Source organism: Streptomyces malachitofuscus (assembly GCF_055571035.1).
Genome location: NZ_JBVIGA010000008.1, coordinates 1 through 44,122 on the forward strand (window position 1 = coordinate 1; position 44,122 = coordinate 44,122).

Annotated in this window: 34 protein-coding genes; 15 read left to right on the plus strand and 19 right to left on the minus strand. The window is 69.5% G+C overall.

All coding sequences use genetic code 11. The annotated features are described in order from the left end of the window. Window positions 1–130: 130 nt before the first annotated feature. From ACZ44S_RS13570 to thyX, 3 genes are all read right to left on the minus strand, one after another. Window positions 131–1,816 (minus strand): ribonuclease J, encoded by a 1,686-nt coding sequence (locus tag ACZ44S_RS13570; protein WP_466928106.1) that lies wholly within the window; start codon window positions 1,814–1,816, stop codon window positions 131–133. A 151-nt stretch (window positions 1,817–1,967) separates the two neighbouring features. Continuing rightward, on the minus strand, window positions 1,968–2,870 hold the full coding sequence (dapA, locus tag ACZ44S_RS13575; RefSeq protein ID WP_466928109.1) for a 4-hydroxy-tetrahydrodipicolinate synthase: 903 nt from the start codon (window positions 2,868–2,870) through the stop codon (window positions 1,968–1,970). 211 nt (window positions 2,871–3,081) lie between these two features. Further along, on the minus strand, window positions 3,082–3,849 hold the full coding sequence (thyX, locus tag ACZ44S_RS13580; protein ID WP_466928111.1) for an FAD-dependent thymidylate synthase: 768 nt from the start codon (window positions 3,847–3,849) through the stop codon (window positions 3,082–3,084). 159 nt (window positions 3,850–4,008) lie between these two features. Between thyX and ACZ44S_RS13585 the strand changes: the two genes are divergently transcribed. Further along, the gene (locus ACZ44S_RS13585) at window positions 4,009–4,248 is read left to right on the plus strand and encodes a hypothetical protein (protein ID WP_466928114.1); all 240 of its coding nucleotides are present in this window, start codon (window positions 4,009–4,011) and stop codon (window positions 4,246–4,248) included. A 114-nt stretch (window positions 4,249–4,362) separates the two neighbouring features. Then, entirely contained in the window at window positions 4,363–4,917 is a 555-nt protein-coding gene (locus tag ACZ44S_RS13590) for a hypothetical protein (protein ID WP_466928117.1), read from the plus strand. A gap of 22 nt (window positions 4,918–4,939) precedes the next feature. Here the strand turns inward: ACZ44S_RS13590 and ACZ44S_RS13595 are convergent, their stop codons facing one another. The 6 genes from ACZ44S_RS13595 to eccD form a co-directional block, all read right to left on the minus strand. After that, on the minus strand, window positions 4,940–5,383 hold the full coding sequence (locus tag ACZ44S_RS13595) for a hypothetical protein (RefSeq protein WP_466928121.1): 444 nt from the start codon (window positions 5,381–5,383) through the stop codon (window positions 4,940–4,942). Window positions 5,384–5,396: 13 nt separating this feature from the next. Beyond that, window positions 5,397–6,149, minus strand: coding sequence for a 4-hydroxy-tetrahydrodipicolinate reductase (gene dapB, locus ACZ44S_RS13600; protein WP_466928124.1), 753 nt, complete (start codon window positions 6,147–6,149; stop codon window positions 5,397–5,399). A gap of 25 nt (window positions 6,150–6,174) precedes the next feature. After that, window positions 6,175–7,554, minus strand: a complete 1,380-nt coding sequence (locus ACZ44S_RS13605) for a M16 family metallopeptidase (protein WP_466928126.1) — start codon at window positions 7,552–7,554, stop codon at window positions 6,175–6,177. After that, complete coding sequence (locus ACZ44S_RS13610; RefSeq protein ID WP_466928128.1) at window positions 7,551–9,770, minus strand: polyribonucleotide nucleotidyltransferase; 2,220 nt, start codon at window positions 9,768–9,770, stop codon at window positions 7,551–7,553. The genes ACZ44S_RS13605 and ACZ44S_RS13610 overlap by 4 nt, the downstream gene beginning before the upstream one ends. Before the next feature lie 363 nt (window positions 9,771–10,133). Continuing rightward, complete coding sequence (rpsO, locus tag ACZ44S_RS13615) at window positions 10,134–10,421, minus strand: 30S ribosomal protein S15 (protein WP_043504552.1); 288 nt, start codon at window positions 10,419–10,421, stop codon at window positions 10,134–10,136. A 201-nt stretch (window positions 10,422–10,622) separates the two neighbouring features. After that, window positions 10,623–12,092, minus strand: coding sequence for a type VII secretion integral membrane protein EccD (gene eccD / locus ACZ44S_RS13620; RefSeq protein ID WP_466928130.1), 1,470 nt, complete (start codon window positions 12,090–12,092; stop codon window positions 10,623–10,625). Window positions 12,093–12,255: 163 nt separating this feature from the next. On the opposite strand from eccD, the gene eccCa reads away from it, so the two are divergent. The 8 genes from eccCa (at window position 12,256) to ACZ44S_RS13660 (ending at window position 23,879) form a co-directional block, all read left to right on the plus strand. Then, window positions 12,256–16,221 (plus strand): type VII secretion protein EccCa, encoded by a 3,966-nt coding sequence (gene eccCa / locus ACZ44S_RS13625; protein ID WP_466928132.1) that lies wholly within the window; start codon window positions 12,256–12,258, stop codon window positions 16,219–16,221. 52 nt (window positions 16,222–16,273) lie between these two features. Next, window positions 16,274–16,780, plus strand: a complete 507-nt coding sequence (locus ACZ44S_RS13630; RefSeq protein WP_466928135.1) for a hypothetical protein — start codon at window positions 16,274–16,276, stop codon at window positions 16,778–16,780. Continuing rightward, on the plus strand, window positions 16,780–18,345 hold the full coding sequence (locus tag ACZ44S_RS13635; protein ID WP_466928138.1) for a WXG100 family type VII secretion target: 1,566 nt from the start codon (window positions 16,780–16,782) through the stop codon (window positions 18,343–18,345). The genes ACZ44S_RS13630 and ACZ44S_RS13635 overlap by 1 nt, the downstream gene beginning before the upstream one ends. A 32-nt stretch (window positions 18,346–18,377) precedes the next feature. Further along, window positions 18,378–19,751: a type VII secretion-associated serine protease mycosin gene (mycP, locus tag ACZ44S_RS13640; RefSeq protein WP_466928139.1), complete on the plus strand. Its 1,374-nt coding sequence runs from the start codon at window positions 18,378–18,380 to the stop codon at window positions 19,749–19,751. Window positions 19,752–19,782: 31 nt separating this feature from the next. Next, a complete protein-coding gene (locus ACZ44S_RS13645) occupies window positions 19,783–20,214 on the plus strand; it encodes a hypothetical protein (RefSeq protein WP_466928142.1) in 432 nt (143 codons plus the stop codon). Window positions 20,215–20,226: 12 nt separating this feature from the next. After that, on the plus strand, window positions 20,227–22,482 hold the full coding sequence (locus ACZ44S_RS13650; protein ID WP_466928145.1) for a hypothetical protein: 2,256 nt from the start codon (window positions 20,227–20,229) through the stop codon (window positions 22,480–22,482). Between the two features lie 2 nt (window positions 22,483–22,484). Beyond that, on the plus strand, window positions 22,485–23,147 hold the full coding sequence (locus ACZ44S_RS13655; protein ID WP_466928146.1) for a hypothetical protein: 663 nt from the start codon (window positions 22,485–22,487) through the stop codon (window positions 23,145–23,147). A gap of 90 nt (window positions 23,148–23,237) precedes the next feature. Beyond that, window positions 23,238–23,879 (plus strand): hypothetical protein, encoded by a 642-nt coding sequence (locus ACZ44S_RS13660; protein WP_466928149.1) that lies wholly within the window; start codon window positions 23,238–23,240, stop codon window positions 23,877–23,879. A gap of 52 nt (window positions 23,880–23,931) precedes the next feature. On the opposite strand, the gene ACZ44S_RS13665 is transcribed toward ACZ44S_RS13660, so the two are convergent. The 8 genes from ACZ44S_RS13665 to ACZ44S_RS13700 all read right to left on the minus strand — a co-directional run bounded on the left by ACZ44S_RS13665 (window position 23,932) and on the right by ACZ44S_RS13700 (window position 32,345). Continuing rightward, entirely contained in the window at window positions 23,932–24,729 is a 798-nt protein-coding gene (locus ACZ44S_RS13665; RefSeq protein ID WP_466928152.1) for a DUF1266 domain-containing protein, read from the minus strand. 496 nt (window positions 24,730–25,225) lie between these two features. Further along, the gene (locus ACZ44S_RS13670) at window positions 25,226–25,504 is read right to left on the minus strand and encodes a hypothetical protein (protein ID WP_466928154.1); all 279 of its coding nucleotides are present in this window, start codon (window positions 25,502–25,504) and stop codon (window positions 25,226–25,228) included. Window positions 25,505–25,656: 152 nt separating this feature from the next. Then, complete coding sequence (locus tag ACZ44S_RS13675; protein ID WP_466928156.1) at window positions 25,657–26,004, minus strand: hypothetical protein; 348 nt, start codon at window positions 26,002–26,004, stop codon at window positions 25,657–25,659. Window positions 26,005–26,042: 38 nt separating this feature from the next. Next, window positions 26,043–30,518 carry a DUF6531 domain-containing protein gene (locus ACZ44S_RS13680; RefSeq protein WP_466928157.1) on the minus strand — a complete coding sequence of 1,492 codons (4,476 nt, stop codon included), beginning with the start codon at window positions 30,516–30,518 and terminating at the stop codon, window positions 26,043–26,045. A gap of 23 nt (window positions 30,519–30,541) precedes the next feature. Next, window positions 30,542–31,039: a hypothetical protein gene (locus ACZ44S_RS13685; protein ID WP_466928159.1), complete on the minus strand. Its 498-nt coding sequence runs from the start codon at window positions 31,037–31,039 to the stop codon at window positions 30,542–30,544. After that, window positions 31,036–31,533, minus strand: coding sequence for an SseB family protein (locus ACZ44S_RS13690; protein WP_466928161.1), 498 nt, complete (start codon window positions 31,531–31,533; stop codon window positions 31,036–31,038). Before ACZ44S_RS13690 ends, ACZ44S_RS13685 begins: the two co-directional genes overlap by 4 nt. A gap of 136 nt (window positions 31,534–31,669) precedes the next feature. Next, entirely contained in the window at window positions 31,670–31,981 is a 312-nt protein-coding gene (locus ACZ44S_RS13695) for a WXG100 family type VII secretion target (protein WP_190165457.1), read from the minus strand. A 31-nt stretch (window positions 31,982–32,012) separates the two neighbouring features. Then, complete coding sequence (locus tag ACZ44S_RS13700; RefSeq protein WP_190165458.1) at window positions 32,013–32,345, minus strand: WXG100 family type VII secretion target; 333 nt, start codon at window positions 32,343–32,345, stop codon at window positions 32,013–32,015. Window positions 32,346–32,659: 314 nt separating this feature from the next. On the opposite strand from ACZ44S_RS13700, the gene ACZ44S_RS13705 reads away from it, so the two are divergent. Continuing rightward, window positions 32,660–32,971 carry a DUF397 domain-containing protein gene (locus tag ACZ44S_RS13705; protein WP_466928164.1) on the plus strand — a complete coding sequence of 104 codons (312 nt, stop codon included), beginning with the start codon at window positions 32,660–32,662 and terminating at the stop codon, window positions 32,969–32,971. A gap of 53 nt (window positions 32,972–33,024) precedes the next feature. Here ACZ44S_RS13705 and mycP (ACZ44S_RS13710) read toward each other — a convergent pair whose 3' ends face one another. Both mycP (ACZ44S_RS13710) and eccB read right to left on the minus strand, forming a co-directional pair. Next, a complete protein-coding gene (gene mycP, locus ACZ44S_RS13710; RefSeq protein WP_466928167.1) occupies window positions 33,025–34,266 on the minus strand; it encodes a type VII secretion-associated serine protease mycosin in 1,242 nt (413 codons plus the stop codon). A 77-nt stretch (window positions 34,267–34,343) separates the two neighbouring features. Continuing rightward, complete coding sequence (eccB, locus tag ACZ44S_RS13715) at window positions 34,344–35,870, minus strand: type VII secretion protein EccB (RefSeq protein ID WP_466928170.1); 1,527 nt, start codon at window positions 35,868–35,870, stop codon at window positions 34,344–34,346. A 179-nt stretch (window positions 35,871–36,049) separates the two neighbouring features. Here eccB and eccE point away from each other — a divergent pair, with 179 nt between their 5' ends. The 4 genes from eccE (at window position 36,050) to ACZ44S_RS13735 (ending at window position 43,979) form a co-directional block, all read left to right on the plus strand. Then, entirely contained in the window at window positions 36,050–37,378 is a 1,329-nt protein-coding gene (gene eccE, locus ACZ44S_RS13720) for a type VII secretion protein EccE (protein WP_466928172.1), read from the plus strand. Beyond that, window positions 37,375–38,172 (plus strand): hypothetical protein, encoded by a 798-nt coding sequence (locus tag ACZ44S_RS13725; RefSeq protein ID WP_466928175.1) that lies wholly within the window; start codon window positions 37,375–37,377, stop codon window positions 38,170–38,172. Before eccE ends, ACZ44S_RS13725 begins: the two co-directional genes overlap by 4 nt. A 382-nt stretch (window positions 38,173–38,554) precedes the next feature. After that, entirely contained in the window at window positions 38,555–41,866 is a 3,312-nt protein-coding gene (locus tag ACZ44S_RS13730) for an SCO5717 family growth-regulating ATPase (protein WP_466928178.1), read from the plus strand. A gap of 256 nt (window positions 41,867–42,122) precedes the next feature. After that, window positions 42,123–43,979, plus strand: coding sequence for an ABC transporter substrate-binding protein (locus ACZ44S_RS13735; RefSeq protein WP_466928180.1), 1,857 nt, complete (start codon window positions 42,123–42,125; stop codon window positions 43,977–43,979). Window positions 43,980–44,122: the final 143 nt, after the last annotated feature.

A 44,122-nucleotide genomic window follows, 5' to 3' on the forward strand; every position in this document is an offset into this window, starting at 1 on the left:
CCCCCCCCCCCCCCCCCCCCCCCCCCCCCCCCCCCCCCCCCCCCCCCCCCCCCCCCCCCCCCCCCCCCCCCCCCCCCCCCCCCCCCCCCCCCCGCTCCCGGTTCGCTCGTACGTGAGGTCCGACGGACCGTCAGACCTCGACCACCACGGGCAGGATCATCGGCCGACGCCGGTAGGTGTCGGAAACCCATTTGCCCAGCGTGCGTCGGACGAGCTGCTGCAGCTGATGGGGTTCGACCACACCGTCCTGGGCCGAGCGCTCCAAGGCCTCCGTGATCTTCGGGATCACCTCGCCGAAGGCGGAGTCCTCGATGCCGGAGCCGCGGGCCTGGACATGGGGGCCGCCCGTGATCTTGCCGGTGGACGAGTCCATGACCACGAAGACCGAGATGATGCCCTCGTCGCCGAGGATCTTGCGGTCCTTGAGCGCCGGCTCGCCGACGTCACCGACGGAGAGGCCGTCGACGTAGACGTAGCCCGCCTGGACCTTGCCGGAGATCTTGGCCTTGCCCTCGACGAGGTCGACGGCCACGCCGTCCTCGGCGATGACGATCCGGTCGTGCGGGACGCCGGTGAGGGCACCCAGTTCGGCGTTGGCGCGCAGGTGGCGCCATTCGCCATGGACCGGCATCAGGTTCTTCGGACGGCAGATGTTGTAGAAGTACAGCAGTTCGCCGGCCGAGGCGTGGCCGGAGACGTGCACCTTGGCGTTGCCCTTGTGGACGACGTTGGCACCCCAGCGGGTGAGGCCGTTGATCACGCGGTAGACGGCGTTCTCGTTGCCCGGGATGAGCGACGACGCCAGGATCACCGTGTCGCCGTCGACGATGCGGATCTGGTGGTCGCGGTTGGCCATCCGGGACAGGGCGGCCATCGGCTCGCCCTGGGAGCCCGTGCAGACCAGGACGACTTCGCTGTCCGGCAGGTCGTCCAGGGTCTTGACGTCCACGACCAGCCCCGGCGGAACCTTGAGGTAGCCGAGGTCGCGGGCGATGCCCATGTTGCGGACCATGGAGCGGCCGACGAAGGCGACCCGGCGGCCGTACTCGTGCGCCGCGTCCAGGATCTGCTGGATGCGGTGGACGTGGCTGGCGAAGCTGGCCACGATGATCCGCTTGCGGGCGCCGGCGAAGACCTGGCGCAGCACGCCCGAGATGTCGCGCTCGGGCGGGACGAAGCCCGGGACCTCGGCGTTCGTGGAGTCGGCGAGGAGGAGGTCGATGCCTTCCTCGCTGAGCCTGGCGAACGCGTGCAGGTCCGTGAGGCGGCTGTCCAGCGGGAGCTGGTCCATCTTGAAGTCGCCGGTGTGCACCGCCATGCCGGCGGGGGTGCGGATGGCGACGGCGAGGGCGTCGGGGATGGAGTGGTTGACCGCGACGAACTCGCAGTCGAAGGGGCCGATGCGCTCGCGCTGTCCCTCCGCCACCTGCAGGGTGTACGGGCGGATGCGGTGCTCCTGGAGCTTCGCCTCGATGAGGGCGAGGGTGAGCTTGGAGCCGATCAGCGGGATGTCCGGCTTCTCGCGGAGGAGGAAGGGGACGCCGCCGATGTGGTCCTCGTGGCCGTGGGTCAGGACGATGCCCTCGATGTCGTCGAGGCGGTCCCGGATGGACGAGAAGTCCGGCAGGATCAGGTCGATGCCGGGCTGCTCCTCCTCGGGGAAGAGGACGCCGCAGTCCACGATCAGCAGGCGGCCTCCGTACTCGAAGACCGTCATGTTGCGGCCGATCTCGCCGAGGCCGCCGAGCGGGGTGACCCTGAGGCCGCCTTCGGGGAGCGGCGGGGGCGGGCCGAGTTCAGGATGCGGATGACTCAAAAGACTCTCCTCACCACACGCGCCACGTACCGGTGGGCACGTGGCGCGCATGACGTTCGTGCAGAAGCAATTGTCGTTGTGGCATACGGGCACCGGTGTCCCGCGTATTCAGTTGTGAAGTACATCTGCGCGGCGGGCGCGCGAAGTCTGGTTACTGGAGTTGTACCCCGCCTGCAGCAAGATCGATCTTGAGCTGCTCGATCTCTTCCGGCGTGCACTCGGCCATGGGGGCGCGCAGGGGGCCGGCCGGGAGGCCCTTGAGGGTGAGCGCGGCCTTGGTGGTCATCACGCCCTGGGTGCGGAACATGCCCGTGTAGACGGGCAGCAGCTTCTGGTGGATCTCGGTGGCCTTCTGCACGTCGCCCGAGGTGTATGCCTCGACCAGGGCGCGCAGCTCGGGGGTGACGAGGTGGCCGACGACCGAGACGAAGCCGACCGCTCCGATGGAGAGCAGGGGCAGGTTGAGCATGTCGTCGCCGGAGTACCAGGCGAGGCCGGAGCGGGCGATGGCCCAGCCGGCCCGGCCGAGGTCGCCCTTGGCGTCCTTGTTGGCGACGATGCGCGGGTGCTCGGCGAGGCGGACGATCGTCTCCGTGCTGATCGGGACGCCGCTGCGGCCGGGGATGTCGTAGAGCATGACCGGCAGCTCGGCGGCGTCGGCGACGGCCGTGAAGTGCCGGTAGAGGCCCTCCTGCGGGGGCTTGTTGTAGTACGGGGTGACGACCAGCAGACCGTGCGCGCCGGCGCGCTCTGCGGCGCGTGCCAGTTCGGTGCTGTGGTGGGTGTCGTTGGTGCCGACTCCGGCCACGACGTGGGCGCGGTCGCCGACGGCGTCCACGATCGCCCGTACGAGGTCCGATTTCTCCGCGTCGCTGGTGGTGGGGGACTCGCCGGTGGTGCCGTTGATGATCAGGCCGTCGTTGCCTGCGTCCACCAGGTGGGTGGCGAGCCGCTGTGCGCCGTCGAGGTCGAGTGCGCCGTCCGCCGTGAAGGGCGTGACCATGGCGGTGAGGACCCGCCCGAAGGGGGTCTGCGGAGTGGAGGTCGGAGCCATGGGTTACACGCTACTCGTTGCTCAGGTCGGGGTCTTCCCTCGGGGGAGGCGACAAGGTGGGGCAAAGGGGGAGCCCGGTACTGCCTGCTCGGGGGTTCAGGCAGTACCGGGCCCGTTTGATCAGGCTAGATGAACTTCGCGAAATGCCGCAATACGGACGCTTCGTACGGCTGCTCCGCACACGTGGTGCTCGTCGGCGTGACGGAGCTCGTTACGGAGCCACACGTCCGTTGGCGTTGAAAGCGGCGTGGGTCAGCGGCATGAGCCGGGCCCACTCGGCCTCCATCTTCTCGCCGACCATCTCGATCTCCCGCTGCGGGAAGGACGGGACCTTCGCCAGCTCGTGCTGGGTGCGCAGTCCGAGGAAGTGCATCAGCGAGCGGGCGTTGCAGGTGGCGTACATCGAGGAGTACAGGCCCACGGGGAGCGCCGCGCGGGCGACCTCGCGGGCGACACCCTCGGCCAGCAGCTTCTGGTAGGCCTCGTACGCCTGGTGGTAGGTGTCACTCAGCACGTCCTGGACGGTCGCGTGCTGCGCCGGGGTGCCCTCGACGAAGACGTACTTGCCCGGGCGGCCCTCCTGGACGAGCTTGCGCGAGGCGTCGGGGACGTAGAAGACGGGCTGCAGCTCGCGGTAGCGCCCGGACTCCTCGTTGTACGACCAGCCGACCCGGTGGCGCATGAACTCCCGGAACACGAAGATCGGCGCGCTGACCAGGAAGGTCATCGAGTTGTGCTCGAAGGGGCTGCCGTGCCGATCCCGCATCAGGTAGTTGATCAGGCCCTTGGAGCGCTCCGGGTCCTTCTGCAGCTCCTCGATGGACTGCTCTCCCAGAGTCGAGACCCGGGCGGCGAACAGGACGTCGGAGTCCGAGGCGCTGGACTTCACCAGCTCGACTGTGACGTCACTCCGCAAGGTGACGTCGGTGCGCGTTGAGGGCTTGGGATCGTCGGCGGAGGTCAAGGGGGTCCTTCCCATCGCGGCTGCTGTGCGGCGCCCACTCTACGGGGCACCGACGACGGTGGGGGAAGTGCCCTGCCGTGACGGAATTTGCTGATGTGGGCACCATTTGAGGCGTCCGCTCGTCTGTGTTGGTGACAGTGATTCGTTCGACCTCCGAAGGGAGAGGCACCCCTGATGTTCGGTCGGCGCGAACCCGTACCGTTCGCCTTCGTCGCCGAGGCGGAGAGGTTCCGCAGCAATGTCGTCCCGCCGCCCCCTGAGCGGCCCTCCGCCGGTCAGCTGGCCGGGCGCTGGTTGCTGGGGCTCACCCTGGTCGCCGGGCTCGTGGGTTCCCTGGTCATCGGCATGCCCGCGGTGTCCACCGGGCCGTCCGGCGCGGAGACACAGCAGTCACAGGCGACCGACGGCCGCTGAGCCGTCCCGGTCCGCGGCCCCGGCGCCATCCGGACCCCCGAGGGTGGTGACCGGTGACACAGATCGGTAGCCTCACCGGGCACTGCCCACGCATGGATCGAGTGAGGACCAGCCGTGCCCCTGCCCTTCCTGACGGCCGACCGCGCCTTCGACACGGCGGACGATGTCGCCCTGCCGTACGACGACCGGGACCGCTGGCGACGTCCGTACCGTCCGGGCCCATGGCGGGTGGGGGCCTCGGCGCTCCTGCTGCTGCTCGCCTCGTTCGTGCTGTTCGCCGGGGTGATCATCGCGGCGACCGCGACGCCCGCGTCCGCCGGGACGGTCTTCGCCATCGCGCTGGTCGTCGTCGCCTGCGCGCTGCGGCTGCTGCGCATGGGCGTGTGGGTGAGCGCCCGGGGGCTGCGCCACGTGAGCTTCGTCCGTACCCGTACGACGGTATGGGGCGACGTCGTCTCTGTACGCACGGTGCAGCAGCCGGTGCGCTGGCTGGGGCTGCCGCGGACGGTGCAGGGGCAGGCCCTGGTCCTGGCCCGGCGCGGGCGTCCGGACGGGCTGCCGCCCCTGCTGACCTCGCACAACGCGGACTTCCTGGGGCGGGACCAGCTGGCCTTCGACCGGGCGGCCGACACCGTGGAGGCGTGGGCCGCCGAGTACCGGGGCGGCTGAGCGGTCCCCCGCTCCCCCGCGCTCAGGACGAGGTCTTGTGCAGGGTGATCGCCCGCTGCATCGCCTTGCGGGCGCGCGGGGTGTCGCGGGCGTCGTGGTAGGCGACGGCGAGCCGGAACCAGCTGCGCCAGTCGTCCGGTGCGTCCTCCGTCTCGGCCTTGCGCCGGGCGAACACCTCGTCGGCCGAGTCGCGGTCGACCCGTCCGCTGGGCAGGCGCTTCAGCTCGTCGACGGGCAGACCGCCCTCGGCGTCGAGCTGAGCGGCGAGCCGGTTGGCGTTGCGGACGAACTCGGTGTTCTTCCACAGGAACCAGACGCCGATGACCGGCAGGATCAGCACCGCGACACCGAACGTGACGGTGAGCGGCGTACCGGCCTCGATGAGCAGCACGCCCCGGCTGCCGACCAGGACGAAGTAGACGACCAGGACGGCGGCCGTGACGGCGTAGGAGATCTTCGCGCGCATGGGGCTGCCGGGCTCAATTCAGGTCGAGGAAGTGTTCCAGCCCGAAGGTCAGGCCGGGAGTGGTCACCACGCGGCGGGCGCCGAGCAGAATGCCCGGCATGAAGCTGCTGTGGTGCAGGGAGTCGTGGCGGACGGTGAGGGTCTCCCCCTCGCCGCCGAGCAGGACCTCCTGGTGGGCGAGGAGCCCGCGCAGCCGGATGGCGTGCACCGGGACCCCGTCGACGTCGGCGCCGCGGGCGCCGTCCAGAGCCGTGGTGGTGGCGTCCGGGGCGGGGGCGCTGCCGGCCTGGCGGCGGGCCTCGGCGATGAGCTGGGCGGTGCGCGTGGCGGTGCCGCTGGGGGCGTCCACCTTGTTCGGGTGGTGCAGCTCGACGACCTCGACGGATTCGAAGTACGGGGCGGCGATCTGAGCGAACTTCATGGTCAGCACGGCGCCGATGGAGAAGTTCGGGGCGATGAGCACGCCCGTCTCCGGGGACTGGTCGAGCCAGCCCTTGAGCTGCGCGAGGCGGTCGTCGGTCCAGCCGGTGGTGCCGACGACGGCGTGGATGTTGTGACGTACGCAGAAGTCGAGGTTGCCCATGACCGAGGCGGGGGTGGTGAGCTCCACGGCGACCTGGGCGCCCCGCTCGGCCAGGGTCTCCAGCTTGTCGTCCCGGCCGAGGGCGGCCACCAGCTCCATGTCGTCGGCGGCCTCGACCGCCCGTACCGCCTCGGAACCGATCCGGCCCTTGGCGCCGAGGACCGCCACGCGCAGCTTGCTCATCTCGTTGCTTCCTTAACGGTGATCGTCAGGCGACGGCGTCGTGCAGCCGGGAGGCCTGCTTGTCCTTGAGCGGGCCGATGACCGACAGGGAGGGCCGCCGTCCCAGGATGTCGCGGGCGACCGAGCGGACGTCGTCCGGGGTGACCGAGGCTATCCGGGCCAGCATGTCATCGACCGACATCTGCTCACCCCAGCACAGCTCGCTCTTGCCGATGCGGTTCATCAGCGCGCCGGTGTCCTCCAGGCCGAGGACCGTGGAGCCCCTCAGCTGGCCGACGGCGCGCTCGATCTCGTCGTCGGGCAGTCCGTGCTCGGCGACCTGGTCGAGTTCGTCACGGCAGATCTTCAGCACGTCGTGCACCTGTGAGGGCCTGCAGCCCGCGTACACGCCGAACAGGCCGCAGTCGGCGAAGCCCGAGGTGTACGAGTACACGCTGTAGGCCAGGCCGCGCTTCTCCCGGACCTCCTGGAACAGGCGGGACGACATGCCGCCGCCGAGGGCGGTGTTCAGCACGCCGAGGGCCCAGCGGCGCTCGTCGGTGCGGGCCAGTCCCGGCATGCCGAGGACGATGTGCGCCTGTTCGGTCTTCCGGCCGATGAGCTCGACGCGGCCGGCGGTGCGCAGGGCGCGCGTTCCGCCGCGCGGGGCGATCGGCTCCGCGGCGGGGTCCTTGAGCGCGCCGGCCTTCTCGAAGGCGGCGCGGACCTGGCGTACGACCTTGTGGTGGTCGACGTTGCCGGCGCAGGCGACCACGAGGTGGGTCGGGTCGTAGTGCTTCTTGTAGAAGCGGCGGATGCGGTCGGCGGTGAGGGCGTTGACCGTGTCGACCGTGCCGAGGACCGGGCGGCCGAGGGGATTGTCGCCGAACATGGTGTGCGCGAACAGGTCGTGCACGCAGTCGCCCGGGTCGTCCTCGGTCATGGCGATCTCTTCGAGGATGGCGCCGCGCTCGACGTCGACGTCCTCCTGGCGGATCACCGAGCCGGTGAGCATGTCGCAGACCACGTCGATGGCGAGCGGCAGGTCGGTGTCGAGCACGCGCGCGTAATAGCACGTGTACTCCTTGGCCGTGAACGCGTTCATCTCGCCGCCGACGGCGTCGAGGGCGGAGGAGATGTCCAGGGCGGACCGGCGTTCGGTGCCTTTGAAGAGCAGGTGCTCCAGGTAGTGGGTGGCGCCGTTCAGTGCCGGGGTCTCGTCGCGGGAGCCGACGTGCGCCCAGATGCCGAAGGTCGCCGAGCGGACCGAGGGCAGGGTCTCGGTGACGATGCGCAGGCCGCCGGGAAGGGTGGTCCTGCGAACCGTGCCGATGCCGTTCTCGCCCTTGATGAGGGTTTGGGTACGGGCGACGGCCCGCGCCTCCGAGGAGGTGCGGGCCGTCGCCTTGGCGCTACGGGACGTCACTTGTCGGCGTCGTCCTTCTTGGTCTCGTCGCCCTCTTCGCCCTCGATCACGGGGATCAGGGAGAGCTTGCCGCGGGAGTCGATCTCGGCGATCTCGACCTGGACCTTCTGGCCCACGCCGAGGACGTCCTCGACGTTCTCCACGCGCTTGCCGCCGGCCAGCTTGCGGATCTGCGAGATGTGCAGCAGACCGTCCTTGCCGGGGAGCAGGGAGACGAACGCGCCGAACGTGGTCGTCTTGACGACCGTACCCAGGTAGCGCTCGCCGACCTCGGGCATCGTCGGGTTGGCGATGCCGTTGATCGTGGTGCGGGCGGCCTCGGCGGAGGGGCCGTCGGCGGCACCGATGTAGATCGTGCCGTCGTCCTCGATCGTGATCTCGGCGCCGGTGTCCTCCTGGATCTGGTTGATCATCTTGCCCTTGGGGCCGATGACCTCGCCGATCTTGTCGACGGGGATCTTCACGGTGATGATCCGCGGCGCGTTCGGGGACATCTCGTCCGGCGTGTCGATCGCTTCCATCATCACGTCGAGGATGTGGAGGCGGGCGTCACGGGCCTGCTTGAGGGCGGCGGCCAGGACGGAGGCCGGGATGCCGTCCAGCTTGGTGTCGAGCTGGAGGGCGGTCACGAACTCCTTGGTGCCGGCGACCTTGAAGTCCATGTCGCCGAAGGCGTCCTCCGCACCGAGGATGTCGGTGAGGGTGACGTAGTGCGTCTCGCCCTCGATCTCCTGGGAGATCAGGCCCATGGCGATACCGGCGACCGGGGCCTTGAGCGGCACACCGGCGTTCAGCAGCGACATGGTGGAGGCGCACACGGAGCCCATGGACGTCGAACCGTTGGAGCCGAGGGCCTCGGACACCTGACGGATCGCGTAGGGGAACTCCTCGCGTGCCGGCAGCACCGGCACGAGCGCGCGCTCGGCGAGGGCGCCGTGGCCGATCTCGCGGCGCTTCGGGGAGCCGACGCGGCCGGTCTCACCGGTGGAGTACGGCGGGAAGTTGTAGTTGTGCATGTAGCGCTTGCGGGTCACCGGGGAGAGGGTGTCCAGCTGCTGCTCCATACGGAGCATGTTGAGGGTGGTGACGCCCAGGATCTGGGTCTCGCCACGCTCGAACAGCGCCGAGCCGTGCACCCGCGGGATGGCCTCGACCTCGGCGGCCAGGGTGCGGATGTCGGTGACACCGCGGCCGTCGATGCGCTTCTTCTCCTTGATGACGCGCTCACGGACCAGGGACTTGGTCAGCGAGCGGTACGCGGCGGAGATCTCCTTCTCGCGGCCCTCGAACTCCGGCAGGAGCTTCTCGGCGGCGAGCGCCTTGACGCGGTCCAGCTCGGCCTCGCGCTCCTGCTTGCCGGCGATGGTGAGCGCCTGGGCCAGCTCGGGCTTGACGGCGCCGGTGAGCGCCTCGAGGACGTCGTCCTGGTAGTCCAGGAAGATCGGGAACTCGCCGGTCGGCTTGGCGGCCTTGGCGGCGAGGTCGGCCTGGGCCCGGCAGAGCACCTTGATGAAGGGCTTCGCGGCGTCCAGACCGGCGGCGACGACCTCCTCGGTCGGCGCCTCGGCGCCGCCCTCGACCAGCTTGATGGTCTTCTCGGTGGCCTCGGCCTCGACCATCATGATCGCGACGTCGCCGTCCTCCAGGGTGCGGCCCGCGACGACCATGTCGAAGACGGCGTCCTCGAGCTCGGTGTGCGTCGGGAAGGCCACCCACTGGCCGCGGATCAGCGCGACGCGGACGCCGCCGATCGGGCCGGAGAAGGGCAGACCGGCCAGCTGCGTGGACGCGGAGGCGGCGTTGATCGCCACGACGTCGTACAGGTGGTCGGGGTTGAGCGCCATGATCGTGGCGACGACCTGGATCTCGTTGCGCAGGCCCTTCTTGAAGGACGGGCGCAGCGGGCGGTCGATGAGGCGGCAGGTGAGGATGGCGTCCTCGGAGGGCCGGCCCTCACGGCGGAAGAAGGAGCCGGGGATCCGGCCGGCGGCGTACATCCGCTCCTCGACGTCCACCGTGAGGGGGAAGAAGTCGAGCTGGTCCTTGGGGTTCTTGGAGGCGGTGGTGGCCGACAGCACCATCGTGTCGTCGTCCAGGTAGGCCACGGCGGAGCCGGCGGCCTGACGGGCCAGGCGGCCCGTCTCGAAGCGGATGGTGCGGGTGCCGAAGGAGCCGTTGTCGATGACGGCCTCGGCGTAGTGGGTCTCGTTCTCCACTAGCGTTTTCTCCGTTACTTGTCGTCTTTTGTCCCTCCTCGCCCGTGTGGCGGGGGGACGGTGGCGGAGAAGCGCTCCACTGGTGCGGGCCGGTCTTCGATCGAAGCACCCGGGGTTCACTCTCCCGGGGGCCACTACCGAGGACCGGCGGCGGCGAGGTGCGCTCCTCCTCGTGCGTCGTGACGTCCGATGAACGTCGGTCGGTGGTGCCCTTGGGGCCGCATACCCGATGCGGTCCGGGTCATCACACTGAGTCGTGTCTCTTGCGTTGTGTTACCACACTACAAAGGCGTGGTGACAGTCCGCACGTACAGCAAAGGGAGCGGCCCCCTTGTCCCAGGGAACCGCTCCCTTCACGGCGTCCTACTTGGCGCCCGCCGCACCACGGCGGATGCCGAGGCGGTCGACCAGCGTACGGAAGCGCTGGATGTCCTTCTTGGCGAGGTACTGCAGCAGCCGGCGGCGCTGACCGACCAGGATCAGCAGACCACGACGGGAGTGGTGGTCGTGCTTGTGGGTCTTGAGGTGCTCCGTCAGGTCGGAGATCCGACGGGACAGCAGGGCGACCTGGACCTCGGGGGAGCCGGTGTCACCCTCCTTGGTACCGAACTCGGAGATGATCTGCTTCTTCACTGCGGCGTCGAGCGACACGCGTACTCCTCATGGTCTGTGAATGGCCACCGAGTGCCCCCGGTCTGCGTCTCGGGGGGTCTTCCATGACTCGGAAGGCGGGGATCCGCTGGGCGCGGCCTCCAGGGCGAGAGCTCGCTCCGGGGGTGCGTACACAAACGGCCGTCAGCCAGGGTACCAGGGCATCGGCCCGGTCTCTTCGCCCGCCGGGCACCGCGCCGCTCAGCCCGTCATGGCGCGTACGGCGGTGAGGACGCCCAGCGCCGCCAGGCACAACGGCACGAGGGTGAGCAGGACGGCCGACTCGGTGAGGTCGAGGAAGCGGCCCCAGAAGGGCGAGAGCCCCTTGCGGGGGACGACCAGTCCGATGGCGGTGATCAGCACGGCCCCGGCCGTGACGGCCGCCGACAGCCAGATCGTACGCAGGTCGAGTGTTCCCCGGTCGCCGTGCAGCACGAACTCGGTCAGGGCCTCGGCCGGCGGATTCAGCACCATTCCCAGCAGCAGAACGGCGACGGAGCCGATGCCGGCGACGAGGGCGCAGGTCACCTGGGAGGTGTAGCGGAACAGACGGGCGCGGATCAGCATCGACACGCCGGCGGCGAGCGCCAGCAGCCGGCCCCACACGTTGTCCGAGAAGCCGAGGACCGCAGCGGACGCCACGACGACGGCCGACGTTCCGCCCACCAGGCCCAGCAGCAGTTCGTGGCCACGCCGCGCCTGGGCGGCGATGCGCTCGGCGTCGAGCGCCTCGGCGTCCGGCGTCTGGGACGGGTCGGGGTCGAACTCGTCGTCGAGCGCGGAGCGCGGCGCGGCGTAGCCGATGGGCAGCCGCGCGAAGCGTGCGGACAGGCCGGGCAGGAACGCGACCAGACCGATCGCGACGGGCGCGCACACGGCGGCGGCATCGCTCGCGGAGGCCTCGGAGACGATGACGCCGAACGTGGCCAGGGTTCCCACGGCCGCGACGAACGTGGCGGCCACGAAGGGCGCGTCCGATCCGGGGGCGAGCGCGAGCAGGACCACCGACGCCACCAGTACGGCCGCGCAGCCCAGCAGGAACTGCAGCCTGCCCGGCCCCTGTCCGTCCGGGGCGGCGATGATCCCGGACCCGGCGACGAGGAGCAGCGGCAGGGCGCCCAGGCCCAGGGAGACCGCCGAGGCCCGGTCGTCGTAGACCCGGGCGCGGACGCCCGCGAAGGCGGTGAGCAGCAGGCCGAGCCCGCCCGCGATGACGCCGGGCAGGCCGTGCATGTCGTGCCGCACGGGGTCGGCGGACCACAGGACGAACGCGAGCAGCAGCAGGAGCAGGGCGCCTCCGGTCAGCCCCGCGGCGCGCAGCAGGCCGTCGCTCCACAGGTGCCGGTCGCGGACCACGGCGGAGGCGACCGCGTCGGGCACGTCGTCGTGGACGGCGGGCGGCAGCGACTGGGCGAAGGGCCGCAGGCTGAGGACGTCCCCGTCGAGGATCCGCTCGTCGGCGAGCGTGCGGGCCCCGTCCAGGACCCTGCCGTCCCGCCGCACCAGGTGATACCCCGTCGGAGCGCCCGTCCGCTGGGTCTGGCCGGTCAGCCGAAGGATCTCCGGGTAGACATCGGCCACGGGGATGTCGACCGGGAGCGCCACGTCGATACGGCTGTCGGGCGCCACCACCGTGATCCGGCAGAACCCCGTCGCCGTGGTCGTACTCACCTTCACTGCCCCCCTGCTTCGCGGATGCGTACGCTGCGGGGCGCAACCCTACCGACAGGCACCGTCGGTGGTGGCACGTAGGATCCCCTGAGTGCGGAGGACGACCGTCACCACGGGGGTGCGGTGTGCAACCGATTGTCCGCACAGGGGGATTGATGCCTCGGTGAGCCAGATCGTCATCAAGCGCCCACCGCGTACCCTGCCGCCCGAAGTGCCCTCGGACGAGCTGCACCTGGAGACTCCTCCCGAACTGCCGCGCGGGCAGCAGGAGGGCATGCTGATGCAGGTGCTGCCGACGCTCGGCATGGGCTCGTCGGTGGTGTTCTACTTCGCCTCCCCCAACGCCCATCCGTTCATGCGGATCATGGGCGTGGTGATGCTGGTGTCGACGGCGGCGATGGTGATCGCCCAGATCGTCCGCCACCGCCGCGGTACACAGGGGCAAATGGCCGATGTGCGGCGCGACTACCTCCGCTATCTCGCACAGACCCGCCGCAAGGTCCGCGGGACGGCCCGCCGCCAGCGCGACGCGCAGCTGTATCTGCACCCCGCTCCCGAGCAGCTCTGGGCGGTGGTCGCCGAGGGCAGCCGGGTGTGGGAACGACGCGTGGGGGACGCCGACTTCGGGCAGGTGAGGCTCGGTCTCGGCCCGCAGCAGCTGGCGACACCGCTGACCGCTCCGCAGACCGCGCCGGTGGACGAGCTGGAGCCACTGTGCGCGGGCGCCATGCAGCGATTCCTGTCCGTGCACGGCCAGTTGGACGGCCTGCCGGTCGCGGTGTCGCTGCGCGCCTTCTACCACGTGACGGTCTCCGGCGATCCCGACCACGCCCGGGCGACCGCCCGTGCGCTGGTCGCGCAGGCCGCCACGCTGCACTCCCCGGAAGACCTCGTGCTCGCCGTCGTGACGGCGCCGGGCACGGTGGACCGGTGGGACTGGACGAAGTGGCTTCCGCACTGCCAGGCACCGGGTTCGTTCGACGGGGCCGGCACCCGTCGCCTCTTCGGGGACGACCTCGGCGAACTGGAACAGCTGCTCGCGGACCGGCTGGACGGCCGCCCCCGGTTCAGCCGGGAGGGCCGGCCGCTGCTGGACCAGCCGCACCTCCTGATCGTCCTCGACGGCGGCATGGTCCCCCCGACCTCGGCCTTCGCCGCCGCGGAAGGTCTGCAGGGCGTGACGATCGTCGAAGTCGTCCCCGGTGAGCTGGACCAGCCCCGCGGGGACCTGTCGGTCGTCGTGCGCCCGGAGCGGCTGTGGCTCGACTCGGGAGCCGGGATCGCGTACGAGGGCGAACCCGACGGGCTGTCCCTGCCCGCCGCCGAGGCACTCGCGCGGCAGCTGGCGCCGCTGCGCCTGGGCGGCGGGGACGACGACGAACCGCTGCTCGCCAACCTGGACTTCACCGAGCTGCTGGGGCTGGGGGACGCGGCGACCGTGGACGTGGCCCGGACCTGGCGGCCGAGGTCGACGCCGGAGCGCCTGCGGGTGCCGATCGGCGTCGGCGAGGACGGCCGGCCCGTGATGCTCGACCTCAAGGAGGCCGCGCAGGACGGCATGGGCCCGCACGGCCTGTGCGTCGGCGCGACCGGCTCCGGGAAGTCGGAGCTGTTGCGCACCCTGGTGCTCGGCCTCGCGGTCACCCACTCCTCGGAGACCCTCAACTTCGTCCTGGCGGACTTCAAGGGCGGCGCCACTTTCGCGGGCATGTCCCGGATGCCGCACGTCGCCGCCGTGATCACCAACCTCGCCGACGACCTGACCCTCGTCGACCGCATGGGCGACGCGATCCGCGGCGAACTCCAGCGCCGTCAGGAGCTGCTGCGCGCGGCGGGCAACTACGCCAACATCCACGACTACGAGAAGGCGCGCGCGGCCGGCGCCCCGCTGGAGCCGCTGGCCTCCCTCGTGATCGTGATCGACGAGTTCAGCGAACTCCTCACCGCCAAACCCGACTTCATCGACATGTTCATCCAGATCGGCCGTATCGGCCGTTCCCTGGGTGTACACCTGCTGCTGGCCTCGCAGCGGCTGGAGGAGGGCAGGCTGCGCGGCCTCGACACCTATCTGTCGTACCGCATCGGCCTGCGCACCTTCTCGGCCGCCGAGTCCCGCGCCGCGATCGGCGTGCCGGACGCCTACCATCTGCCGTCCGTTCCCGGTTCCGGGTATCTGAAGTGCGGCACGGACGAGATGGTGCGGTTCAAGGCGGCGTACGTGTCGGGGGCGTACCGCGCGGGCGACCCGGACGCAGGACGCGGGAGCAGGTTGCCCGTCGAGCGCCGGCCCGCGCTGTTCACCGCGGCCCCGGTTCCGGTGACGTACGCGGCGCCGGACCCGGAGCGGACCCCTGCGCCCGACCGGCGGCAGGAGGACGACGCGCTGGCCGACACCGTCCTGGACGTCGTCGTGCAGCGGCTGGAGGGGCAGGGTGTGCCCGCACACCAGGTGTGGCTGCCGCCGCTGGACCGGGCCCCGTCGCTGGACGAGCTGCTGCCCGCCCTGACCGTCTCGGCCGAGCGGGGCGTGCATCCGGCGGACTACCCCGTGCCGGGCAGCCTGACCGTCCCGCTCGGTCTGATCGACAAGCCGTTCGAGCAGAAGCGGGAGATCCTCTACCAGGACTTCTCCGCCGCGGCCGGCCACATGCTGGTGGTCGGCGGCCCCCAGTCGGGCAAATCGACGCTGCTGCGCACCCTGATCGCCTCCTTCGCGCTCACGCACACCCCGCACGAGGTGCAGTTCTACGGACTGGACTTCGGCGGTGGCGGCCTGTCCGCGGTGGCGGATCTGCCGCACGTGGGCGGTGTCGCCTCGCGACTCGACCCCGAGCGGGTACGGCGTACGGTCGCCGAGGTCGCCGGTGTCCTCAACCGCCGGGAGCAGTTCTTCCGCGCCCACGGCATCGACTCGGTCGCCACCTACCGCCGACGCCGCGCGGCGGGTGACCTGCCCGGCGAGCCGTGGGGCGACGTCTTCCTCGTCATCGACGGCTGGGGCAACTTCCGCAACGACTACGAGGGCCTCGAGGGCATCGTCAACGACATCGCCGCGCGGGGTCTGGGCCACGGCGTCCACGTCATCCTGTCCGCCTCCCGCTACATGGAGGTGCGCGCGGTCCTCAAGGACCAGATCCTCGGGCGCCTGGAGCTGCGCCTCGGCGACGCCATGGACTCCGAGTTCGACCGGAAGGTCGCGCTGAACGTGCCGACCGGGGTGCCGGGCCGTGGCCAGGTTCCCGCCAAGCTGCACTTCATGACGGCGCTGCCGCGGATCGACTCGGCCTCCACGGCGGAGGACCTGTCCGACGCCACCGCCCAGCTGGTCCGGACGGTCAAGGACAACTGGCAGGGCCCGCCGGCCCCGACCGTGCGGCTGCTCCCCCGCAAGCTGCCCGCCGACCAGTTGCCCAAGGGCTTCGAATTCCCGCAGCACGGCATCGCGATCGGCATCGACGAGGCCAACCTGGAGCCGGTGTTCATCGACTTCGACACCGACCCCTTCTTCCTCGTCTTCGGCGAGAGCGAGTCCGGCAAGACCAACCTGCTGCGCCTGATCGCCAAGCAGATCGCCGAGCGCTACACCCCCGCCGAGGCACGCATCGTGGTCGGTGACTACCGGCGCACCATGCTGGAGGCGGTGCCGGAGAGCCATCTGCTGGAGTACGCCCCGATGGCGTCGGCGATGCAGGTGCACATGGACGCCGTACGGCAGTTCATGGAGAAGCGGGCACCCAAGCCGGACATCACGCCGCAGCAGCTGCGCGATCGCAGCTGGTGGAGCGGCCCGCAGCTGTTCATCATCGTCGACGACCACGAACTGGTCGCCACCAACTCCGGCAACCCGCTGTCCCAGCTGGTGGAGCACCTGCCCTTCGCCCGGGACGTGGGTGTGAAGTTCGTCATCGCGCGGAACTCCGCGGGAGCGTCCCGCGCGATGTTCGAAACGTTCATGCAGCGCCTGAAGGAACTGGGCGCCCAGGGCCTGGTCCTGTCGGGCGACCCCAGCGAGGGCGACATCCTGGGCAGCGTGCGGGCCCGGCCCATGCCTCCGGGGCGTGGCGTGTTCGTGTCACGAAAGCGCGGTGCGCCGCTGATTCAGGTGGGCTTGCTTCCGCAACGGCATTAGGGTGATCGACGGGAACCGGGGGACAACGGGGAATCACGGGGAGGCAGTTGAGGTGAGTACGAACGGGGGCGGCGGTACGGGCGGCGTGCCGGACACGGGGAAGGCGTTCGACACGTTGTCCGGTGTGAACCCGGCGATGGCGCTGGACATCCAGCACAGCGCCATGAAGGGCTTCAAGAAACGCGTCGACGAACTGCTGCGCGAACTGGACGACTCCGAGGCCGCACCGGCCAAGGTCGGCCAGGACCGCCTGTCACGCGCCCAGTTGGGCGCGCCGGAGTTCAAGGAAGCACAGTTCCTCTACGACTCGTACGCCATCGTCCACGACGAGCTGGAGAAACTCTCCAAGGCCCTGGGCGCGCAGATCGAGGGCATGGGACTGGCGGTGCAGGCGTCCCGGGTGGGCTACGAGAACCTGGACGCCGACATCAAGGCGCGGATGAGGGCGGTCAACGCGGAAGCGGAGAAGTATTACGTCGTGGAGCGGGATCCGTATGTGGAGCGACCGGCCGTCACGGCCGAGGAACCCAACTCCACCGGTGAGGAGGGGAACTACTGATGGCCGAGCAGTCAGGCCGCGGAGCGCCGAAACTCGCCCGCACGGACTTCGAGTCCATGACGCACGAGCAGCTGGCCGCACTCCTCGACTCGGCGAGTTCGGAGAGTGCCTCGCACCTCGCCACGAAGCTCGCCAAGGCCTCGTCCACGATCACCGGGATCGGCGACGACCTCATGACGTACGTCAAGGGCCTCGAGTGGCAGGGCGAGGGCGGCGACGCCTTCCGCAACTGGGGTGGGCAGAGCGCGGCCGCGACGCTCCGTCTGGGCCAGTACGCCGAGGTGGCCTCGCGCTGGATGGCCACGGTCGCCCAGGCGGTGGCCGAGGCCAAGGCGGCGATGCCGGCCACGTCCGAGACGACCCAGGCAAAGGCGGACCTCGCCGACGCGCGGAAGACCATCGCGGCGACGCAGGACCCTGGCGCCCGCAACGACCCCGACGCCCGCAAGCTGGCGCAGACGGCCCAGTCCGACGCGACGGCGGCGCAGCAGCGGATGGAGGCGGCGCGGGCGGAAGCCATTCAGCAGCTGCGGAAGCTGGCGCAGACGTACGAGTACTCGGCCCAGCAGGTGAACAGCGTGCCGCCGCCTACGTTCGCGCCGCCGGCCGACCATCTGCCTCCGGGCGAGTGGCGGAGCCCGGAGCAATACATCGCTCCTGGCGTCGGCGGTTCCGGAGCGACGACCGCGGCGAGCCCCGGCCCTGCCGTCAGCGGGGAGCGAAGCGAAGCATCCAACCCGACGCGGCCGGCCCCGACCGCTGGGCCTCCGCCCCTCACCTCCCTGTCCGGCCGAGAGACGACTGCTCCACCACCGCCGGCTGCCATGAGCATCGACGGAGTCACCTCCCTTCCGGATACACGGAATGCGCCGCTGCTCAACGCAACCGGGCCTCAGAGCGGCCCTGGGCCGCGCCCCGACAGCTCGCATGCCGTACAACCGGTCGTCATCCAGCCGGTCAGGAACGGCCCTGGTGGGTTCCCTGGCCCGCTCGGACCTCCCCAGACTCCGCAACAGGGTCGCCCCTCACCGCTTCCGGGTCAGACCGGCGGCAGTGGAACTGTCCCCCGTCCTCCGCGTGAAACCGGCATCATCGGTGGCCGCCCGGTGCCCCCCACTGCCGGTCGCCCTCCGACTGGGCTGCCGCGAGGAACAGTCATCGGCGGCGACACGAGCCAGGGGCGCATGCCGCTCGGGCGCGCTGCCTCTCCCGGCATACCCATGGGGACCAGCCCTCTGGCGGGGCAGGGCGCAGGGCGTGGATCCCGACGCCTCGCTTCGGAGACCGGTGGCGTGGTCGGCAGGGGACCGGCTCAACCGGGCCGAACCGGTCCACGGTCATTCACGCCCGGTGGCGCAGGGCTGGTTCGCCCGGCAAGCGCCGCTGACCCGAACCATGGTCCTGTCACCGGCCGCCCTGGCGGTACTGCCCACCCGGCCCGCCAGTCCATCGCCCGTCGGGACGACGAGCAGGACAGGAGTCAACGGCGGCCGGACTACCTCGCGGAGGATGAGGAGACCTGGTCCGGCGGGCGCCGCCGTACGACTCCTCCTGTCGTCGACTGACCTGTCGGATCACATCGTTTCCAGGAAGGCACATGTACACCAGCAGCAAGCGCACGCGGCGGCCCTTCTCCATGGCAACGGCTGCTCTCAGCTTGCTGCTGGTCGGTGTTGCCGCTACCCCTGCCCACGCCGAGTCGGTACGCGACATGCAGTGGCACCTCGACGCCATGCGCGCCGAGGAGATGTGGAAGGTCAGCAAGGGACGTGGCATCACCGTGGCCGTCATCGACTCAGGTGTCGACGACACGGTTGCCGACCTGAAGGGCCAGGTCTTGAGCGGGAAGGACTTCTCGAAGCAGCGCGGCGACGAGCACACCGACATCGAGAACCACGGAACGGGCATGGCCGCCCTCATCGCCGCCACTGGAAGCCGGGGCCCCCTTCAGGGTTCCTACGGTCTGGCACCCGAAGCCAAGATCCTCCCTGTCCGAATGCGCTACAGCACGGAGGACTACGGGCAGGTCGACAGCAGGGCTGAGTATGCACGTGTGCTGACCAAGGCCATTCGCTACGCAGCGGACTCCGAGGCTCGCGTCATCAACATTTCCCTGGGCGTCGCGAACACTCCGGGCACGCAGAACGCCGGCACGCCGGAGCTTGCCTCGGCCGTTCGGTACGCCATTGGCAAGGGCAAGTTGATCTTTGCCGCGGTGGGAAACAGCGGAGACAAAGCCAACTTCAAGGAGTTCCCGGCGGCGACGCCCGGCGTCGTAGGCGTGGGAGCAACCGACAAGGACGGCAGGGCTCTGAAGCAATCCCAGCGGGGCCCGCAAGTTGATCTCGCCGCCCCCGGTGGTGACATCGTCAATGCCTGCACGAGAGGAACCCAGGTCTGCAAAGGAAGCGGCACGAGCACTGCTTCGGCCCTGGCGTCAGCCTCGGCCGCGCTCATCTGGGCCCAGCACCCCGACTGGACCAACCACCAAGTGCTCCGCGTCATGCTGAACACCGCAGGAAAAGCCAAGAACGGCGCGAAGCGCACCGACTCCATCGGCTACGGCATCGTCCGTCCCCGCATCGCACTGAAGGCGCCGGGTGACCCGGGCCCTGCGGACGAGTACCCGCTGCCCGACCTCGCAGCAGCAGGCTCGACTCCCCCGTCGGACAAGACATCACCATCCGCAGGCGCGGGAGGCGGCGACAATGCGGCAACCGACGAACCGAAGCCAACCACCGCGTCCTCCGCCGACGATGGCGGCATCAGCCCGGCGTGGGTGGCACTGGGCCTGACAGCAGCCGCGCTTCTCGCGGGTGCCGTCGCCGTCAACACCCTCCGCGCCCGCCGCCGCTCGGCCCAGGTGCCGACGGCACCACCCTTCCCACCGCCCCACTCCCCCTACGCCCCGCCACAGCAGCCCCCGGCCTACGGACCGCCACCCGGGCCCGAGCAGGGCCCACAGCACTGAGGCCACCGATTCCAAGCACAAAGGAACCGACGTGTCATTCGACGAGATGTGGGGCCAGGCCCGGGACAACGCCCTCGCACGGCAGCAGAGCAGCACGCGGCTGAACCAGTTGGCGGCATCCGGAGGCGGCGGATCCGGCGGCAGCGACTACACGGTGACGTCTCCCGACCTGAAGGCCGTCGGGAACGAGGCGCAGGAGCTCTTCCACGGCTTCGAGAGGGACGCGTTCCATGCCGGAGCCAACACCAGCACGGCAGGGGACAGTCTCGACGAGGACGGTTTCAAGACCGGCTCGGCCATGTGGACCGCATGGGACACCTGGCGCTCTCAGGCAGAAGCGCTGCTTAGCGCCTGCGCCCACATCCACAATCACCTCGAGGACACGGTGTCGACGCACGCCAAGCGCGAAGAGGTCCTGGTCACCAACCTGTCCGTCGAGCAGATCAACAAGCACTTCAAGTAGTGGGGCTGCGCTGTGCCGACCTTCGAGAACCTCCTCAACGCCCGACTGGGCAGCCTCAACGATGCTGTGGACGACTGGACCGAGACGGTCAAGAAGCTTGAGAAGCTCGAGGAGCAAGCAAGCACGGGCATGCTGAAGAAGGCCGGCAAGGCGGACTGGGAGGGCGAGAACGCCGGTGTCACCCTGCCCTTCGTGAGGAAGACCGCCAAAGAATTCGGGGACGCACTCAAGGAAGCGGAGAGCATCCGCAACATCCTCCGGGGAGCCCTGACGGAGTTCAAGGCGGCCAAGGCTCAGCTTTCCAAGGTCGTCGAGGACGCCCCCGGGAAGGGGATCAGAGTCGATCTGGACGGCACCGTCAGCTACCAAGTCCACCCTGACCGCCGCGGAAAGGACTACGAGGGACCGGAGCCGAAGGAAGCCGACTTCGAACAGGTTCGTACCGATATCAAGGAAGCCCTGAAGAGGGCAAACGAGGCCGACGAGGTCGCATCCCGCGCCCTGCGCACGCTGGTCGGCAAGGACAAGAACAACTTCTCCGGCACTGAATACGACTCGCTCAAGGACGCGGGAAGGGCTCAGGACGCCCAGGACGCCAGAGCTGCCGCCAAGATCGTCGCCAAGGGCGACGACGCCTCTCCCGAGGAAATCGCCCGCCTGAACAAGTACTTCAAGGACAACAAGGGCGACCAGCACTTCGCCGAACGCTTCGCCCTCGAAGTCGGGGTCAAGGGCAACCTCGAGTACTGGGCCGACATGGGCGATCCGAGTGACGGCTCCCGGCTGGGCGTGGATCACGCCAAGGAAATCAAGAAACTCCAGGAGAACTGGAGCCTGACGCTGGCCGCCGCGACACACTCCGACAGCGCGGAGATGACACGCTGGAAGTCAGAGATGATCAAGGCCGGTGACGACATCATCCAGACCCGGGGGACATCGGCGCACGGGTTCCAGGTCATGAGCAACCTCATGCGCGAGGGCACGTACGACAAGAAGTTCCTCCACGACTTCGGCAACGCTGTCGTCGTTGCCGAACGGCGTATGACCGGAGACGGACGCATCTCACCGAGCCAGGCGTGGGATTCAGGACTGGCCATGTCCCCGAAATTGAACTGGGACGGGAAAGATCTGGGTTCGGATCCCATGGCCGGCTACATGGAGGCCCTCGGACACAATCCAGAGGCATCTCTGGACTTCTTCAACCGTTCCACCAAGCTGGACGGTGAAAAACTCAGCAACTGGGACTACTTCGTGGGCGACGGAAAACAAGCCCGCGACTGGCCGGAAGGGACCGACGGGAAGGCAACGGGATTCGACAACCTCGGTCACGCTCTCGAGTCCGCCACCCTGGGGTACGCCTACGACGAAAGTAACCCCAGTGTCCCACCCATGAAGACCGAGGAGCAGATTCAGGCCAGGGAAGAGCGTACCGCCTTGGTAGCGAAGATCGTAGAGAACTACACGTCAGCAGACGCGATCGACAAGCAACCGGGCATGCAAGACAGCCTCGCGAATATCGCAGCAGGTCACATCGACAGTCTCAGCTACTCCATGGCGAACTGGGGCGGCAGCGGGGAACTTGCTGACAGAGACGGTCTATTCAACTTCGAGGGCAAGCATCTTCGGGATCTGGGCGAATCCGGTACAGCTAACTTCCTACGGGCTCTTGCCGCCGACGAAGAGTCTTACAACACCGTCTCGGTGGCTCAACAAACCTATGGCGCAAGCCTGATGGCTGCGCAAGGGAATCATCAAGACAACGCGCTTGACGCAGGCCTTCACAGTGTCTCGATGCACGGGCTGTTGGACCAAGCACGATCAGAAAGCATCGGGGAAGAATTTGCCGAGGACGCCAAGGAACGGAACAAGCAACTGGAGAAGCAGGGAGAGTGGCGCAACTTCGCGGCCGGCGCCACTGTCGGCCTGGTCGTCGGCGTAGCTTCAGAACTCATCATCCCCACAAGGGCCGCCGCTGCTATCGCTGTTCCGCTCGCTTTTGAGGTGGCCGGCGGAGCCGCCGAAACTTACATGGCGACGCAAACGATCGACTGGCTGGACGAGAACGAGTACAAGAACGATCAGCAAGCCGTCGAGGGAATTCAAAAGGCGAGGCAGGATGGGCAACACAACGCGATGACCCCCCTCTTGAATTATGCCGCCCAAAACGATATGTCGCCAACGGAGGTGCGCGAGCTGGTTCGTCGAGCACAGGGGACCTATCACGACGGCGGAGAGTACACCGACACCGATGACGCCCGAGGATGGTGACCATGCGCAGGAACGCTGCAATCGTACTTTCGGTGTCCTTGCTGATGGGCGTGGGAGCCTGCACCGCGGATGACACCACTGACCAAGGCGATCACAAAGAAACGGCGTGCGAGGAACTCCTTGGCGCATCTGGCGTCGACTGGGTGAAAGACAACACGGAAGCAGAAACCGGCGTGGCGCCAGGATCCGACGACCTGGAGAGCGCTGCGTCCCTGTTCACCACGCAAGCTAAGTCCTGGAATCCATCCAGTGAGAAGGTGCCGCTCTTTTCCAGCTCCGAACTGTGCCGAGTCGTGAAGAGGTCGAATTCTGCCGGAGCTAGTCTTTCGATCAGATTCGGCGCCTCAGTCATACCGTTCGACCACCCCTTTGAGGAAGACCAGATCGAGACTACTGTCAACTCTGACGTGAAGTTGGTGCACGAAAAGGATACCCGGGGAAGGAAGAGATACTTCGTCTATGTAAAGTGCCAGGTCGAAGGCGCTCCGGCCAACCAAGAGAACGAAGTTCCTCTTGAAGGCGTGATGACAGACACGCTCACCAACTCGCACAGCGCTGACGATCACCTCAACTATCTGCTGCACTCTGCCAGGACAGCAATCAAATACTTCGACTGCCAGAACAGTCCCGCAGTGCCGGCAGACATGCCCGACCACATCGAGTGACTTGGCCGGCGTACTGACTGACACTCCCACCGAGAGCAGGCAGGATCTGCGCTTGATGAGCCGAACAGCCAAAGGGATCTAACTGAATCCATGGAGAACAGATTCACTGCTCTGCATCTCAGCCTGGCCTCTGTCCTGGCTCTCGCGATGGGTGCCGCTGGCGGATACTTTGTCGACGACGAACCAAAAGTAACCGCCTGGAAAACCTCCTGTCCGAATGTCATCGCAAGCAGCAGCGCGCGCGAGGCCGCCACTCGACTGGTTGACTCCGAAGGCTCGGTGAGCGCCCGCTCCAACGAGTCTGCGACCACTACTGCGTACACCTCCTCATGCTTCGTGTACACAGGTGAGAAGGCGGCGCTCATCGCTACCGCTGAACTCGGACGTCATGGAGACGCAAAAGTCTGGGAGAGTCGCGTTTCCGTCAATGAGGACATCGGCCCGGCCGAGGACCGCAAGTATTTTCGCCTCGGCGACAAGGGGCAAGGAGTTTCTACACTGGAGTCAGCTGCGATCCGATTGGATTGCACCCCATCAGGGTCGACGCTATCCGAGACGAGTCTGAGCGTCTTGGTATTGTCGCGGTCGAGCGATCACCCCGATTCCCGTCGCACCGACCTCCTGGCGCTGGCCGTCACCTTTGCGCAGCACGCCCAGAGCACTGCCCGGTGCACAGACCCCGTGCGGATTCCGAGCACGCCTCCCGCACTACAGGACCGTCTCGACTCGTAGAGGGGTCAAGCGTGCACACGAGCAGCAAGCGTCCGCGGCGGCCGTCTGTGTCCTACCGAAACGGGAGGTTGAGCCAAGGGCTTCCCGGGTCGGACATCAGGATGCGGTGGGCGGAGATCATGCTCTCGTACCACTCTCCGAACTCCTCCTCGTCGAAGTGCAGGCTGCGTCCGAGGATGTAGCCGGCTGAGAAGTCCTGCCAGGAGCGGTAGGACAGGGAGGCACTGCGGCCGGCCTCGACCACGACGGCCTCCGCTTCCTGCACCGTGGCATAGCGCGCTCCGACTCCCCACCGCGCCATCTTCGAGGCACGCCCGAGGTCCCACGCGTCCACGGACGTCACGTAGCGGTTCTCGTCCAGCACGCCGTCGGCGCGCATTCGGGCCTCGTAGCGGGTGATGCGTCCGATGAGTCTCTGCGTCCCCTCGATCAATGCTTCTGACTCGGCCTCGGGGATCGGTTCGGTCCGCGTGACTCCGTCGGGACCGAGTACGGTCCGGCCTTCGACGCCGGATCGCAGTACCTGGGCGACGGTCTGCCGCCAGTAGCCGACGTCCACGTGTCCACCGAAGTTGCGGGCGATGGTCCGGCGCACGCTCAGTACGAACGTCCAGGTGGAGCTCGATGCTGCACAGGCGAGGAGGTTGCGGGTGTGGTGTTGCCAGTCCTCGCGGCTGCGGATGCCCCACCACTCGCGTAGCCGCGAGCGCTCCGAAGGATAGCCCGTGCCGTGCCACCCCATGGCGTTCCACAACGAGCCGTTGTTGACGCACAGGAGGGCGCCGAGGGCGAGGCCGTGTGCGACGGGGCCGGCGAGGACGCCTCCGACGCTGAGGCCTCGTATCCGCATGCCGAGGGGAGGCTCGCCCACCCGTGCGGCCACTTGGGACCACTCTGTTGATCCCGGAGGGCCGAAGGGCAGCGCGAGCTCTGCGGGGCTGCCTGGGTTGATCACGAGGACTTGAGGGGCTTCGGGACTCCATTGGCGCGCGACCCAGCAGAGCCGGGCCGCTGTGTATATACGGTCCGGCTCAGGAGCGGGCAACATGCCGTCGGTGAATGCCTCGTACCTCGGAGCTGAAGTGAGCGGGTCCCGACCGAAGGCCCAATGGATCTGGTGAGGGGCCTCGTCCGCCCACTTCCGGGGCGCGACGAAGTACAGCCGCACCTGGGCCAGTGTTTCGTAGTAGGCCGTCCAGTCGCCCCGTGTTTTGGCTTCGACGAGGGCTCGCTCAACGTCCGTTGGTGGGATCCAGGAGGGTGGTACGGACGGTGCGTAGGCGGGAGGGGGTGGCACGAAACTCATTCTCTATTTCCTCAGCGGTGACTCACGAGGCAGAAAGGATCTACTCGCCGCCCGCCCCATCTTCTTCCTCGAGATGACACAAAGCTTCCGTGGCTAGAATTCTCAGGTCGGCCCACACCCATGAATGGCTACCTAGTGATGTCGGCAGTAGCCCTTCACTGACCATGCCTGCGGCGACACGGAAGGAATTGTCGAATTCGAGCGCGAGTTCATCGACCCCGACAGCGAGCCGGTTGATGTAGTCGATCTGCCTGTCTGCTTCCCACGACAGATGCGTCAGCGCGTTTCTCAACTGCCGCGAAACTCTTTCCGCTGTCATCTGATGATCCCTTCCGCGTCGCCTCCGACAACACCCTCCATGTCCAGAACGCGCCAATACGCTCCGTCGCCGCGATGCCCGCCACCGGGGTGCCAACGAAGCATACTGCCTATTGGGCGCCCTCGGTCGTTATATTCTCAACTTTCGTGCGATCAAGTGAAGAGCAGGCGATCTTCGACAGTGAACGACGGAAATACTTGAACTTTCAATTCACCGGCACACTCACCCATGTCGAACTCGAAGGAAAAGTGGACAGCACCCTTCCTCGAGGTCAGCCTCATGAGCACCGCACCTTCGCGGAAAATATCCAGAACCGTACTTGCCCTGCCATGATTCCAGCGAACCCTGACGGACCGCCCGAGTCGATCGTACGAGAGTAGGAGCTCCTCTTCGCCATCCCGGAAAAGCAAAAGCTGTGCACCGCTCTCTTCAGGTTCCGGTGTCACTCCGGTAGCTTCGAGGATTTCCTGCTCATCAGGAATGATGAATTGTCGGTACATGTCATCCTAAGTGATGTTCGAGTCATTCCTGGAAAGGCTTATCCACCCGGGCTGCCAACTATACTCGGGCCCGTTCCGTTCCCACGGAGGATGGCTGTGGAGAGCCTGCGCCCACCGTCGGGCAGCAACTCCCATGTACTCTCCACATTAAGTGCACCACCAGGGCCATAGAGCACGGAGCTGGTTACCCCAAACTCTCCACTGCCCCCATCCCATTCCTTGGTAAAGGTTCGCTCGAACGGCTGGCTCGACGCATCTCTCAGGTGGTCGGAGACGTACTGACGCATTTCCGCCGTGTCGAGTATGCCGATACGTCGGAGCTGTAGTTCATTCTGAAGCGCTCTGGGGCTGTTGTGCGGGTCAGGCTTGATGTCTTTGTTGAACAGGTAGTCCAACTTCCGCGAATCAACTTCCGAGCTGCCTGACTTACACCCCATGAGTCCAAGCGGATCGGCCCACATCCTGGGATCATCGACGTATGTAGCTGGGTTCGGCGAAGGGACCAGTCCCAGTGGGTCCGGCGTCAAATACCGCGCTGTTTCCGGGTCGTAGTGGCGGAAGTAGTTGTAGTGGAGGCCTGTTTCCGGGTCGTAGTACTGGCCGGGGAAGCGTAGGGGGGTGTAGGCCGTGCTGGTGGTTGGCCAGGTTGTTGTGCCCCAGAGGGTGGTGCGGGTGCGCCAGGCTATGTCGCCTTCCTCGTCGATGAGTTCGGTGGGGGTGCCTACCAGGTCGGTGACGATGGCGAAGAAGCGGGAGTCTATTTCTTGCTGGGGGGCGTCCGCGACGGTGATGCGTTCCGACTGGGTGATGGGGTGGAGGCCCCGGTGGTTCCAGGTCAGGGTGACCGGGTTGGGGAGGGACGGGGAAGTCGTCGTCTGTTCGCAGAGGGTGGTGCCGTCCCAGGTGAAGAGCACCTGTTCGGTGACCGTTTCGCCGTCGTCTGCCAGGCGGAGTTTGGCCGTGCGGCGGCCCAAGGGGTCGTAGGTGTAGCGCCAGCGGGTGCCGTCGGGGGTGGTGACCGAGGTCAGGCGGTCTTCCGCGTCCCAGGTGTAGTGCCAGGTGTCCGGCTTGCGGGACAGGCGCGGCTTCTGGCGGAGGGTGGTGCGGCCCAGGGCGTCGTGTTCGTAGCGGACGCGGCCGGCCCGGGTGACGCGGGTGCCCGCATAGTCGCGGGAACCGGTTGCTTCGCCGCCCGGATGCGACGTGGGCCATGACGCGGATGTCTGGTTGCCGGACTCGTCGTAGGCGTAGCGCTCCGTCCAGTTCGCGGCGTGTACGGCCGTAACCCGGCCCGTCGGGTCCAGGTCGAAGCGGCGCGGGCCGGAGAGCTGGTCCTCGATGCCGATCAGGTTGCCGTCGGCGCGGTAGGTGTACGCGCGGTGTTGCAGCGGACGGCTGTCCGTGCCCGTTACCGATTGGGTGGTCAGGCGGCCCAAGGGGTCGTAGGTGTGGTTCAGGGTGAGCGTTTCGCCTATGCGGCGGGTCAGCTCGCGGTCGGCCGGGTCGTAGGTGAAGGCGATGGTGCGGCCCGAGGCCGTCATCTCGGTGCTGCGGCCGGTCGCGTCGTAGGTCCAGGTGGTGGTCGCGCCGGTGGGGGTCGTGCGGGCCGTGCGGCGGCCGAACTCGTCGTAGGTGTAGGTGAGGGTGCGACCGTCGACCGTTTCGGAGAGGACTCGGCCGTGGGTGTCCCGGTCGATCGTCAGAGTCGTGCCGTCGGGTCCCGTGGCCTCGGTCAGTTGGCCGGTCGGGTCGTATGTGTAGGTGGTTACTCCGTCGGGTGTGTGCTTGCTGGTCACCTGGCCGAGCGCGTTGCGTTCGTAGGAGAGGGTGTGGCCCAGCACGTTTCTGCGCGACGTCAGGCGGCCGGCCTCGTCGTAGGTGTAGGTGAGGGTGCGGCCGTCGAAGTCGGTCTCCGTGGCCAGGCGGCCGGCGGGGTCGTAGGTGTAGGTCCAGGTCAGGCCTTGGGGGTTGGTGACCTTGGTGAGGTTCAGTTCTGTGTCGTGGTCGAACTCGTAGCGCACTCCGTCCGGGCCCGTGCGGGCCGTCAGCAGGTCGAAGTGCGTGTATGCGAAGTGTGTGACTCCGCCGACTCGGTCGGTGTGGGTGGTGCAGTTACCCTCGCCGTCGTAGGTCCAGGACTCGGTCGTGCCGTCGGCTGCGGTCCGGCGGGCCAGGCGGCCCTCCACCGTCCACTCGAGGCGGGTCGTCGCGCCCGTGGGGTCCGTGATCGTGACGGGGCGGCCGAAAGCGTCGCGTTCGTAGGACGTCGTCGCGCCGAGGGGATCCCTGATGCGTAGGGGGAGGCCCGCGTCGTCGCAGTGGATCGTGGTCGTGTGGCCCAGGGGGTCGACCACGGCCGTCAGGCAGCCCTGCTCGTCGTGGATGAAGCGGGTGGTGTGGCCCGTCGGCGCTGTGAGTGAGGTTCTGTTGCCGTGGGCGTCGTACGTCTGGCGGGTGGTGGTGCCGTTCGGGTGCCGGACCGTCGTCGGGAGGTGGAGGGCGTTGTAGTCGGCCTGGGACTCGCGGCCGTCGGGGCGGATGAGCGAGGTGAGGTTGCCTGCCTCGTCGTAGGTGAAGCGGGTGGTGTGGCCCAGGGGGTCGGTGCGGGACAGCAGGCGGTTGTAGCGGTCCCGGTCGAAGCGGGTGACCGCTCCCACCGGGTCGATCTCGGCCACCACCTGGCACAGTTCGTTGACGAAGTAGCGGTAGACGTGTCCGGTGCCCGTGGTGGCGGTGGTGGTGCGCAGGCCCGTCCCGGGATCCCGGTCGGCGTACGCGATGCGCAGGCTCATGTGGCCTTCCGCGCCGCCCTCGGCGATACAGCGGTCGCGGTCGTCGTACTCGTAGGTGTAGCCGCGGTCGTTGGTGTCGGTCCAGGAGGTGATGCGGCCCGCTTCGTCGTAGGTGAAGCGGAGCGGCAGGGCGGAGGAGTTCACCACGTCGGTGAGGTCGCCTGCCGGGGAGTAGCCGTAGCGGATCAGTTCCTGGTCGCCCCCGTCGGGGGAAGCGCCGGCCAGGTGGAGGGCGGTGATCCTATGCTCCTCCGTGGTGATGCGGATCCGGTAGCCGCCGCTGTGGGAGAGGGCGGTGGGAATGCCGTCCGTGTCGTGTTCGAACGTGATCCGGTTGCCGTTGCGGTCGTCGATCTGCTCCAGCAGGGCATGGTCGTCGGCCTGTTGGGTGAAGTGCCAGGTGCGGCCGACAGCGGGGTCCGTGATCGTGTAGCCCTCGGGCTCGGAGCGCAGCTCCCAGCGTGGTCCTTCCGTCGGCAGGCTCGAACCGCCCGCGGCCGGGTGGGGGTAGGCCAGGATCAGACCGTCCTCGTGGACGAAGAGGATGCGGTCGGGCTCGATCTCCAGCCGCTGGTCGACGGTCGAGGACCAGGAGGGGCCGAACCAGCGGCCGGCGCGGTAGCCGGACTCGGCGCGCCGTTTGAACAGCAGGGGGAGTGTTCCGGGGAGGGTCACGTCGGTCTGCGGCAGGTACATCTTGCCGGTGGCCAGGTCGACCGGGTCGGTGGGGTTGTGCTGGGTGGCGTGGTTGTCGCTGTGGGTGCCGGGGTCGCTCCCGTCCACGTGGGAGCCGGCCGTGCCCAGGCCCGTCGGGCTGCCCATGGCGTTGCGGCCGTCCATGTGGCGGGCCAGGCTTCCCGCGCCCTTGTAGGCCGCTCCGCCGGCCAGGCTGGGCACCGCGTAGCCCAGCATGCGCACCGGGTCCTTCTGGAACTCGTCCCAGGTGTTGGAGGCGCCCTGGTAGACGTCCTTCGAGAAGCCGACCGGGTCCCTGACCGCGCCGACTCCGCCGTCGATGACCATCGCTGCGTCGTGCACGTAGGCCTTCGGTTCGGTGAGCAGCCGGCCCGGGTTGACGGCGAGGCCGAACTCGACGAGGTCGTTCCAGCCCTCCTTGGCGCCGTCGGTCATGCGCTGCCAGCCGCTCGGCCGTTTGGGGGCCTTCTCGGCGGCCTTGTGCAGCGTCCGCTTCGCGACGGCGGCCGCGTCCGCGACGTCGCCCTGTGCGGTGTTGATCCGCTCGATCAGTTCCGCCATGGCGGTCCTGCCCGGGTCGGTCTCGGGGGGCCGGGTGGGCAGCGTGGCCGCGTCGGTCTTGATCGCCGCGTTGTAGTCGTCCACGGCCTTGGCGTACTGGCGGGAGAGGTCGCGGGCGACTGGCGCCTCGTGGTCAAGAATCTGCTGGGTGAGGCGCTGGGCCCCGTCGAGCACCTCGCGGTAGGCGAGTACGGCGGCGCCCGCCTCGACGAAGGCGTCCATCGCCCCGTCGAGGTCCTTGGGCAGTTTCTTGACCGTCTTGCGGAACTCCTCGGCGGCCTCGCCCTGCCAGGGGTCGGTGTTGAGCTTGCGCAGTTGTTCCGCGCCCTCACCGAAGTGTGCCGCCGCGCCGCCGAGTTTCTTGATCAGCCGGTCGAGCTCCGCGGGTTTGCCCGGGACCCAGTCCTGGACCGTGTCGTCGGGGCCGATCCATATACGGCGGAAGAGGAACCGTTTCTCCGACATGCTGGGTGTTCCCGCTCCTGCCGCTACTTCCGGGGTCCGTCAGGGGTTTGGTCCTGGCCGTCGCGCTCCACCGGCACCAGGCGGGCCTGGACCTCGCCCTTCTCGGCGAGTCCATGCTCCTCGAGGAACGTGGTGACGGGGTGGTCGTCCTTGAACTGTTCCTGCCGCTCGAGCATCAGGGCCTTGTACCGGTTCTTGGTCTCGGTGACCAGGAAGTCGTTGATCGTGGCGCTCAGCGCGGTGACGATCACGTCGGCGTCGTCGGCGATGCAGCCCAGGCCGTGGCACCACTTGTCGAGGAAGTCGTTGACCGCCTCGGTGACTTCACCGGCTCCGGTGTTCTCCTCGGTGACCTGGAAGGCGTTGTCGAAGAGCTGGTCCGCTCGTTCCTCGGAGATCTTCCGGGCAACGGACGTGGACTCCTCCAGCGGCCGCCCGATCGACTGGAGGAACTGCACCTCCCACTTGAACTCGCCGCCGTCCGCGCCCTTGGGGATGAGCCATGCCTGCGTGTCGCTCATGCCGCGCTGCCCCGGGGTCGGTACGAGATGTGCAGCACGGGTTCGGTGGCGGTGGCGGCCGAGGCGAGGCGCACCGTGTGCTCGGCGGCCGGGTCGAGCCAGACGTCGAGTCCCGGTGGCAGCAGGTCGAGGAGGTCGGCGCCCGTCGTCGAGAACCAGGCCCCGCCGTCTGTGAAGAGCTGGAACTGTTCCAGTGAGGTGAACACCGGTACCAGTCGGGTCGCCGCAGGGGCGGCGGGTTCGGCGGCGGCCAGGTCGAGGATGCGTGAGCGTGGCGGTGCGTCGCCGGCCGGGGGCTCGGGCGCCGTTATCGTCAAGAACCCTGGTTCTTCCGGGCGTTCGCAGTACACGCGGGCTTGAAGGAAAGCGTCGAAGACGTCCTGCGGGGACGCCTCACCGCGCTTGGCTCTTCGTACCGTCTCGGCCAGGCCGGCCTCGGCCGGGCCGGCGTCGCCGGTCGTGGTCATGTCGGCGCCGCCCCCGTTCGCACGCATGTGCTCAAAGATCACACACGTCAACGGCGGCGCGCAACGCGCCTTTGCCCACCGGGACGTGGCGAAGCGCACATGCGAAGAGGAGGCGGACCGGGGCGGGTTCGCCTCCTCTTCGGTCGGCACGGTGCCGTGCGGGTCAGCCCATCAGCATGCGGAAGCGGGCCGCGTTGCCGTGGTCGGTGTCCTTGTAGCCGATGACGGACTCGTCCAGGAGCTGGGCGATGCGGGCCAGCTTCTGGCACATCTGGTCCATCTCCGAGCTGCTGCTGCGCTGGATCTCGGTGTAGGCGGTCTTCGCCTCGCCCTCCCAGGTCTCGGCGACGGCCTTGACCTTGGTCATGAGGGTGTCGAGCTGCTCGCCCAGCTCCTTGGCCGTCTTGCGCACGTCCTGCGCGGCCTGGGTGACGGTGTCGAAGTTGACGGCGGTGCGGTCGTAGTTGACGCTCACTGTGTGTTCTCCCGGATGGCGGCGGTGTCGGTCAGGCGAGGTCGGTGATGCGGCTGGTGACCTGGTAGGAGTTGTCCACCTTCCGGATCTCCGAGACGCGCTCCTGCTCGTGGGCGCTGAAGCCCTTGACGCTCATCCGCATGACGTCCTCCAGGTCCACGAGGTCGTCCTGGATCTTCTTCAGGTGCTGGTTGACGCCGCGCTGGACGGTGTCGAACTCCTTGCCCGCGGCGCCCTGCCAGCCTGCCTGGATCATGTCCACGACGGCGTTGAGGGACGTCACCCTGCTGCTGACGTCCTGGTGGAAGTCACGGATCTTGTTGGCGAGATCGGTCAGGTCCGAGTCGCTGTAGTCGACGCTCATGGCCTCTTGCCCTCCTCATGAAGTGCTGGACGGGTGTCCAGGGTGTCCTGGCGGGCAAGAACCGCTGCCTCCCTGCGCGACGCGTGGTCGCAGCGTCGCGCCGCCCCCGTGCGGTACCACACGTGTGGCACCCGCAGCCACTTTAGTCACTTGGTGAGGGGGTTCCAACTGCAAAGCGGTCACAGGCCAGTTCGGGGCCGGTACTGTCCGCCGGTAACCATGTGATCCGGTCACCGGGCGGACACTCCCCGTGGGGGTGCCCCAGTACTGTGACCGTGGATCGTTCGTACGTCAGGAAAGGACACCGTTCCGCCATGGCTGATCTGCCGGACCGGGAGCGCGAGACGCCCGAGGAAATCAAGGCGCGCAAGGAGCGCGAGCGGGACGAGCTGTACGCGCTGGACATCTCCGGCGTCGAGTGGCACTGCGCTCCGGGCACGGAGGAGCACGAGGAGCGGGTGGAGATCGCCTATCTGCCCGCCGGTGCGGTGGCGATGCGGTCGTCGCTGGACCCGGGGACGGTGCTGCGCTACACGGAGGCGGAGTGGCGTGCCTTCGTCCTGGGGGCGCGGGACGGGGAGTTCGACCTCGAGCCGGCGCCGGGGGAGGCGACCGCCGCCGAGTGAGCGGGGGCGGGCACCGCGCCTCCCGGGCCCGTCGACGGCGGCTCAGGCGGGCCTCACGCCCCGCGGTCCCGTCGACGGCGGCTCAGGTCGCGCAGTGCCACGGCCGTACCGGCGATGACGGTGACCAGGACCGCGGTGATGCCCAGCACGTAGACCGCGTGCCGTTCGTCGCGTTCCGCCGCGGTCTCCGCCAGGGAGAACGGGGCCACGTCGGGCGCCTGGGCCCTGGTCACCCCGGGGTCGGGGGTGGGGGACGACGGGGGGTCGGCGAGGTCGGACTCCTGGACGGCGCGGACCGGGTCGACCACGCCCCAGCCGACGAAGTCGTCGTGCCCGTTGACCGAGCGTTCCGCGGTCTGCTCGATCCGGGTGACGATCTGGGCCGTGGTCCAGTCCGGGTGCTTCTCCTTGAGCAGGGCGGCCACCCCGGCGACGAAGGGGGCCGAGAAGCTGGTGCCGCTGTCCGTGCACTGGCCGCCGCCGGGGACCGTGGAGACGATGTCGACTCCGGGCGCGGCCACTCCCACGAAGTCGCCGGCCTGGGAGAAGGCGGCGCGTTCGTTGTTCCGGTCGGAGGAGGCCACGGCCAGTACGCCGTCGAAGGCCGCCGGGTAGGTGTTCTTCACCTTGCCGTCCAGGCCGTCGTTGCCCGCGGAGGCGACCACGACCACGTTCCGGGCGATCGCCTCGCGGACCGCTTCGGCCAGGGCGGAGGTGGCGGACAGGGGCTTGGTGGTGTCCTGGGAGATGTTGATGACGTCGGCGCCCCGGGCGACGGCGTGGTCGATGGCCCGGGCCATGGTGTCGGAGTCACCGCTGCTGTCGGCGTCGTTCTGGCGGATCGGGATGATGGTGGCGTTGGGGGCCAGGCCGACGAATCCGGTTCCCTCGCGGGGCCGGGCCGCGATGATGCCGGCGACCTTGGTTCCGTGGCCCACTTCGTCGTTGGTGGGGTCGCCGCCCTTGCCCTTGGTGAGCAGGTCCAGTCCGGCCGCCTTGTCGACGGCGGCGGTGAGCTGGGGGTTCTTGTCGTCGACGCCTGTGTCGATGACGGCCACGCGCACGCCCTTGCCCTTCTCGGTGCCCTGCCAGAGTTCGTCGAGCAGGACGCGCTGCAGCGACCAGGGGCGGGCCTTGAACTGCCGTGTGCTGGGGTAGGTGCACTCGCCGCTGCCGTCGAGGCGCAGGTGCTCCTGCGGGCGTGGCGGCACATCAGGGGCAGGGGCGGGCGGGCGGCCGCCGAGTGCGGTCAGGAGTACGGCGGTCGCCAGCAGGGCGGCCTTGGTCGGCGACACCGGTGCGGTCCCTTTCTTGTCCGTCGTCGGTCGTCCGGGGGTGCGAGGGGCGCGGGTCCGCGCCCTGGGCCGCCGGGTCACGAACCCTGGGGCTGGCGTGCGCTGTTGGTGTCGAGGCGCGGTCCCTTGGCGAGGAACTCGGACCAGGCCAGCGGGATCCTCGTCGGCCGAACGTTCTGGTAGCCGAGCTTGACCTGGGCCTCGCTGGGTTCGGGGGCGCCGTCCTCCTTCTCGCCGGTGTCGTCGGCACCGATGTCCGAGGTCTCGCTGTCGCTGTCCCCGTTGGCCTGGACGGCGTAGCGCAGTCCGGTGTCGGTCACGAGGAAGAGGGAACCGGCGTCGGACGCGGTGCCCTGGATCTGGGTGTAGAGCTGGCCCGTTCCGGGGGTGACGTAGGTGCTGGTGCCGTCGGCCGTGATCTCGACGGGGTAGTCGCTGCCCGCCCAGGTGCTGAGGACGGTCGAGTTGTCCTTGCCGACGTCGCGCAGGACGCTGCACACCGTGTCCCGCCCGCCGTCGGCGGAGTTGACCTGGCGGGCCCGCCGGTCCGGCCAGTCGGCGGGCTGGCCGGCGAACGGCTCCGAGGCGGCGGTGAAGTCCTGCAGGCCCACGGTGCGGGCCTTGCCGTTCATGTTGAGTACGGCCGTCTGCGGCGAGGAGATCAGGAGCCAGGCGGTGAACTCGGTGACCGGCCGCACCTCGCCGGGGAGCACGACGAAGTACTGGGTTCCCTCGCCGGTCTCCGTCCTGAGGACCGTGCCGACCCTGTTCTCGTCCGCCGACAACTGTCCCGGGACGCCCGCCGGATCGCCGACGCCGGACGGGAGCCGCGGGAAGCTGATCGGGGCGCCCTCGTGGAGGGTGGCGAGCCATTCCTTGGTGACCGGCTGGGGTCGGCGGGAGCCGACGAGCGCGATGGTCAGCGGGTCGTTCTCCTCGCCGGTGACCTCGTACGCGGTGCCGCGGGCGTCGACCAGGTGGCGCTCACCGGTGCGGGTCTTCACGTACAGCACGTCGCCGCCGGAGAGCCGGCCGGCGCCCTCGGTCTTCTTCCGGTCGCCGTCGGCGAGCACGAACGTGGCTTCCTGCACGGTGCCGTTGCCGTCCTTGCCGCCGGGCTGCGCGCAGACCGCCCAGCGCTTGGCCCGGCCGGCCTCGTCCGCGGAGGGCAGGCGGTCGGGGGCGTAGGGGATGCCGAGGATCGGTCCGCGCGACAGCTTGCCGGAGTCGAGGATCTTGTCGTCGACCTGGACGACCTTGTAGCCGGCGTCCTTCATCAGCAGCCGCGCGGAGGCGAGGTTGAGCACCGGGTGCAGCCGGGTGGCGCCGTCCGTCTTCAGGACGACGTAGCGGGTCGTCGACTGCTTGCCGACGATCACCCGCGTTCCCGGTTCGTCCCAGCCGGGCGGGGCCGTGGGCTTGAACATGCCCCAGGCCCCGAAGACGCCCAGCACCAGCACGCCGACGATCAGGCTCGGCAGGACGGCCCGCAGCGGCTTGGGGGCTCCCTCCTCCGATCCCGACGGCGAGGGCTGGAGAAAGGCGGCCAGCATGCGCCGCTTCGCGAACGTGTAGGCGTTGAGTTCGTCGCGCCGTGATGCCATGAGTGACTGCAGCTCCCCGTTACCGCCCCGGGGTTGCGCATCCCGGGCCGTCCGTTGTCGGACCGGCCCCCTACTATGCCTGGTGATCGTCGGCGCGCGTGGAGCAGGTAGGGTACGGGCTCTTTGCGAGCCACAGCAGTGCAGTTGCTCGGGCTGTTGTGACCAGAGCGGGGGATGGAGTGAGGGCTTCGGGGACGCGGGTGCGTGGCCCGGCGGGGGCGCGAGGGGCGTCGGCGGGCGAGCCTGAAGGCGCGGGACGGCCTCCGGCGGGCGGCCAGCCCGTGCGGGGACCGCTGCATCTCAGAGCGCGTCCGGGACAAGGTGGTTCGTTCCGGTTGCAACGACTTGTGCTGCTGGAGATCGCCGCAGCGGCCCTGCTCGTCGGGTGGGTGACCGGTCCGGCCGCGCTGGTGCCGGCCGCGGTCGTCGCCGTCGTGCTGCTGGGGCTCGCGCTCGTCCGTCGCCGTGGGCGCTCCCTGCCCGAATGGCTGGCCACGGCACGGGCGTTGCGGGCGCGACGGAAGCGGGCGGCGGCTCTCGAAGTGCCGCCGGGGACCGAGCCGGGGCTGGTTCCGGTGCTCGAGTGCGCCCCCGCCCTGCGGACCTATGCGCACGGGGTACGGGACCGGCGTCCGGTGGGGATCGTCGGGGACGGCACCTTCGTCACCGCGGTCGTGCATGTGGAGGCCGACTTCACCGCGCTGCGCGCGGAGCGGAGCCGGCAGCCGCTGCCGCTGCGACTGGTGCGGGACGCCCTGGAGGTGGACGGTATTCGGCTGGAGTCGGCGCAGATCGTGCTGCACACCCAGCCCGCTCCCGCGCTGCACCTGCCCCGGCAGTCGGTGGCCGTCGCCAACTACGCGCCACTGCAGGAGCAGATCGAGGCACCCGCGGTGCGCATCACGTGGATCGCGCTGAAGCTGGACCCCGAGCTGTGCCCCGAGGCCGTGGCCGCCCGCGGTGGCGGGCTGACCGGGGCGCAGAAGTGCGTCGCCCGTGCGGCCCGTCATCTCGCCAGCCGGCTGACGGGTGCGGGTTTCCGGGCGAGCGTGCTGGACGAGGAGGAGCTGATCGCCGCCCTCGCCACGTCGGCGTGCGCCAATCCGCTGGTGACGGCGGAGGCGGGGCGGTCCGAGACGCGGGAGCGGCGGACCGAGGAGTCCGGCCGCAGCTGGCGCTGCGACAACCGCCGGCACACGACGTACTGGATACGCCGGTGGCCCGGAACCGGTGGCGGCAGCGGCCCCTCGCTGCCCCAGTTCGTCGCGCGGGTCACCGCCGTCCCGGCGCTGGCCACCACGTTCAGTCTCACGCTGGCGCGCGGGGAGGGACAGGAGGTGTCCCTGTGCGGGCATCTGCGGGTGACCGGACGCAGTGACGACGAACTGGTGGCGGCGCGCCGTGCGCTGGAGGACTCCGCGCGGCAGGCCGGGGCGGGTCTCGCGCGCCTCGACCGGGAGCAGCTTCCCGCCGTGCTGGCCACGCTGCCCCTGGGAGGTGCGCGGTGACGACGTCCACGACGGGAGCGGCCGACGGCGCGTCCGGGCACGGCTCCGCCGACGGGGGCGCCCCGTCCGCGAACCGGCGGACACCGGGCAGTCGGCTGCTCAGCGGCTTCGGCCTGATCGGACCACGGCACGGGCGGCACACGCTCCCGGTGGAGCAGGTGGACGCGCTCGCGCTGCCGATCGGCGACGACGGCGTCATCGCCGGTGTCGACGCCGACGGGCGGCCCGCGGTGCTCGGGCTCAACCGGCCGACGCCGTACGACGTCGTGCTGATCGGCGGCCTGTGGACGGCACAGGTGCTCGCGCTGCGGGCGGCCGCGACGGGAGCGCGGGTCGCGGTGGAGACGGGACGCCCGCAGTCCTGGCTGCAGATGGTCCACGCCATGGGGGGCGGGCAGAACGGGCTGGCGGTGTACGACGTGGGACGTGTGCCCCCGCAGGGCGCGTCCTCGGGGACGCCGGTGCTGGTGGTGCGGGACTGCGGCATGCGGCCGCCCCGGGGACGGGTCGTCTCGGGGCCCTGGCAGTCGCTGCTGACGCTGCTGCCGTACCTGAGTCCCGTCGCTCCGGGGCTGCTCAGGCGGGCCCGGCTGGCGGGCATCCAGCGGGTCTCCCCGGACGAGGCGGCGGAACTGGGCCGCACCATGGGCCTGTCACGGGACGAGGTGGACTCGCTGCCCACGCTCGCCGACGGGGTGACGCTGTGGTGCGCCGACGGAGACCGGCAGTACGTGACGACCGTGCCCACCGATGCCGAGACCGGGCTGCTGGGCATGCCACGGAGGATGGACTGAGCGGGAGGGAGGGCGACGCACTCGGCACGACTTCCTCATCCCGCGTTCACTTCGCGCCCACATGGCTGTCGTCCTTGCCCGGTTTGCCAGCGGATGTCGGACGGCTGACGGTCCGTCGTGTTCCGTTGCACGGCCGGGAGGGCCGAGGGTGGTGGCCGGACGGGCCTGCCGATGTGGGGCGGGTGGTGATTAGGCTGGGAGTGGGCGTGACGCCGGAACCCGTGAAGCGGGCGGCGGCGTCCCGGGTGAGAGCGGGGGAAACCGGTGCAGCCGGAGGATCCCGCACGACCTCGAGCGGCTTCGGACCACTGCGAAGCACTTCGGACGACAGACACGGTCGCCCCAGCGTGGCATGAGGGTGCACGACCAACCAGGAGGAACTGTGAGCAGCGATCGGGACGGGACGCGCGGGGGCTGGGCGACACCCGGCGATGACCAGCCCGACGCGGAGTCCGCCATCGAGACGACGGGCGAGTTCACCATCGACTACGCGCCGCCGGCCTGGTACACGCAGAACGCCTCGGGGAGTTCGGACTCGGGCCCGTCGTCCTCCTCCTCCGGTTCTTCCCCTTCCCCCGGCTCCTCGGATTCCTCCGGTCCTTCCGCTTCGTCCTCGTCCGGCCCCACGCCTCCGTCGCCCTCCTCGCCTTCTGCGGCTCCGCCCGCCGGGGGGCCGGTGCCGCCACTGCCCGGGCTGACGCCGCCGCCGCACGCGGTGGGGGCCTCGGGTTCGTCGCCCGCGCCGTTCACGCCGCCCGCGCCGCCTTCCGGGCCGCCGGTGGCCGTGCCCCGGCTTCCGGTGGGCAGCGGGTTCGAGCCGCAGCGCCCGGAGGCGGCAGCGGAAGAGGAACGCTCGGACGCCGACACGGCTCAGGCTCCGGCTCCGGCTCCGGACGCGCCGCACGTTCCGGCCGAGGGCTTCCCGTCGCCGTGGTCCGCGCCGGAGACGAAGGCGGAGGCGGAGGCGGAGGCGGAGGCGGAGGCGGAGCAGCCGGCCCCGGCGGCTCCGTCGGAACCGGCCGACAACGGTGATCTGGAGAGCGGGGCCACGATCCGCTTCTCCGCCGTCGCCTTGAAGCGGGAGATCGCGGAGCGCGAGGCGCAGGCCGATGCGGCCGCGGAAGCGGCCCGGGACGAGGAAGCGGCCGAGCCCGATGCGCAGGCAGCTGCAGCGCCCGCCGAGGCGGGGAGTGATGCCCAAGCCGACGAGACCCCTGCCGAAGTCGGCGAGACGCCTGCCGAGACCGACGAGACCCCTGCCGATGCCTCCGAGGACGGCGCGGAACCGTCGGACGCGGTCGGCGCCGAGGACGCACCCGGTGCGTCCGACGAGGGCGAAGCCGACGGAGTCGCCGACCCCGAGGACGTCGTCGTCACCCGAGAGGACGACCCGGCCGCGGACGAGGAGGCCGGGCCCCCGGTGGCCGACGTGGAGGCCGACGCGGCGTCCGCGGAGCCCGTGGCCGAGCCGCAGGACGCGGTGCCCGCCGAGGACGTACCGGCGGTGGCCGCGCCCGAGGACGCCAAGCCGGTGAACGACGCCGTGCCCGCCGACGAGCCGCCCGCCGGGCCGGCGGACGCCACACCCCGCGACGCGGCCCCGGCCGACACCCCGCCCGCCTGGACTCCCCCGGCACCGCAGGCGCCCCCGGCTCCGCCGGCCTACCCCGCCGCTCCCGCGCCCGCGAGCGAGTGGCCGGCACAGCCGCCGCAGGCGCCCGCCCCTGCCCAGCAGCCACCGTTCCAGCCGCAGGCGCCGCAGCCCGCACCCGCCGCCTGGAACCCGCCGCCCGCCCCTCCTGCCCAGCCCACGCCGCAGGCCGGCTACGGCTTCCCGCAGCAGGCCCCCGAGGCCCAGCAGCCGCCCACGCCCGGCCCGCAGGCCGGTTACGGCTTCCCGCAGCCGGGTGTGCCGGCCCCTGCCGCGCAGCAGCCCGCTCCGCCGTCCGCTCCGCAAGCGGGATACGGCTTCCCGCCGGCCGGCCCGGACGCTCAGCAGCCCCCTGCGCCGCAGCCGCAGCAGCCCGTAACTCCGCCCACGCCCGGCCCGCAGCCCGGCTACGGCCTCCCGCAGCCGGGCACACCGGGCGCCGCCCAACCGCCTGCTCCCCCGGCCGGATACGGCTTCCCGCAGCAAGCCCCCGAGCCCCAGCAGCCGCCCGCGCCCGGCCCGCAGGGCGGTCACGGACTTCCGCAGCCCGGCCCGGCCCCCACCGCCCAGCCGCCCGCCGAGACCCCGCCCGCCGGATACGGCTTCCCGCCCGCCGGGCCCGCCCCGGCGTCCCCGGCTCCCCCGGCCCAGCAGCCGCCCGCGCAGCAGCCCGGGGCCCAGCCGGGCGCTCACGGCTTCGCCCAGCAGCCGCAGCACCCCGGTGTGCCACCGCAGGCGCAGCCCCCGCACGCCGGCCAGGTGCCGCAGCAGCCCGTCGATCCGCGCGCCGGAGCCGCCTGGCCGCAGCCCGTTCAGCACGACCAGCGGCAGCCGACCAACCCCGGTGCCGCCCCCCTCGGTTACACGGCGGCCGTGGAACTGTCGTCCGACCGGCTGCTCAACAGCAAGAAGCAGAAGGCGAAGAGCAGCCGTCCCGCGTCCGGCGGTTCGCGCTTCAAGCTGGGCGGCAAGAAGGAGGAGGCCGAGCGCCGGCGGAAGCTGGAGCTGATCCGTACGCCGGTGCTGTCCTGCTACCGCATCGCCGTGATCAGCCTCAAGGGCGGTGTCGGCAAGACGACCACCACCACCGCGCTCGGTTCCACCCTCGCCACCGAGCGGCAGGACAAGATCCTCGCGATCGACGCCAACCCGGACGCCGGCACGCTCGGCCGACGGGTGCGGCGCGAGACCGGGGCCACCATCCGTGACCTGGTCCAGGCGATCCCGTACCTCAACTCCTACATGGACATCCGGCGGTTCACCTCGCAGGCGTCGTCCGGTCTGGAGATCATCGCCAACGACGTGGACCCGGCCGTGTCGACGACGTTCAACGACGAGGACTACCGGCGCGCGATCGACGTGCTCGGCAAGCAGTACCCGATCATCCTCACCGACTCGGGTACGGGCCTGCTCTACAGCGCCATGCGCGGTGTGCTGGACCTCGCCGACCAGCTCATCATCATCTCCACGCCGTCCGTGGACGGTGCGAGCAGTGCCAGTACGACACTGGACTGGCTGTCGGCGCACGGGTACGCGGACCTGGTCTCGCGGTCCCTCACCGTCATCTCCGGAGTGCGCGAGACCGGGAAGATGATCAAGGTCGACGACATCGTGGCGCACTTCCAGACCCGCTGCCGGGGCGTGCTCGTCGTACCGTTCGACGAGCATCTGGCCGCCGGCGCGGAGGTCGACCTCGACATGATGCGGCCCAAGGTGCGGGAGGCGTACTTCAACCTCGCGGCGATGGTCGCGGAGGACTTCGTCCGGCACCAGCAGTCGCACGGCCTGTGGACGTCCGACGGCAACCCGCCGCCGGTCGCCGCCCCGCCGCTGCCGGGTCAGCACGTCCCCGGCCAGCCGCCGATCCCCGGTCAGCACGTACCGGGCCAGCCGCCGGGTCAGCCGGGCCCGTACCCGCAGCAGCCCCAGCCCAGGCAGCCGTACGGCCAGCCGGGCCAGCCGCCCATGCAGCCCGGACAGGCCTATCCGCAGGCCGCCCCCGACGGGCCCTATCCGCCCCAGCCCGGTCACCCCGGCCAGTAAGGCCATCCGTCCGCCCGAGCGGCCCCTTCCGAGGGGCCGCTCCCGCATGTGGGCCCGCACCCGTCGTCAGGCCCTGACCAGGAGAGCGTCAGTGGTGTCGACCAATGGGCGAAAAGCACGCATCAGTTCGTTGTTTGCGCAGGCCACATGGGGTGCATGCGCCGTTGACGCTCGCAGTGGTCGCTGATAGACACGTCCCTCACTCATCTGATCAACCCGTCCTTCCCGTGCGAGTGATGACGCGAGGTCAGCGACCATGGAAACGAACGATCAGCACGGCGGCCGCACCCGGGGCCGCGCCCGGCTCGTCCTGGCGGCCGGCGTGGCCGCGCTCACCCTCTGCGCCGGACTCGCCACGCCCCTCAACCCGGCGCCGCAGGAGGCCCGTGCGGCCGACGACGACAGCAAGGTGCTGACCGTCGCGGTGGCGCAGAGCGTCGACTCGCTCAGCCCGTTCCTGGCGGTGCGGCTCCTGAGTACGAGCATCCACCGGCTCACCTACGAGTATCTGACGAACTACGACCCCGAGGACAACCATGTCATTCCGGGCCTGGCCACCGCGTGGAAGTCGTCGCCGGACAAGCTGACCTGGACGTACACCATCCGTTCCGACTCCAAGTGGTCGGACGGTGAGCAGGCCACCGCCGAGGACGCGGCCTGGACGTTCAACACGATGATGTCCGACCCGGGCGCCGCCACCGCGAACGGCAGCTTCGTCGCCAACTTCGAGAAGGTGACCGCGCCGAGCCCCACCGAGCTGGTCATCCAGCTGAAGAAGCCGCAGGCCACGATGACGGCACTGGACGTGCCGATCGTGCCGCGTCACGTGTGGGAGAAGGTCGACGACTACGCGAAGTTCAACAACGACAAGGACTTCCCCATCGTCGGCAACGGCCCCTTCGTTCTCACCGAGTACAAGGCGGACAGCCATGTGCGGCTGAAGGCGAACAAGGACTTCTGGCGCGGCGCGCCGAAGTTCGACGAGCTCGTCTTCCGTTACTACAAGGACCAGGACGCGGCGGTGTCGGCTCTGCGCAAGGGCGAGGTGTCATTCGTCGCCGGGTCGCCGTCCCTGACGCCCGCTCAGGCCGAGTCGCTGAAGAGCGACAGGAACATCCGCGTCAACGACGCCCCGGGCCGCCGCTTCTACGCCCTCGCCACCAACCCCGGAGCGAAGGCGAAGAACGGCGAGAAAATGGGTGACGGACACCCCTCGTTGCTCGACCAGCGGGTGCGCAACGCGCTGTTCATGGCCGTGGACCGGAAGACCGTCATCGACAAGGTGTTCCAGGGGCACGCCGTGGAAGGGGCGGGCTACATCCCGCCGCGCTTCTCGCAGTACTTCTGGGAGCCGTCGGCCGACCAGGAACTGGCGTACGACCCGGCGGAGGCGGCCCGGCTGCTCGACGAGGCCGGCTACCGGAAGAACGGGGACGGCAAGCGGGTCGGCAAGGACGGCAAGCCGATCGACTACCGCGTGCTGTGCCATGCCACCGACCCCAACGACAAGGCGATCGGCCAGTACCTGGAGGAGTGGTGGGGCGACCTCGGTATCGGGGTCACGCTCAACTGCCTGGACAACGTGACCGACCCCTGGCTCGCCGGCGAGTACGACCTCGCCTTCGACGGCTGGTCGGTCAACCCGGACCCCGACTTCGTCCTGTCCATCCACACCTGCGCCGCGCTCCCGGCGACACCGGAGGAGACCGGCGCGACCGACAACTTCATCTGCGACAAGAAGTACGACGAGCTCTACGCCCGGCAGCTCGCGGAGTACGACGCCGCCGAACGGGCCGACATCGTCAAGCAGATGGAGTCGCGGCTGTACGACCTCGGGTACATGAACGTCATGGCCTACCCGAACGCGGTCGAGGCGTACCGCACGGACCACATCGAGTCGATCACCACCATGCCGGCGAAGGCGGGCAACATCTACGGACAGGACGGCTACTGGAGCTGGTGGTCGGCGGTGCCGGCGGACTCCGGTGACTCGGGCAACGGCTCGTCGTCGACGGGCGTGGTCGTCGGGATCGTCGCGGGTGCCGTCGTCCTCGTGGGGCTGGGGGTGTTCGTCGCGATGCGGCGACGGGCCACGGCCGATGACCGCGAGTAGGCGGCGGACGGCAACTCATGACCTCTGACGCGACATCGGCATCCGTCGGCGGGAGCACGGGGGCGGGGGGGGGGGGGGGGGGGGGGGGGCCAAGCGGGGACCGCGGGGGAGGGGGGGGTGGGGGTGGGCTCCCCTCCCTTTCC

What these genes read in the sequence shown, in the direction of transcription:
- mycP (WP_466928139.1), top strand. Translation starts at nt 18,378, where the DNA reads ATGTACACCAGCAGCAAGCGCACGCGGCGGCCCTTCTCCATGGCAACG.
- ACZ44S_RS13585 (WP_466928114.1), top strand. Translation starts at nt 4,009, where the DNA reads ATGTTCGGTCGGCGCGAACCCGTACCGTTCGCCTTCGTCGCCGAGGCG.
- ACZ44S_RS13680 (WP_466928157.1), bottom strand. Translation starts at nt 30,518, where the DNA reads ATGTCGGAGAAACGGTTCCTCTTCCGCCGTATATGGATCGGCCCCGAC.
- eccB (WP_466928170.1), bottom strand. Translation starts at nt 35,870, where the DNA reads ATGGCATCACGGCGCGACGAACTCAACGCCTACACGTTCGCGAAGCGG.
- ACZ44S_RS13660 (WP_466928149.1), top strand. Translation starts at nt 23,238, where the DNA reads ATGGAGAACAGATTCACTGCTCTGCATCTCAGCCTGGCCTCTGTCCTG.
- ACZ44S_RS13690 (WP_466928161.1), bottom strand. Translation starts at nt 31,533, where the DNA reads ATGCGTGCGAACGGGGGCGGCGCCGACATGACCACGACCGGCGACGCC.
- ACZ44S_RS13635 (WP_466928138.1), top strand. Translation starts at nt 16,780, where the DNA reads ATGGCCGAGCAGTCAGGCCGCGGAGCGCCGAAACTCGCCCGCACGGAC.
- ACZ44S_RS13735 (WP_466928180.1), top strand. Translation starts at nt 42,123, where the DNA reads ATGGAAACGAACGATCAGCACGGCGGCCGCACCCGGGGCCGCGCCCGG.
- ACZ44S_RS13670 (WP_466928154.1), bottom strand. Translation starts at nt 25,504, where the DNA reads ATGACAGCGGAAAGAGTTTCGCGGCAGTTGAGAAACGCGCTGACGCAT.
- ACZ44S_RS13655 (WP_466928146.1), top strand. Translation starts at nt 22,485, where the DNA reads ATGCGCAGGAACGCTGCAATCGTACTTTCGGTGTCCTTGCTGATGGGC.
- ACZ44S_RS13700 (WP_190165458.1), bottom strand. Translation starts at nt 32,345, where the DNA reads ATGAGCGTCGACTACAGCGACTCGGACCTGACCGATCTCGCCAACAAG.
- ACZ44S_RS13675 (WP_466928156.1), bottom strand. Translation starts at nt 26,004, where the DNA reads ATGTACCGACAATTCATCATTCCTGATGAGCAGGAAATCCTCGAAGCT.
- dapA (WP_466928109.1), bottom strand. Translation starts at nt 2,870, where the DNA reads ATGGCTCCGACCTCCACTCCGCAGACCCCCTTCGGGCGGGTCCTCACC.
- ACZ44S_RS13665 (WP_466928152.1), bottom strand. Translation starts at nt 24,729, where the DNA reads ATGCGGATACGAGGCCTCAGCGTCGGAGGCGTCCTCGCCGGCCCCGTC.
- dapB (WP_466928124.1), bottom strand. Translation starts at nt 6,149, where the DNA reads ATGAGCAAGCTGCGCGTGGCGGTCCTCGGCGCCAAGGGCCGGATCGGT.
- ACZ44S_RS13705 (WP_466928164.1), top strand. Translation starts at nt 32,660, where the DNA reads ATGGCTGATCTGCCGGACCGGGAGCGCGAGACGCCCGAGGAAATCAAG.
- ACZ44S_RS13595 (WP_466928121.1), bottom strand. Translation starts at nt 5,383, where the DNA reads ATGCGCGCGAAGATCTCCTACGCCGTCACGGCCGCCGTCCTGGTCGTC.
- ACZ44S_RS13685 (WP_466928159.1), bottom strand. Translation starts at nt 31,039, where the DNA reads ATGAGCGACACGCAGGCATGGCTCATCCCCAAGGGCGCGGACGGCGGC.
- thyX (WP_466928111.1), bottom strand. Translation starts at nt 3,849, where the DNA reads ATGGGAAGGACCCCCTTGACCTCCGCCGACGATCCCAAGCCCTCAACG.